General features: G+C 63.5%; 59 protein-coding genes and 1 riboswitch (2 of these 60 only partly in view). Of the genes, 12 read left to right on the top strand and 47 right to left on the bottom strand.

Annotated elements, in window-relative coordinates; genetic code table 11:
- The 5 genes from B0G83_RS30970 to B0G83_RS30950 all read right to left on the bottom strand — a co-directional run.
- Positions 1 to 6 carry the beginning of a glutathione S-transferase N-terminal domain-containing protein gene (locus tag B0G83_RS30970; RefSeq protein WP_035554923.1) on the bottom strand. 606 nt of this gene lie to the left of the window's left edge, so 6 of the gene's 612 nt are visible here — the first part of the coding sequence; it begins with the start codon at positions 4 to 6; its stop codon lies beyond the left edge, outside the window.
- Positions 7 to 101: 95 nt separating this feature from the next.
- Complete coding sequence (locus B0G83_RS30965) at positions 102 to 857, bottom strand: cytochrome c1 (RefSeq protein WP_105511151.1); 756 nt, start codon at positions 855 to 857, stop codon at positions 102 to 104.
- 22 nt (positions 858 to 879) lie between these two features.
- Positions 880 to 2259, bottom strand: coding sequence for a cytochrome bc complex cytochrome b subunit (locus B0G83_RS30960; protein WP_105511150.1), 1380 nt, complete (start codon positions 2257 to 2259; stop codon positions 880 to 882).
- A complete protein-coding gene (gene petA / locus B0G83_RS30955; protein WP_105511149.1) occupies positions 2259 to 2879 on the bottom strand; it encodes a ubiquinol-cytochrome c reductase iron-sulfur subunit in 621 nt (206 codons plus the stop codon). Before petA ends, B0G83_RS30960 begins: the two co-directional genes overlap by 1 nt.
- Before the next feature lie 273 nt (positions 2880 to 3152).
- On the bottom strand, positions 3153 to 3899 hold the full coding sequence (locus B0G83_RS30950) for a Nif3-like dinuclear metal center hexameric protein (RefSeq protein ID WP_105511148.1): 747 nt from the start codon (positions 3897 to 3899) through the stop codon (positions 3153 to 3155).
- A 19-nt stretch (positions 3900 to 3918) separates the two neighbouring features.
- Between B0G83_RS30950 and B0G83_RS30945 the strand changes: the two genes are divergently transcribed.
- Positions 3919 to 5148: a Do family serine endopeptidase gene (locus B0G83_RS30945; protein WP_105511147.1), complete on the top strand. Its 1230-nt coding sequence runs from the start codon at positions 3919 to 3921 to the stop codon at positions 5146 to 5148.
- A 134-nt stretch (positions 5149 to 5282) separates the two neighbouring features.
- On the opposite strand, the gene tatC is transcribed toward B0G83_RS30945, so the two are convergent.
- The 29 genes from tatC to B0G83_RS30800 form a co-directional block, all read right to left on the bottom strand.
- Positions 5283 to 6062 carry a twin-arginine translocase subunit TatC gene (gene tatC, locus B0G83_RS30940; protein WP_105511146.1) on the bottom strand — a complete coding sequence of 260 codons (780 nt, stop codon included), beginning with the start codon at positions 6060 to 6062 and terminating at the stop codon, positions 5283 to 5285.
- 34 nt (positions 6063 to 6096) lie between these two features.
- Positions 6097 to 6615 (bottom strand): Sec-independent protein translocase protein TatB, encoded by a 519-nt coding sequence (tatB, locus tag B0G83_RS30935; protein ID WP_105511145.1) that lies wholly within the window; start codon positions 6613 to 6615, stop codon positions 6097 to 6099.
- A gap of 39 nt (positions 6616 to 6654) precedes the next feature.
- Entirely contained in the window at positions 6655 to 6894 is a 240-nt protein-coding gene (gene tatA, locus B0G83_RS30930) for a Sec-independent protein translocase subunit TatA (RefSeq protein ID WP_105511144.1), read from the bottom strand.
- Positions 6895 to 7112: 218 nt separating this feature from the next.
- Positions 7113 to 7478, bottom strand: a complete 366-nt coding sequence (locus tag B0G83_RS30925; protein WP_105511143.1) for a histidine triad nucleotide-binding protein — start codon at positions 7476 to 7478, stop codon at positions 7113 to 7115.
- Between the two features lie 85 nt (positions 7479 to 7563).
- Positions 7564 to 7959, bottom strand: a complete 396-nt coding sequence (locus B0G83_RS30920; protein WP_105511142.1) for a hypothetical protein — start codon at positions 7957 to 7959, stop codon at positions 7564 to 7566.
- A 95-nt stretch (positions 7960 to 8054) separates the two neighbouring features.
- Entirely contained in the window at positions 8055 to 8447 is a 393-nt protein-coding gene (locus tag B0G83_RS30915) for a phosphoribosyl-ATP diphosphatase (RefSeq protein WP_105511141.1), read from the bottom strand.
- The gene (gene hisI / locus B0G83_RS30910; RefSeq protein ID WP_181157138.1) at positions 8444 to 8854 is read right to left on the bottom strand and encodes a phosphoribosyl-AMP cyclohydrolase; all 411 of its coding nucleotides are present in this window, start codon (positions 8852 to 8854) and stop codon (positions 8444 to 8446) included. Before hisI ends, B0G83_RS30915 begins: the two co-directional genes overlap by 4 nt.
- Before the next feature lies 1 nt (position 8855).
- Positions 8856 to 9629: an imidazole glycerol phosphate synthase subunit HisF gene (gene hisF / locus B0G83_RS30905; protein ID WP_105511140.1), complete on the bottom strand. Its 774-nt coding sequence runs from the start codon at positions 9627 to 9629 to the stop codon at positions 8856 to 8858.
- 302 nt (positions 9630 to 9931) lie between these two features.
- On the bottom strand, positions 9932 to 10684 hold the full coding sequence (hisA, locus tag B0G83_RS30900) for a 1-(5-phosphoribosyl)-5-[(5-phosphoribosylamino)methylideneamino]imidazole-4-carboxamide isomerase (protein ID WP_035554885.1): 753 nt from the start codon (positions 10682 to 10684) through the stop codon (positions 9932 to 9934).
- Between the two features lie 214 nt (positions 10685 to 10898).
- A complete protein-coding gene (gene hisH, locus B0G83_RS30895; RefSeq protein WP_105511139.1) occupies positions 10899 to 11540 on the bottom strand; it encodes an imidazole glycerol phosphate synthase subunit HisH in 642 nt (213 codons plus the stop codon).
- On the bottom strand, positions 11537 to 12157 hold the full coding sequence (locus tag B0G83_RS30890) for a MarC family protein (protein ID WP_105511138.1): 621 nt from the start codon (positions 12155 to 12157) through the stop codon (positions 11537 to 11539). The genes hisH and B0G83_RS30890 overlap by 4 nt, the downstream gene beginning before the upstream one ends.
- 78 nt (positions 12158 to 12235) lie before the next feature.
- Positions 12236 to 12823, bottom strand: coding sequence for an imidazoleglycerol-phosphate dehydratase HisB (gene hisB, locus B0G83_RS30885; RefSeq protein WP_105511137.1), 588 nt, complete (start codon positions 12821 to 12823; stop codon positions 12236 to 12238).
- Between the two features lie 69 nt (positions 12824 to 12892).
- Positions 12893 to 13963 (bottom strand): histidinol-phosphate transaminase, encoded by a 1071-nt coding sequence (hisC, locus tag B0G83_RS30880; RefSeq protein WP_105511136.1) that lies wholly within the window; start codon positions 13961 to 13963, stop codon positions 12893 to 12895.
- Between the two features lie 209 nt (positions 13964 to 14172).
- Positions 14173 to 15504 (bottom strand): histidinol dehydrogenase, encoded by a 1332-nt coding sequence (gene hisD / locus B0G83_RS30875; RefSeq protein ID WP_105511135.1) that lies wholly within the window; start codon positions 15502 to 15504, stop codon positions 14173 to 14175.
- 74 nt (positions 15505 to 15578) lie between these two features.
- Positions 15579 to 16265 carry an ATP phosphoribosyltransferase gene (gene hisG / locus B0G83_RS30870; protein ID WP_105511134.1) on the bottom strand — a complete coding sequence of 229 codons (687 nt, stop codon included), beginning with the start codon at positions 16263 to 16265 and terminating at the stop codon, positions 15579 to 15581.
- Entirely contained in the window at positions 16262 to 17524 is a 1263-nt protein-coding gene (murA, locus tag B0G83_RS30865) for a UDP-N-acetylglucosamine 1-carboxyvinyltransferase (RefSeq protein WP_105511133.1), read from the bottom strand. The genes hisG and murA overlap by 4 nt, the downstream gene beginning before the upstream one ends.
- A gap of 111 nt (positions 17525 to 17635) precedes the next feature.
- Positions 17636 to 17875: a BolA family protein gene (locus B0G83_RS30860; RefSeq protein ID WP_035554861.1), complete on the bottom strand. Its 240-nt coding sequence runs from the start codon at positions 17873 to 17875 to the stop codon at positions 17636 to 17638.
- Between the two features lie 14 nt (positions 17876 to 17889).
- A complete protein-coding gene (locus tag B0G83_RS30855; RefSeq protein WP_105511132.1) occupies positions 17890 to 18645 on the bottom strand; it encodes an ABC transporter permease in 756 nt (251 codons plus the stop codon).
- Positions 18642 to 19574 (bottom strand): ABC transporter ATP-binding protein, encoded by a 933-nt coding sequence (locus B0G83_RS30850; RefSeq protein WP_105511131.1) that lies wholly within the window; start codon positions 19572 to 19574, stop codon positions 18642 to 18644. The genes B0G83_RS30855 and B0G83_RS30850 overlap by 4 nt, the downstream gene beginning before the upstream one ends.
- A gap of 169 nt (positions 19575 to 19743) precedes the next feature.
- Complete coding sequence (locus B0G83_RS30845; RefSeq protein WP_105511130.1) at positions 19744 to 20037, bottom strand: lipid asymmetry maintenance protein MlaB; 294 nt, start codon at positions 20035 to 20037, stop codon at positions 19744 to 19746.
- Positions 20034 to 20666 (bottom strand): phospholipid-binding protein MlaC, encoded by a 633-nt coding sequence (locus tag B0G83_RS30840; RefSeq protein WP_105511129.1) that lies wholly within the window; start codon positions 20664 to 20666, stop codon positions 20034 to 20036. Before B0G83_RS30840 ends, B0G83_RS30845 begins: the two co-directional genes overlap by 4 nt.
- A 114-nt stretch (positions 20667 to 20780) precedes the next feature.
- Positions 20781 to 21800, bottom strand: coding sequence for a VacJ family lipoprotein (locus B0G83_RS30835; RefSeq protein ID WP_105511128.1), 1020 nt, complete (start codon positions 21798 to 21800; stop codon positions 20781 to 20783).
- A 12-nt stretch (positions 21801 to 21812) separates the two neighbouring features.
- Complete coding sequence (gene mlaD, locus B0G83_RS30830) at positions 21813 to 22364, bottom strand: outer membrane lipid asymmetry maintenance protein MlaD (RefSeq protein WP_105511204.1); 552 nt, start codon at positions 22362 to 22364, stop codon at positions 21813 to 21815.
- A 92-nt stretch (positions 22365 to 22456) separates the two neighbouring features.
- A complete protein-coding gene (gene mlaE, locus B0G83_RS30825) occupies positions 22457 to 23224 on the bottom strand; it encodes a lipid asymmetry maintenance ABC transporter permease subunit MlaE (RefSeq protein WP_105511127.1) in 768 nt (255 codons plus the stop codon).
- Positions 23221 to 24042 carry an ABC transporter ATP-binding protein gene (locus B0G83_RS30820; RefSeq protein WP_105511126.1) on the bottom strand — a complete coding sequence of 274 codons (822 nt, stop codon included), beginning with the start codon at positions 24040 to 24042 and terminating at the stop codon, positions 23221 to 23223. The genes mlaE and B0G83_RS30820 overlap by 4 nt, the downstream gene beginning before the upstream one ends.
- A gap of 94 nt (positions 24043 to 24136) precedes the next feature.
- On the bottom strand, positions 24137 to 25240 hold the full coding sequence (locus B0G83_RS30815) for a thiamine phosphate synthase (RefSeq protein ID WP_105511125.1): 1104 nt from the start codon (positions 25238 to 25240) through the stop codon (positions 24137 to 24139).
- Positions 25237 to 26058, bottom strand: a complete 822-nt coding sequence (locus tag B0G83_RS30810) for a thiazole synthase (RefSeq protein WP_105511124.1) — start codon at positions 26056 to 26058, stop codon at positions 25237 to 25239. Before B0G83_RS30810 ends, B0G83_RS30815 begins: the two co-directional genes overlap by 4 nt.
- A 60-nt stretch (positions 26059 to 26118) precedes the next feature.
- Entirely contained in the window at positions 26119 to 26316 is a 198-nt protein-coding gene (gene thiS, locus B0G83_RS30805) for a sulfur carrier protein ThiS (RefSeq protein WP_035554838.1), read from the bottom strand.
- Between the two features lie 95 nt (positions 26317 to 26411).
- Positions 26412 to 27542 (bottom strand): FAD-dependent oxidoreductase, encoded by a 1131-nt coding sequence (locus B0G83_RS30800; protein WP_105511123.1) that lies wholly within the window; start codon positions 27540 to 27542, stop codon positions 26412 to 26414.
- A gap of 228 nt (positions 27543 to 27770) precedes the next feature.
- A riboswitch (TPP riboswitch) is annotated at positions 27771 to 27895 on the bottom strand.
- 328 nt (positions 27896 to 28223) lie between these two features.
- Between B0G83_RS30800 and B0G83_RS30795 the strand changes: the two genes are divergently transcribed.
- From B0G83_RS30795 to B0G83_RS30775, 5 genes are all read left to right on the top strand, one after another.
- Positions 28224 to 29975 (top strand): ABC transporter ATP-binding protein/permease, encoded by a 1752-nt coding sequence (locus tag B0G83_RS30795; RefSeq protein ID WP_105511203.1) that lies wholly within the window; start codon positions 28224 to 28226, stop codon positions 29973 to 29975.
- Positions 29972 to 30754 (top strand): SDR family NAD(P)-dependent oxidoreductase, encoded by a 783-nt coding sequence (locus B0G83_RS30790; RefSeq protein ID WP_105511122.1) that lies wholly within the window; start codon positions 29972 to 29974, stop codon positions 30752 to 30754. Before B0G83_RS30795 ends, B0G83_RS30790 begins: the two co-directional genes overlap by 4 nt.
- A 171-nt stretch (positions 30755 to 30925) precedes the next feature.
- Complete coding sequence (locus tag B0G83_RS30785) at positions 30926 to 31390, top strand: hypothetical protein (protein WP_105511121.1); 465 nt, start codon at positions 30926 to 30928, stop codon at positions 31388 to 31390.
- A gap of 112 nt (positions 31391 to 31502) precedes the next feature.
- Positions 31503 to 32153 (top strand): hypothetical protein, encoded by a 651-nt coding sequence (locus B0G83_RS30780; protein WP_105511120.1) that lies wholly within the window; start codon positions 31503 to 31505, stop codon positions 32151 to 32153.
- A 93-nt stretch (positions 32154 to 32246) separates the two neighbouring features.
- Entirely contained in the window at positions 32247 to 32987 is a 741-nt protein-coding gene (locus B0G83_RS30775) for a response regulator (protein ID WP_105511119.1), read from the top strand.
- A gap of 44 nt (positions 32988 to 33031) precedes the next feature.
- On the opposite strand, the gene B0G83_RS30770 is transcribed toward B0G83_RS30775, so the two are convergent.
- The 4 genes from B0G83_RS30770 to B0G83_RS30755 all read right to left on the bottom strand — a co-directional run bounded on the left by B0G83_RS30770 (position 33032) and on the right by B0G83_RS30755 (position 34905).
- On the bottom strand, positions 33032 to 33703 hold the full coding sequence (locus B0G83_RS30770; protein ID WP_105511202.1) for a flagellar basal body L-ring protein FlgH: 672 nt from the start codon (positions 33701 to 33703) through the stop codon (positions 33032 to 33034).
- Between the two features lie 71 nt (positions 33704 to 33774).
- Positions 33775 to 34506 (bottom strand): hypothetical protein, encoded by a 732-nt coding sequence (locus B0G83_RS30765; protein WP_105511118.1) that lies wholly within the window; start codon positions 34504 to 34506, stop codon positions 33775 to 33777.
- A gap of 3 nt (positions 34507 to 34509) precedes the next feature.
- Entirely contained in the window at positions 34510 to 34677 is a 168-nt protein-coding gene (locus B0G83_RS30760; RefSeq protein ID WP_308701515.1) for a DUF6726 family protein, read from the bottom strand.
- A gap of 45 nt (positions 34678 to 34722) precedes the next feature.
- Positions 34723 to 34905, bottom strand: coding sequence for a hypothetical protein (locus B0G83_RS30755; protein WP_105511117.1), 183 nt, complete (start codon positions 34903 to 34905; stop codon positions 34723 to 34725).
- Between the two features lie 410 nt (positions 34906 to 35315).
- Between B0G83_RS30755 and B0G83_RS30745 the strand changes: the two genes are divergently transcribed.
- Together B0G83_RS30745 and B0G83_RS30740 are read left to right on the top strand one after the other, a co-directional pair.
- Positions 35316 to 36056, top strand: coding sequence for a response regulator (locus tag B0G83_RS30745; RefSeq protein WP_105511115.1), 741 nt, complete (start codon positions 35316 to 35318; stop codon positions 36054 to 36056).
- Positions 36053 to 37324, top strand: coding sequence for an ATP-binding protein (locus B0G83_RS30740; RefSeq protein WP_105511114.1), 1272 nt, complete (start codon positions 36053 to 36055; stop codon positions 37322 to 37324). The genes B0G83_RS30745 and B0G83_RS30740 overlap by 4 nt, the downstream gene beginning before the upstream one ends.
- A 190-nt stretch (positions 37325 to 37514) precedes the next feature.
- Here the strand turns inward: B0G83_RS30740 and B0G83_RS30735 are convergent, their stop codons facing one another.
- Complete coding sequence (locus B0G83_RS30735) at positions 37515 to 38480, bottom strand: tyrosine-protein phosphatase (protein WP_105511113.1); 966 nt, start codon at positions 38478 to 38480, stop codon at positions 37515 to 37517.
- A gap of 333 nt (positions 38481 to 38813) precedes the next feature.
- On the opposite strand from B0G83_RS30735, the gene B0G83_RS30730 reads away from it, so the two are divergent.
- On the top strand, positions 38814 to 40073 hold the full coding sequence (locus B0G83_RS30730) for an MFS transporter (protein ID WP_105511112.1): 1260 nt from the start codon (positions 38814 to 38816) through the stop codon (positions 40071 to 40073).
- 17 nt (positions 40074 to 40090) lie between these two features.
- Positions 40091 to 41356 carry a D-amino acid dehydrogenase gene (locus B0G83_RS30725; protein ID WP_105511111.1) on the top strand — a complete coding sequence of 422 codons (1266 nt, stop codon included), beginning with the start codon at positions 40091 to 40093 and terminating at the stop codon, positions 41354 to 41356.
- A 174-nt stretch (positions 41357 to 41530) separates the two neighbouring features.
- On the opposite strand, the gene B0G83_RS30720 is transcribed toward B0G83_RS30725, so the two are convergent.
- From B0G83_RS30720 to B0G83_RS30710, 3 genes are all read right to left on the bottom strand, one after another.
- Entirely contained in the window at positions 41531 to 43000 is a 1470-nt protein-coding gene (locus tag B0G83_RS30720; protein WP_105511110.1) for a glutamate synthase subunit beta, read from the bottom strand.
- Between the two features lie 147 nt (positions 43001 to 43147).
- Complete coding sequence (locus B0G83_RS30715; RefSeq protein WP_105511109.1) at positions 43148 to 47851, bottom strand: glutamate synthase-related protein; 4704 nt, start codon at positions 47849 to 47851, stop codon at positions 43148 to 43150.
- A gap of 304 nt (positions 47852 to 48155) precedes the next feature.
- Complete coding sequence (locus tag B0G83_RS30710; RefSeq protein WP_035554805.1) at positions 48156 to 48863, bottom strand: transposase; 708 nt, start codon at positions 48861 to 48863, stop codon at positions 48156 to 48158.
- A gap of 188 nt (positions 48864 to 49051) precedes the next feature.
- On the opposite strand from B0G83_RS30710, the gene B0G83_RS30705 reads away from it, so the two are divergent.
- Both B0G83_RS30705 and B0G83_RS30700 read left to right on the top strand, forming a co-directional pair.
- Positions 49052 to 49777 carry an OmpW family protein gene (locus tag B0G83_RS30705; protein WP_105511108.1) on the top strand — a complete coding sequence of 242 codons (726 nt, stop codon included), beginning with the start codon at positions 49052 to 49054 and terminating at the stop codon, positions 49775 to 49777.
- Positions 49778 to 50157: 380 nt separating this feature from the next.
- Positions 50158 to 50538, top strand: a complete 381-nt coding sequence (locus tag B0G83_RS30700) for a YqjD family protein (protein WP_105511107.1) — start codon at positions 50158 to 50160, stop codon at positions 50536 to 50538.
- Positions 50539 to 50635: 97 nt separating this feature from the next.
- Here B0G83_RS30700 and B0G83_RS30695 read toward each other — a convergent pair whose 3' ends face one another.
- The 5 genes from B0G83_RS30695 to B0G83_RS30675 form a co-directional block, all read right to left on the bottom strand.
- Entirely contained in the window at positions 50636 to 51838 is a 1203-nt protein-coding gene (locus tag B0G83_RS30695) for a deoxyguanosinetriphosphate triphosphohydrolase (protein ID WP_105511106.1), read from the bottom strand.
- A gap of 71 nt (positions 51839 to 51909) precedes the next feature.
- On the bottom strand, positions 51910 to 52995 hold the full coding sequence (gene aroB / locus B0G83_RS30690; protein ID WP_105511105.1) for a 3-dehydroquinate synthase: 1086 nt from the start codon (positions 52993 to 52995) through the stop codon (positions 51910 to 51912).
- A complete protein-coding gene (locus B0G83_RS30685; RefSeq protein WP_035554795.1) occupies positions 52995 to 53546 on the bottom strand; it encodes a shikimate kinase in 552 nt (183 codons plus the stop codon). Before B0G83_RS30685 ends, aroB begins: the two co-directional genes overlap by 1 nt.
- A gap of 106 nt (positions 53547 to 53652) precedes the next feature.
- Positions 53653 to 55293 (bottom strand): type IV pilus secretin PilQ, encoded by a 1641-nt coding sequence (locus B0G83_RS30680; protein WP_258168387.1) that lies wholly within the window; start codon positions 55291 to 55293, stop codon positions 53653 to 53655.
- Between the two features lie 113 nt (positions 55294 to 55406).
- A protein-coding gene (locus B0G83_RS30675; RefSeq protein WP_105511103.1) for a hypothetical protein crosses the window boundary here: on the bottom strand, positions 55407 to 55708 show its 3' end. Its footprint extends 619 nt past the window's final position; only the last 302 of its 921 coding nucleotides appear in the window; its start codon lies beyond the right edge, outside the window; the stop codon is at positions 55407 to 55409.

Here is a 55708-nt window from a genome sequence, read left to right as displayed (position 1 = left end):
CATCATGTTTACGTTTCCTCAAAAAGCTGAAAGGCCAGCGCGCGGAAAAACCGTTCAGCAGGTTTTTCCTGGCGCCGGCCCCACGCCGCGTGACGGCGTGATTATTTGATATGTTTCCAGTACGCGGCGTTCAGTCGCCAGGCGAAAAAGCTCAGGATGCCGAGGAACATCAGTACCCACACGCCAAGCTGTTTGCGGGTTTTCTGCGTCGGTTCGGACATCCATGACAGGTACGACACGAGGTCGGCCACAGCAGAATCATAATCTACCGGCGACATCGTCCCCGGAGTGACCTGCTGGTAGCCGACAAATTTGTGTACCGTCTCGCCCGTTTTTTCGTCGGTTTCGTCCCCGAATTTCGCGGTACGTTGCCCCTGAAGCTGCCACAGCACATGCGGCATGCTCACGTTTTCATACACCAGATTGTTCCAGCCGGTCGGCCGCGTATCGTCGCGATAAAAACTGCGCAGATACGTGTACAGCCAGTCTTTGCCGCGCGCCCGCGCTTCTACCGACAAATCCGGCGGTGCCGCGCCGAACCACGCTTTTGCGTCGTCCGGGCGCATCGCCACGGTCATGGTGTTGCCGACCTTGTCGGTAGTGAACAGCAGGTTCGACTGAATTTCCGCCGGCGTGATGCCGAGGTCGGTCAGCCGGTTGTAGCGCATCAGGTTCGCGCTATGGCAATTCAGGCAGTAGTTTACAAACAATTGCGCGCCGTGCTGCAAAGAAGCGAAATTCTCCGCGTTATCGGGCGCGCGGTCGAGAGGGAAATTCTCGTCCGCGTGCGCCGGAGTACCCAGCACCGCAAGCAGTGTCGCGCCGATCAGCGCGCACGTCGTAAGCAGTTTTTTCATTTCGTGTTCTCCTGGCTTGCGATTAGTGAGGCTTGAACCGCACCCGTTCGGGTGGCTGCTTGAACGTGCCAAGCCGCGTCCAGAACGGCATACCGAGGAAAAACGCGAAATAGATCAGCGCGCAAACCTGCGCGATCAGCGTGGAAGCCGGCGACGGCGGTTTCGTACCGAGGAAACCGAGCGTCAGGAAAGCCACCACGAAGATCCCGTAGAACACCTTGTGAAAAAACGGCCGGTAACGGATCGACTTCACCGGCGAACGATCGAGCCACGGCAGGAAGAACAGCGAAATCACCGCGCCGCCCATCACCACCACGCCCCAGAACTTCGATTCGGTGAAGGCCATGGCCAGAATCACCAGCACCGCGAGCACCGGCAACCCGAGCTTCCACTTGCCGCGCGCCCGCACCAGCGCGAGCAGGCCGAGCAACGCGATCACAATCATCAGGACGATCTTGAACGGGTCGGTCGTGGCGCGCAACATCGCATAGAACGCGGTGAAATACCACACCGGCGCGATTTCCTGCGGCGTTTGCAGCGGATTGGCCGGAATGAAGTTATTCGCTTCCAGGAAGTACCCGCCCATTTCCGGCGCGAAGAAAATGATCGCGGCGAAAATCGTCAGGAACACCGACACGCCCATGAAATCGTGCACTGAGTAGTACGGATGGAACGGAATGCCGTCGAGCGGAATGCCGTCCGGATCTTTTTTCGCCTTGATCTCGATACCATCCGGGTTGTTCGAGCCCACTTCGTGCAGCGCCACCAGATGGGCGACCACCAGTCCGATCAGCACCAGAGGAATCGCGATCACGTGAAACGCGAAGAAGCGGTTCAGCGTGACGTCCGAGACCACATAGTCGCCGCGAATCCACAGCGACAGATCCGGCCCGATGAACGGAATCGCCGAGAACAGGTTCACGATCACCTGGGCGCCCCAGAACGACATCTGCCCCCACGGCAACAGGTAGCCGAAGAACGCCTCGGCCATCAGGCACAGAAAGATCGCGCAGCCGAACACCCACACCAGTTCACGCGGCTTGCGGTACGAGCCGTACATCAGCCCGCGAAACATATGCAGATACACGACGACGAAAAACATCGACGCGCCCGTGGAGTGCATATAGCGGATCAGCCAGCCCCACGGCACCTCGCGCATGATGTACTCGACCGACGAGAACGCGAGCGTCGCGTCGGGCTTGTAGTTCATGGTGAGGAAGATGCCCGTGACGATCTGATTGACCAGCACCAGCAGCGCGAGCGAACCGAAGAAGTACCAGAAGTTGAAGTTCTTCGGCGCGTAGTACTCGGAAACGTGCTTTTTCCAGGTGGAGGTCAGCGGAAAGCGGCGGTCGATCCAGCCGACCAGCCCGGTCGTCTCTACTTCGTGTTCGATCGCCATTACGCTTCTCCTTTCTCGTCCTTGCCGATCACGAGGCTGGTGGCCGTGGTGAACATGTAGGGCGGGATGTCGAGGTTCTGCGGCGCAGGTTTGTTCTTGAAGACGCGGCCGGCCATGTCGTAGGTCGAACCGTGGCAAGGGCATAGGAAGCCGCCCGGCCAGTCGTCCGGCAGATTGGGCTGCGCGCCCTCCTGGAAGCGCGGTGTCGGCGTGCAGCCCAGATGGGTGCACACGGCGACGGCGACAAAAAGGTTCTTGTGATCGGTGCGTGAACGGAATTCGTTGTTGCAGTACTCCGGCAACGGCATCGAAAAAGGATTCTTGGTGTGGGGATCCGCTACTTCGTTATCGGCTTTCTGGACATCGGCGAGCATTCTGTCGGTGCGGTTGATGATCCACACCGGCTTACCGCGCCAGGCAACGGTCTTCATGTCGCCCGGCTTGAGATCACTAATATCGACTTCGACCGGGGCACCTGCTGCCTTGGCCTTTTCAGATGGTGCAAACGAACTAACAAAGGGTACGACAGTGGCAACGCCTCCTATGCCACCTGCTACGGTCGTCGCAATCAGCCAGGTACGGCGGCCGCCGTCGACGCGTTCATCTTCCTTGTCTCGCATCACACGCCCCACTTCTGAGTTGGATTTTTCCTTCACGTCGCTTCTACCGCCGCTAGTTTGCGCGAATGGAGTCGCCATTTACAAGGGCCGATTGCCAAAAACCGTGCGAAGTCCTTGATAGATCAGGGTTTCTCCGTACAAATCACAAACTTTTTCGCGCCTTCTTTTAAGCGTCTTATGCGTTATTCGTACCTTTTTCTTTGCTAATACGCTGGCTGCGGCATTTCGCCGCTTTTGCATTGCCTTTGCCTGGATGTTTTCCTAACGGACGATTCAAACCGGATTAGGGATATCGATAAACACGTGCTCGATATCGAATTGCTCGGACAGATGCTTGCCCACGGCCTGCACGCCGAAGCGCTCGGTCGCGTGATGGCCGGCCGCGAGGAACGCCACACCGCTTTCCGCCGATGTGTGCATGACCGACTCCGAGACTTCGCCGGTCAGATAGACGTCGGCGCCCGCGTTGATGGCGGCCTCGAACATGCCTTGCGCGGCACCCGTGCACCAGCCCACGCGACGCAACTCGCGATCCGGGTCGCCGAACACGAGCGGCGTGCGGCCGAGCGTCTGCTCGATTTCGGCGGTGAGGTGCGAAAGCGTGATTGGCATCGGAAAGGTGGCGAGCCAGCCGAGGTCGTTGTCGCCGAAGCGCGCGTCGCTGATCCAGCCCATCTTCTCGCCGATCTGCGCGTTGTTGCCGAACAGCGGGTGGTCGTCGAGCGGCAGATGGTAGGCGAACAGGTTCAGGTCGTTGGCGATCAGCAGCTTCAGGCGCGCGTGTTTGCGGCCCGTGATCTGCGGCGCTTCGTTGCGCCAGAAGTAGCCGTGATGGACCAGTACGGCGTCCGCGCCCCAGTCGAGCGCGGCCTCCAGGAAGGCCACCGACGCGGTCACGCCGGTCGCGAGCTTATTTATTCGACGTCGCCCTTCGACCTGCAATCCATTGGGGCAGTAGTCCTTGAAGCGCGCGGTTTCAAGGAGATTGTTCAAGTACAATTCAAGTTCGATCCGATCCATATAAACCTCAAGTCTTCAGATGCTTAGACGCTTTTGGCTGTTCTTTGCCCAAGCGGTGACTGTGCTGTTGGCGCTGATGTTCATCATTGCGACGCTCAAACCGCAGTGGCTCCAGCGTCAAGGGCAATTCGGCAAGCAACTCGCCGAACCGATCGTCGCCCTCCGGGAAGTGGCGCCTGGCATCGGCAGCGGCCCCGCTCAGGCGTCTTACGCAGACGCCGCCCAGAAGGCGATGCCTGCGGTCGTCAACGTGTTCTCCAGCAAGGATGGCTCACTGCCACCCGACCCGCGCGCGAAAGATCCGCTGTTCCGCTACTTCTTCGGCGACAAGAACAACCGTAAGCAGCAGCAGGAGCCCGCATCGAACCTGGGCTCGGGTGTGATAGTGAGTTCGGAAGGTTACATTCTAACGAACCAGCACGTCGTGGACGGCGCCGATCAGATCGAAATCGCGCTGGCCGATGGTCGCACCACGAATGCGAAGGTGATCGGCGTCGATCCGGAAACGGATCTGGCCGTGCTGAAGGTCAATATGACCAACCTGCCCACCATCACGCTCGGCCGTATGGATCAAACGCGCGTGGGCGACGTGGTGCTGGCTATCGGCAATCCGTTCGGTGTCGGCCAGACCGTGACCATGGGCATTGTCAGCGCGCTCGGCCGCAGCCACCTCGGCATCAATACGTTCGAGAACTTCATTCAGACCGACGCGGCGATCAATCCCGGCAACTCGGGTGGCGCGCTGGTCGACGTGAATGGCAATCTGCTCGGCATCAACACGGCGATCTATTCGCGCTCGGGCGGCTCGCTGGGCATCGGCTTCGCGATTCCGGTATCGACGGCGCGCAGCGTGCTGGAGAGCATCATCACGACCGGGTCGGTCACGCGCGGCTGGATCGGCGTCGAGCCGCAGGACGTGACGCCGGAGATCGCCGAGTCGTTCGGGCTCGAGCAGAAGTCGGGTGCGATCGTCGCCGGCGTGTTGAAGAACGGTCCGGCCGACCGCGCGGGTATCAAGCCGGGCGACATCCTGGTGAGCGTGAACGGTCAGGAGATTACCGACACCACGCGTCTGTTAAACGTCATCGCGCAGATCAAACCGGGCACGGCCGCCAAGGTGCACCTTGTGCGCAAGAGCCGCGAAATGGATCTGGATGTGACCATCGGCAAGCGCCCCGCGCCGCCCAAGCAGCCGGCTGAAGATAACGACAACGGCGGCGGCGATCAGCAGGATGACGACGGCGGTTGAACGAAACACCGCAGCAAAAACAAAAAAGGGCAGTCCGCAACGGACTGCCCTTTTTTGTTTGCCTTGGCCTGCTTTGGCCTTGTTGCCCCACCGCTCAGCTTGGCGACCCTCGCGAGCGAGCGGGGAAATCAACATCAATCCGGCGAACTTGCCTCGTCGGTCACTACAGGCTGCTTGCCGACAATCAGCCGCGCCGCGATGATGCCCGCCTCGTACAGCACGATCAGCGGAATTGCGAGGATCAGTTGCGAAAACACGTCCGGCGGCGTCACCACGGCGGAAATGATGAACGCGCCGACGATTACATAGGGGCGAATCTCCCTGAGCTTCTTGATGGTCAGCACATTCATGCGGACCAGCAGCACCACGATGATCGGCACTTCGAACGTCACCCCGAACGCGATGAACATGGTCAGCACGAAGCTCAGGTAATTGTCGATGTCGGTCGTCATCTCCGCACCGAGCGGCGCATTGTAGTGCGCCATCACGCGGAAGATGGTCGGGAACACCACAAAGTACGCGAACGCCATGCCGCACAGGAACAGCGTGTAGCTGCTGCCCACCAGCGGGCCGACCAGTTTCTTCTCGTGCTGATAAAGACCCGGCGCGACGAATGCCCAGATCTGGTACAGCACGATAGGCAGCGCGATCACGAACGCGACCAGCATGGTCACCTTCATCGGCACGAAGAACGAGCCGGTCACGTCGGTGACAATCATCTTGCCGTCCTTCGGCAAGTTCTGCATCAACGGGCGCGCCAGCAGCCGGAAAATATCCGGCGCCCAATACACGAGCCCGACGAACACCACGATGACGGCGAGGCCAGCGCGAATGATGCGATCGCGCAATTCAACGAGGTGGGAAATGAAGGTCTCTTCAGTGCCTTCGTCCTGGGTTTGCTGGGGGTCGCTCACGCCGGCCCTCGGTTAGAGATTGTCGTTCTGATCATCAGAAGAACCGCGTCGGACGACGCATGGTGGCCGGCGTATGACGCGCGACGCGCGCTGCGCCCGACTGCACGCGCGTGCGGCGCAGGGTGGCGCGCTTGTACCAGGTGGGCATGGCACCCTGCTTGACGCGCCAGTTCTTGCGCTTCGGGCCGGCGGGCGGCGTACTGCTGGGCCACGACGTGGTGCCGACGTCTTCGAGCGCGCCGCCGGCAATGCTCGGCGACACCGACGTGCCGCTGTTCCACGCGTCGTTCAGTTCGGTTTCGTGCTTGCGCAGATTGTCCTGAACGGACGTTTCGACATTGCTCGCCGCCGCTTCAAACTCGGTTTTCATACGACGCAGTTCGTCGAGCTCGATTTCGCGAGTGACTTCGGCCTTCACGTCGTTGATATACCGCTGCGCGCGGCCGAACAACGCGCCGGCCGTACGGGCGACGCGTGGCAGGCGCTCAGGCCCGAGTACGACCAGCGCGACGACGCCGATCAGCGCCATCTTGGTTAGACCGAGGTCCAGCATGAAGTGGAATGTCCGTCAGTAACGCGGGTAAGCCGCGGCTTAGCGGTAATCGCCGGAACGCGGCGCTTTTTCCTTCGCTTCCACATCCACGGCGCCGTTGCGCGGCAGTTCACGCTGCTGCGCTTCGCCTGCGGGCGTTTCGGCTTCTTTCATGCCTTCCTTGAAGCCCTTCACCGCGCCACCCAGATCGGTGCCGATATTGCGCAACTTCTTCGTGCCGAACACGAGCGCCACGATCAGCAACACGATGAGCCAATGCCAAATGCTAAACGAACCCATGACTACTCTCCTTAACCCCGACGCCGCCCAATGAGCGGCAAAACTCTTGCGCCTTGCGGCGTGACTCGAAGCGCTGCCGCTCCATCTATACGTTACCGCGAGCTGTTCCGATGCAACTGGCGGCGCCGCCGCAACACCGCCGCAACCAGCGAACGGCATTGTGACCAGCCGACCGCGTCGGCGTTATTACAATGCCGTAAAAACCCGCAGCCGCGCCATCAGCCCATGCGTTGCCACGGACGCGGCCCCGCAAGAATGTGCGCATGCAGGTGATAGACCTCTTGCCCGCCGCCCGGCCCGGTGTTGATCACCGTGCGAAATCCCGTCTCGCCACCGGTGTACGCCACGCCCAACTGGTCGGCCAGACGCGCCACCAAGACAAGCATTCTACCAAGCAGCGGTGCATCGTTTTCGGTGCAATTCGACAGGGTCGGCAGGTGCTTGCGCGGAATCACCAGCACGTGCGTTTCGGCCGCCGGACGGATGTCGCGGAAGGCCAGGAACTCGTCGTCTTCGTGGACTTTGGTCGACGGAATTTCGCCGGCGGCGATCTTGCAGAAAAGGCAGTTCGGGTCGTGACTCATCGTATTCCTGACGCAGTGGGGCTAGAGCGCGAAGCGCAACGCGGCGGAAGGTTGAACTCAGGTCCGACCCATGATCGGACGGCGCTCAAACCCAGCTACGCGGATTCGCGAATGGCTTGTTATCGTACAGATACAGCCAGCCCTTAATAATACGGTACAACATCCAGATGCTGACGGCCCAGAGGATCGGAATGCCGATCAATACGAACAGCAGCACGCCGCCGATCGCATAACCCACCAACGCCGCCCAGAACGAACGGATCTGCCACTCGAAGTGAGCTTCGTACGGCGTGCCCGCCACGTCGGGCCGCTTGATGTAATTGATGATGATCGCGACCAGGATCGACACGCCGCCCGTGAGCCAATGCACCGCGTAGAGCGCGTACAGAATGTGCGTGAGCGTGCGCAGACTGCGTTCGCGTTCCGGTTCGATGGCGTTGCGATAGACCGGCGGCGGGTAGCTTTCGTGCGACTGTTCCATGCTGGCGTCCTCCCGTGGATGCGATCGATGTACTCACTGCCACTGCCATATGCGCCCCGTCACCCGCCAATTCAAGGCAGGACGACGCGCGACGTTCAGTCGCCGTTCTGCTCGCGCTCGCGGCTTTTGCGCAGCGCCTTTTCCTCGATGCCCGACAGCCCTTCGCGGCGTTCGAGTTCGGCGAGTACATCCGCCGGGCTCAGTTCGAAGTGCGACAGCATCACGAGGCAGTGAAACCACAGATCCGCGACTTCGCCGACCAGCGCCTTCGGCGCGCCACCGTGGCGCGTGTCTTTGGCGGCCAGCACGACTTCGGTGGCTTCTTCGCCGATCTTCTTGAGGATCGCGTCATCGCCCTTGTGGAACAGGCGTGACACGTACGAAACGTCCGGATCGCCGCCCTTGCGGCTGTCGATGATGGCCGCGAGGCGCATCAGCGTGTCGGTGGTGGACGAGGCGGATTCCGAGGTGGGCGTGGATTGCGTCATTTGTAGATGTGTTCGGGGTCTTTCAGCACGGGATCGACGGCAAGCCAGTCGCCATCGTCCACCGAGCCTTCGAATTTCTGGAAAAAGCACGAGTGACGGCCGGTGTGGCAGGCAATGCCCGACACCTGCTCCACCTTCAGCAGCACGACGTCTTCGTCGCAATCGAGCCGCACTTCATGCACGTGCTGCACGTGACCGGACTCTTCGCCCTTGAACCACAGTCGCTGACGCGAGCGCGAGAAATACACCGCGCGATTCGTTTCGATGGTTTTCGCCAGCGCTTCGCGGTTCATCCACGCGAACATCAACACGTCGTTCGTCGACGCTTCCTGCGCGATCACCGGCACGAGGCCGTTCGCGTCCCACTTGACCTTGTCGAGCCAGGTCACGCCCGTTGGATTCACCACGTTACAACCTCACCGAAATGCCTTGCTCGGCCATGAAGCGCTTGGCCTCGCCGACCGTGTGCTCGCCATAGTGGAAGATGCTGGCGGCCAGCACCGCATCCGCGTGCCCGTTTTTGATGCCGTCGGCCAGATGCTGCAGATTGCCCACGCCGCCCGAGGCGATCACGGGAATCGGCACCGCGTCCGACACCGCGCGCGTAAGCGCGAGATCGAAACCGCTCTTGGTGCCGTCGCGGTCCATGCTGGTCAGCAGGATTTCGCCGGCGCCGAGTTCGGCCATCTTGCGCGCCCATTCGACCGCTTCGAGGCCCGTGGCCTTGCGCCCGCCATGCGTGAAGACTTCCCAGCGCGGCGTTTCGCCGTCGGCGGACACGCGCTTCGCGTCGATCGCGACGACGATGCATTGCGAGCCGTATTTATCCGTGGCGTCCTTGACGAGCTGCGGATTCGCCACCGCCGACGAGTTCATGCTGATCTTGTCCGCGCCCGCGTTCAGCAGGCGCCGCACGTCTTCGACGGCGCGCACGCCGCCGCCGACCGTCAGCGGAATGAACACCTGGGAGGCGACTGCTTCGATGATAGGCAGGATCAGATCGCGCTGATCGGAGGTCGCGGTGATGTCGAGGAAGGTGAGTTCGTCGGCACCCTGATCGTCATAGCGGCGGGCGATTTCGACCGGATCGCCGGCATCGCGCAGTTCGACGAAGTTGACGCCCTTGACCACGCGGCCAGCCGTGACGTCGAGACAGGGAATGATGCGTTTAGCTAGAGCCATGATCGTGCAATTCTGCCAATACCGCTGATGAGGCCGCTCGCGTGGGCGAGCGGCGCGGGGCCGGCGCGGCCGGTTGCGGCGAGCCGCGCCCGCCGGTGTGTTGTATGCGGACGGCATGCGCGCGCACGCTGTGCGCGGCGCCGTCACAACGGCGTCGGACGCCGGCGATCCGTTGCCGGCAACGCCTGACCGAGGTGGCACGTACCCGAAACTCGCGCCCGAAGAAGCGTGAAACAGAGCACCGTGCCCGACGTCCCAAACGCGCCTTAAAACGCGCCTTAAAACGCGCCTTAAAACGCGCCTTAAGCGTCGTCCGATTCGCGCAGCCGGTCCGCGAGCGTCTGCGCGGCCGTGAAGTCGAGATCGCCCGAGTAGATCGCCCGGCCGCAGATCACGCCTTCAATGCCTTCGTCCTCGACTTCGCACAGCGACTCGATGTCCGCGAGGTTCGACAAACCGCCGCTCGCGATCACCGGAATCTTCACCGCGCGCGCAAGGCGCACCGTGGCTTCGATGTTGATGCCTTGCAGCATCCCGTCGCGGCCGATGTCGGTATAGATGATCGATTCGCAGCCGTAATCCTCAAACTTGCGCGCCAGATCGGCGACTTCGTGGCCGGTCAGCTTGCTCCAGCCGTCGGTCGCGACCTTGCCGTCTTTCGCGTCGAGGCCGACGATGATATGGCCGCCGAACGCCGTGCAGGCGTCCTGCAGAAAGCCCGGATTTTTCACCGCCGCGGTGCCGATGATCACGTACGACAAGCCGTCGTCGAGATAGCGCTCGATCGTGTTCAGGTCGCGAATGCCGCCGCCCAGCTGCACGGGAATCGCGCCGCCCACTTCCTCGATGATCGCGCGGATCGCGTCTTCATTCTTCGGCTTGCCGGCGAACGCGCCATTCAGGTCGACGAGGTGCAGACGCCGGGCGCCGCGGTCGACCCAATGTCGGGCCATTGCCGCCGGTTCCTCGGAAAAAATTGTCGCCTGGTCCATATCGCCCTGTTTGAGGCGTACACAGTGACCATCTTTCAGGTCGATGGCGGGAATCAGCAGCATAGCAATCGGGTGTTGTCTGGGAAGGGGTTGATGGTCGGCGGCAGCGGCTGATGAGCCGGCCCGCTGAAACGCCGTTTCGCTAGTTTAGTACAACTCTTTCGACGCTCCAGCCGAGCGCCGTCGGGCAGCAGGGTCTGGGTGTTACGGTCGTGGCGCGCGGCGCACGCTCCGCTTGTGGCGGACCGGCACACGGCAACAGGATGAAGAAAGGCGCTCACGGGTTCCAGTGCACGAAGTTGCGATACACACGCAACCCCGCTTCGGCGCTCTTTTCCGGGTGGAATTGGGTCGCGAAGATGTTATCCCGCGCCACCGCCGAGGTAAAGGGCACACCGTACACCGTTTCGCCCGATGTATGGGCGGCATTGTCGGGCACAACATAGTAGCTATGCACGAAGTAGAAAAAGGCGTTGTCGGCCACACCGTCCCACAGCGGATGCGGCTGCGCCTGGCGCACGCGATTCCAGCCCATTTGCGGCACCTTGAAGCGCGAGCCGTCGTCCTGCAGTTGGCCTTCGAGGTCGAAGCGCAGCACCTTGCCCGGCAGCAGCCCGAGACCCGGCGTATCGCCCTCGGCGCTCCAGTCGAACAGCATCTGCTCGCCGATGCACACACCCATCAGCGGCTTGCTGCGCGACGCTTCGAGCACCGCTTCCTGCAGGCCGGATTCGCCGAGGCTGCGCATGCAGTCGGGCATCGCGCCCTGACCGGGCAGCACGACACGGTCGGCCGCGCGGATCGCGTCCGGCTGGTCGACGATCGCCACGTCCGCTTCCGGCGCCGCTTTGCGCAATGCCTGGGCCACCGAACGCAGGTTGCCCATGCCGTAATCCACAATCGCTATCGAAGTTTTCATTTCAAGTTAGGCAGCAATGCCTTCAATCCATCGACGATGAATTCCACCGCCAGCGCCGATAACATCAAACCCATGAGCCGCGTGCCGATATTGATACCCGTGCGACCTACCCAGCGGGCAATCGGTTCGGCCAAACGCAGCGAAAAAAAGCAGATCGTCGCCAATACCGCGCCGATCGCGATGAGGCTGAGCCGGTCGTACCAGTGCGCCGAACCGGCCGCGTAAATGATCGTGGTGCTGATCGCGCCCGGCCCGGTCAACAGCGGAATCGCCAACGGCACGACCGCGATGTTGTCCTTCTGCTCGGCTTCGTGGCGCTCTTCCGGCGTCGACCGGCTATTGCCGATCTGCGCATTCAGCATGTTGATCGCCATCAGCAGCATGATGATGCCGCCGCCCACTTCGAGCGAGCCGACCGAAATGCCGAAGAAGCTGATGATCTGCTGTCCGAGCAGCGTGGTCACCGCAATCACGCAGAACACCGAAATCGCCGCGATGCGGATGGTTCTACGCCGCTCGACGTCGCTCTGATGCATCGTCAGGCTCAGAAAGAACGGGATGGCGCCGACCGGATTGATCAACGCGAGCAGCGAGATAAACGACTTCAGAATGTCCATTGCACACGGGACGCAAGCGCCACACGGCGCGACTCCCGGTCCTGGTAAAAAAGCCGGCTAACGGAGGCTCGAAAGTGCTTAAAGGCTGCCCTTGGTCGACGGAATCTGCCCCGCCGCGCGCGCGTCCATTTCGGTGGCCATGCGCAATGCACGTCCGAACGCCTTGAACACCGTTTCCATCTGATGATGGGCGTTCAAGCCGCGCAGATTGTCGATATGCAGCGTGACGCCCGCATGATTCACGAAGCCGCGGAAAAACTCGATCGACAGATCGACGTCGAACGTGCCGATTCGCGCGCGCGTGAACGGCACATGGAATTCGAGGCCGGGACGGCCGGAAAAATCGATCACGACGCGCGACAGCGCTTCGTCCAGCGGCACGTAAGAGTGACCGTAGCGAACGATGCCCTTGCGATCGCCGATTGCCTTGGCGACGGCCTGGCCGAGCGTGATGCCGACGTCTTCGACCGTGTGGTGGTCGTCGATATGCAGGTCGCCATGCGCTTCGATGTCGAGGTCGAACAATCCATGCCGTGCGATCTGGTCGAGCATGTGGTCCAGAAACGGCACACCGGTGGCCAGCTTTTGCTGACCGGTGCCGTCCAGATTGATCTTCACACGGATCTGCGTTTCGCTGGTGTTGCGAACGACTTCCGCAAGGCGCATGGTAATTCCTCGAATCGAGCTAGAAAGCGATGGGTAGGTGGGAGGGGAGGCGGCCGCTCGGCGCGCCGTTCAGTGCAGCACGAGTTTCAGTGCGGCGACCAGTTGCGCATTTTCTTCCGCCGAACCGACGGTCAAACGCACGCAATTCGCCAGCAATGGATGCATTTTACTCACGTTTTTGATCAAAACCCGCGCTGTCAGCAGCGTTTCGAACACAACCGATGCGTCGGGCACCCGCACCAGCAGGAAGTTGCCGGCACTCGGGAACACTTCGGCGCCCGGCAGTGCCGCTACGGCCTGCGCGAGTTTCGTGCGTTCCTCGCGCAGCAGCGCCGCTTGCGCGTCGAGCACGTCGATATGGTCGAGCAGGAAATCGGCGGCGGCCTGCGTGAGCACGTTGGTGTTGTACGGCGGCCGCACTTTGTCGAATTCGGTCAGCCATGCCGGCTTGCCGACCAGATAGCCGAGGCGGATGCCGGCCAGACCGAGCTTGGACACCGTGCGCATCACGACGACGTTGTCGTACTCACCGGCGCGCGGCAGCCAGCTTTGCTGCGCGAACGGCTGGTACGCCTCGTCGATCACCACGAGGCTCCGGTTCGCCGCGGCGATGATGCGCTCCATGTCGGCATCGTCGAACATCGTGCCGGTCGGGTTGTTCGGGTATGCCAGATAGACGATCGCCGGCTGATGCTCGGCGATCGCCGCGAGCATCGCTTCGGTGTCGAGCGTGAAATCCGCGTTCAGCGGCACGCCGACGAACTCCAGATTCGCCAGCTTCGCCGACATCTGATACATCACGAAACCCGGCATCGGCGCGAGCACCTTGGCGCCCGGCTGCGCGCACGCGATCGACACCATCGCGATGATCTCGTCCGAACCATTGCCGAGCAGCACGTCGCAACCGGCCGGCACGCCCATCACGCGTTTGATCTTGTCGATCAGCGCTTCGGGACGCGGCGCCGGATAACGGTTCAGCGCGACAGCCGCCAGATGCTCGCCCAACTGCGCGGCCAGGGCCGGCGGCAGCGGAAACGGGTTTTCCATCGCGTCGAGCTTAAGAAAGCCCGTGGCGTCCGAAACCGGATAGCTCGTCATGGCAAGCACGTCGCGGCGGATGATGTCTTGAGGTGTCGTCATAGGTCTGTGGACTGTGGACCGGTCGCGAGAAGGTCTCCGGCCTGGCGTCGGCGGCACGCGGGCTGCCTCAGGCCGGTCTGGGTCATTTTATTGAACGGGAAAACCGATGAAATCTGTCGCCGAGGTTCGCGGGCATCCGCCCGATGCAACGCCCGCTGCCTCTCGCAGTGCGCGGCCGGTTCTCCGCGCGCTGCCCTGCTCGGCCTGACTCAGCCGCGGTCGTTGTTTTGCCGCATCCGGTATTCGGCGCTGCGAGCATGCGCCTGCAGGCCTTCGCCGTAAGCGAGTTCGGCGGCAATCTCGCCGAGCGTCTGCGCACCTTCCGCGCTGACCTCGATCACGCTCGAACGCTTGAAGAAATCATAGACGCCCAGCGGCGACGAGAACCGTGCGGTGCGCGACGTAGGCAGCACATGATTCGGGCCCGCGCAGTAGTCGCCGAGACTTTCGCTCGTATAACGGCCGAGGAAGATCGCGCCGGCATGGCGGATCAGTTGGCCCCACTGATGCGGCTCCAACGCCGAAATTTCGAGGTGCTCCGGCGCGATGTCGTTGGCGATCGCGCAGGCTTCGGCCATGTCGCGCACTTTAATCAGCGCGCCGCGTCCTTCGAGCGACGCTTTGATCACGTCGCGGCGCGGCATGGTGGGCAGCAGTTCGTTGATCGCGTCGTGCACGCGGTTGATGAACGCGTCGTCCGGGCACAGCAAAATGGATTGCGCGAGTTCGTCGTGCTCAGCTTGCGAGAACAGGTCCATGGCGACCCAGCGCGGGTCGGTGGTGCCGTCGCATAGCACGAGAATTTCCGACGGCCCGGCGATCATGTCGATGCCGACCGTGCCGAACACGCGGCGCTTCGCCGACGCGACGTACGCGTTGCCGGGACCGCAGATCTTGTCGACCGCGGGCACCGTTTCCGTACCGTAGGCCAAAGCGCCCACGGCCTGCGCGCCGCCGATCGTGAACACGCGATCCACGCCGCCCAGCAACGCGGCGGCCAGCACCAGCGGATTCTTCACGCCGTCCGGCGTGGGCACGACCATGACGATTTCGCGCACGCCGGCCACCCGCGCCGGAATCGCGTTCATCAGCACCGACGACGGATACGCCGCCTTGCCGCCCGGCACATAAATCCCCGCGCGGTCGAGCGGCGTGACCTTCTGGCCGAGCACCGTGCCGTCGGCTTCCGTGTACTGCCAGCTATGGCTGCCGCATTCGATCTTCTGCTTCTCGTGGTAGCCGCGCACACGCGCCGCGGCCGCTTCGAGCGCCGCGCGGCGCTTAGGCTCAAGACTTTCGAGCGCGGCTTCGAGTTCGGACATCGGCAATTCGAGCGCGTCGACGCTCTTCGCCTCGAGCCGGTCGAAGCGCTGCGTGTACTCGAGCACCGCCGCGTCGCCGCGCGCCTTCACGTCGTTCAGAATCTGCGCGACCGAGCGCTCGATTGCTTCGTCTTCGCTCGCCTCGAACGCGAGCACCGCGTGCAACGACTTCTGGAAGTCGGATGCGGTGGAATCGAGTTTGCGAATCTTGATAGACATACGGTATCCGTTTCGGTAAGGCGCGCTTTAGGGCGTGGTCAGACTGGCACTATCGGGCACAAGCGGGTCGCTGCTCAGCCGGCTTTCGACGCGCGTTCGAACGCGTCGAGAATCGGCCGCAACGCTGCGCGCTTCAACTTCAGCGCGGCCTGGTTCACCACGAGGCGCGACGAAATCTGCATGATCTCCTCCACCTCGACAAGATTGTTGGCGCGCAAGGTATTGCCCGAGCTCACCAAATCGACGATCGCATCGGCAAGCCCCACCAGCGGCGCCAACTCCATCGAACCGTAAAGCTTGATCAGGTCGACGTGCACGCCCTTGGCGGCAAAATGCTCACGAGCCGTTTCCACATACTTGGTCGCCACGCGCAAGCGTGCGCCCTGACGCACCGCGTTCGCATAATCGAAACCCGCCGCCACCGCGACCGACATGCGGCAGCGCGCAATATCCAGGTCGACCGGTTGATACAGCCCGCTGCCGCCGTGTTCGAGCAGCACGTCTTTGCCCGCCACGCCGAAGTCGGCCGCGCCGTATTCCACGTAGGTCGGCACGTCGGTGGCGCGTACGATGATCACGCGCACGTTGGCGTCGGTGGTCGGCAGAATCAGCTTGCGCGACGTTTCCGGATCTTCGGCCACTTCGATGCCGGCTGCCGCGAGCAGCGGCAGCGTCTCTTCGAAGATACGCCCTTTCGACAAAGCCAGCGTGAGCGGTGCGCTCACCGCCGGCGATGACGACGTTTGCGGCATCGAGCTCATGCCTCGCTCCCGGAAATACGGCGCACCTTCGCGCCGATGGCGGTGAGTTTGGTTTCCATCCGGTCATAACCGCGGTCGAGGTGATAGATGCGATCGATCAGCGTCTCACCTTCGGCGCGCAGCGCGGCGATCACGAGACTCGCGGACGCGCGCAGGTCGGTGGCCATCACCTTCGCGCCGGACAGCTTGTCGACACCGGTCACGAGCGCGCTATTACCGTCGATCGTGATGCTGGCGCCGAGGCGATTCAGTTCCTGCACGTGCATGAAGCGGTTCTCGAAGATCGTCTCGACGACCTGCGAGGTGCCGTCCGCGATCGTATTCAGCGCCATGAACTGCGCTTGCATGTCGGTCGGGAAAGCCGGGTATTCGGAGGTGCGGAACGTGACCGCGCTCGGGCGCTTGTCCATGCGCACGCGCATCCAGTCGTCGCCTTCTTCGATCGTGACGCCTGCTTCGCGCAGTTTTTCGGTCACCGCCTCCAGAATCAGCGGACGCACCTTGCGCAACGTGACGTCGCCACCGGCGGCCGCCACCGCGCACAGGAACGTGCCGGCTTCGATACGGTCCGGAATCACCGTGTGACTCGCGCCGTGCAGCTTCTCGACGCCCTGGACCACGAGGCGGTCGGTGCCGATCCCTTCGATCTTCGCGCCCATCGCGACCAGCAGGTTCGTGAGATCGACCACTTCCGGCTCGCGCGCCGCGTTTTCGATCACCGTTTCGCCGTCGGCGAGCACCGCCGCCATCAGCAGATTCTCGGTACCGGTCACGGTAATCATGTCGGTGACGATACGCGCCCCCTTCAGGCGCGTGGCGCGCGCCTCGATGAAGCCGTGCTCGATCGCGATCTCGGCGCCCATGGCCTGCAGACCCTTGATGTGCTGATCCACCGGACGCGCGCCGATGGCGCAGCCGCCGGGCAGCGACACGCGGGCGTGGCCGAAACGCGCCACCAGCGGACCGAGCACGAGAATCGACGCACGCATGGTCTTGACCATTTCGTAGGGCGCGACGGGGTTGTCGATCTGCGACGCGTCCAACGTCACCCGCCCTTCGCTGCTCTCGACGCGCACGCCCATCTGGCCGAGCAGCTTGAGCATGGTGCTCACGTCCTGCAGGTCGGGCACGTTCTCCAGATGCACCGGCTCGGCGGTCAACAGCGCCGCGCACAGAATCGGCAACGCCGCGTTCTTCGCACCCGAGACGACGACTTCACCCGACAGTGGGTAGCCGCCTTCAATGACGAGTTTATCCATGCCTGTCACTTCCTGATTGCCCAGACCTTTGGCCGGGGCTGCCTTGACTGTGTTCGACGCGCCGCTGCCGGCGTCGCGCCCTTCTTGAGTAATTCGCACTAAATTTCCAGATTACGCGGTCTGCCATTCGGCGGGCGTCAGCGTCTTCATGCTGAGCGCGTGGATTTCTTCGCGCATGCGGTCGCCGAGCGCCGCATACACGAGTTGATGGCGCTGGATCAGACGCTTGCCTTCGAAGCTCGGCGAAACGATGGTCGCAAAGAAATGCTGGCCGTCGCCTTCGACTTCGAGATGCTGGCAAGTGAGCCCAGCCGCGATGTATTGCTTGACCTGTTCGGGAGTCGGCAACATGAGAGAAGCTCCTGTCAGTGGCGCAGTTTGTAGCCGGAAGCGAGCATGCGCATCGCAATCGCGGCCAGCACCACAAAGAAACCGGCAACGATCGCCAGGCTTTCGAGCGGATTGATATCCGACATCCCGAAGAAACCGTAGCGAAAGCCGTCGATCATGTAGAAAAAGGGATTCAGCCGCGACACTTCGCGCCACACCGGCGGCAGCGTATGCGTCGAATAAAACACGCCCGACAGGAACGTGAGCGGCATGATCAGGAAGTTCTGGAACGCCGCCAGCTGGTCGAATTTCTCGGCCCAGATGCCGGCGATCAGGCCGAGCGTGCCGAGAATCGCCGCGCCGAAAATCGCGAAGCCGATGATGTAGAACGGCGCGCTGAAGCTGACCGGCACGAACCAGATCGTCACGATGAACACGCCGAAGCCGACCGCGAGCCCGCGCGCCACGGCCGCCAGCACATAGGCGCCGAACATTTCGTAGTGCGACAGCGGCGGCAGCAGCACGAACACCAGGTTACCGGTGATCTTCGACTGGATCAGCGACGACGAACTGTTCGCGAACGCATTTTGCAACACGCTCATCATCACGAGACCCGGAATCAGAAAACTCGTGTATTCGACACCCGGATAGACTTCGACGTGACCGCGCAACGCGTGGCCGAAGATGGTCAGATACAGCAGCGCGGTAATGACCGGGGCTAGCACGGTCTGAAACGACACCTTCCAGAACCGCAGAAGCTCTTTGTAAAACAGCGTGCGGAAACCACTCATGCCAGCCCCTCGATGACTTCCGGACCGTTCATTACCTGAACGAACACATCTTCGAGGTCGGCTTTGCGGACCTCGATTTCTTCGAACGTGCAGCCCGCCGCGCGGCACTGCGCGAGAATCCGCTCGACGTCGTCATAGCTCGCGAGGCGCAGCAGGTGCTGACGGCCATTGCCGTTGCCCGCGCCGCTTTCCACGTCGAGCGGCCGTAACTCGGCCGGCAGCACGCCTTGCGCGAAACGCAGGAACAGTTGCATGCCCGCGAAGCGCTGCAGCAGCGCGCTGGTGCGCTCCAGCGCGACCACCTCGCCGCGCCGCAGCATTGCGATGCGGTCGCACAGCGATTCGGCTTCTTCGAGGTAGTGCGTGGTCAGCACGATGGTGTGACCTTCGCGATTCAGGCGCGAGATGAATTTCCACAGCGTCTGGCGCAATTCGACGTCGACGCCCGCGGTCGGCTCGTCGAGCACGATCACCGGCGGCCGGTGTACCAGCGCCTGCGCGACCAGCACGCGACGCTTCATGCCGCCCGACAGCGCGCGCATGTTGACGTCGGCTTTCTCGGTGAGATCGAGATTGGCCATGATCTCGTCGATCCACGCGTCGTTATTGCGCAGCCCGTAATAGCCGGACTGAATCCGCAACGATTCGCGGACCGTGAAGAACGGATCGAACACGAGTTCCTGCGGCACCACGCCGAGCGCACGGCGCGCGTCGCGGAAATCGCTAACGACGTCATGGCCGCGCACCGCGATGCTGCCTTCATCGGCACGCGCGAGACCGGCGAGTATGCTGATCAGCGTCGTCTTGCCCGCGCCGTTCGGACCAAGCAGTCCGAAGAACTCGCCTTCTTCCACCGTGAGGCTGACGCCCTTGAGCGCCTGCAAGTCCTTGTAGCGCTTCTTGACGTTACGAATTTCTATGGCTGACATGACTGTGGGCCGCGTGCGTCGCGGCGCCTGAATGGGGGCGCAAAGTACTGGGGGGACGGAATTGGGGCCGGCAAAGATCACCGGATCTGCCCAAAAAACGGTTGATTATAGGGCAAAAATTAGCAGCCCCATGACGGCCAGGGGGATTGGCCGTGACGCTAGAGGAGCGTCAATGTCGTGACGAAATAAGGGTATCGACGCCGTAGGCTTGCGCGAGACTGGCGAGACCAGCCGGCAGATTGACGATCTCGAACGACGTGCCACGCGCTTGCGCCGCACGTTCCCACGCGAGCAGAACCGCCAGCGCGGACGAGTCGAACTGCGCGAGTGCCGCGCAATCCACACCGGTCGCACCCGCGGCAATGCGCTGCAAACCCGCCGCGAGCGCGGCCTTCGCGCTCGCGTGGGTCAGGGTCGCACCGCAGTCGAAGCGGTTGGCGACAGGGCTCAGCACTTCGCTCACGACTGCTTGCCCGCGGCGAGTTGCTGGTTGCGCTGCGTGAGGAACTGAATCAGCCCGTCCACGCCCTTCTGCTGGATCTGCTCGTTGAACTGCTGCTGATACGCCTGGATCAGCCATGCGCCGAGCACGTTGATGTCATACACGCGCCAGCCTTGCGGCGTCTTGTACAGACGGTAGTCGAGTTCGATCGGCGAGCCGTTGTTCATCACGACCGAGCGCACCACGGTGTCGGTGTCGTCCGGGCTCATGCGGAACGGCTTGTACTGAATCTGCTGGTCGCGCACTTGCGCGAGCGCGCCCGAGTACGTGCGGATCAGCAGCATCTTGAACTGCTCGACGATCTGCGCCTGCTGATCAGGTGTAGCCGTACGCCAGTTACGGCCCATGGCCAGTTGCGTGGTGCGATGGAAATCGGTGTACGGCAGGATCTTTTCGTTGACCAGCTTGGTGATGTGCGAGATGTCGCCCTGCTGGATCGACTTGTCGGCGCGTACCGCGTCGATCACTTGCTGCGTGATCGTCTTGATCATGCCGTCTGGCGAATTGGTGTCCACGGTTTGTGCCGATGCACCGGCGCTGGCGAACGAGAACAACGCAGCGAACAACGGAATGAGGAGGAATTTTTTCATATCGAGCCTTGCCTTATAAATAGTGCAACCGTTTGAGCCGACATTAACACGCGAGTTCAGCGGCAATCCACGCGCAAACTGCGAGAGTCGTGTCGAACTGTTACGGCCGCACGATCAGCGCAATTTGAATGACGGGAAATTGAAACGCGACGGCGGGACCAATTGACCGGCCGGAATCTGCGTCGTTTCAGGACCGCCGTTGAGGTCCAGCGGCGGCGTTCCGGACGTGCCCGAGGCGGCTTCAGGTGCAGCGGCGTTGTTCGTGCCGGTAGTCGTGCCCGCCGCCGCGCCTGCCGCCGAAGCCGCTTGCGGCGGCGCCGCTTTCGCAGCAGCACCCTGCGTGCCCGCCGGGGCGGCAGCCGCGCCGCCGTCGACGTCGTCGTACTTGGGCAGCGGTGCTTCGTCGCCGTAGTTCGGCAGCGACGCCGACTGCTTGCCGTCCGACAGCAGGTACTCGCGACGTTGCAGATACGCGTTACGCACGAACGAATACTTGTCGAGCGCGGCGCCTTCCAGCACATCGCTCGCGTTCAGCAGATTCGCACGCGTATTGATCACGTTGATGCCGTACAGCGCCCAGCTCAAGCCATCCGGATGAATGTAGCTGAGCGGGTTCACGTAGTAATTGCCGATCGAACCGACCGCGTCGCGCACCGTGCTCGGTCCGAACAACGGCAGCACGAGGTACGGACCCGCCGGCACGCCGTAGTGGCCGAGCGTCAGGCCGAGGTCGTTGTCGTGCTTGGGCAGCTTCGCGAGCGTCGCCACGTCGAACAGTCCGCCTACGCCGAACACCGTGTTGATGACGATCCGCATGATGTCTTCGACACCGTCGGTGATCTTCAACTGCAGCAGATTGTTTGCCGCGATGTAGACGTCGCCGATGTTCGAGAAGAAGTTCGTCACGCTGTCGCGCACCGGCTGCGGCGTGATGAACACGTAGCCCTTGGCGACCGGCTTCAACGCGTACTGGTCGAGCTTGTCGTTGACGGTAAAGATGGTGCGGTTGAAGCCTTCGAGCGGATCGCCCTTGGTCGGCGTTTGCACCGTAGTGCAGCCCGCGAGCAGCATGGCCGCGACCGCCAGCTTGCCTATCTGGAAGGCGCGCGCGCCCCCGGTATGTGAGGTCTGCATTTCTTATTCTCCTTATTGGCCGGCGGTGCCGGACGCCGGCAGGCTCGCGGCCGGCGCCGTCGGCGCGGGCGCCGGTGCGGCCGGCGACGCGCCAGGCTTCGACGCGCCCGAATCCGCGGCCTTGCTATACAGAAACTGTCCGATGAGGTTCTCGAGCACGATGGCCGATTGCGTCATCGAGATCGTGTCGCCCGCCTTGAGCATTTCGCTGTCGCCGCCCGGTTCGAGCCCGATGTACTGCTCGCCGAGCAGACCCGAGGTCAGAATCTTCGCCGACGTATCTTTCGGAAACGGGTATTGCTTGTCGATATCGATCGTGACGACAGCCTGGTACGCATTGCTGTCGAAGCCGATCGACGCGACCCGGCCGACCGTCACGCCCGCGCTCTTGACGGGCGCGCGCGCTTTCAGTCCACCGATATTGTCGAACTTGAGCTTGACCGGGTACGTTGCCTGAAACGACAACGAGCTCATGTTGCCGGCCTTCAGCGCGAGAAACAGCAACGCCACGAACCCCAACACCACGAACAGGCCGACCCAGAAGTCGAGAGCAGTCTTTTTCATCGTCATCCCAAAGTGAATCCGCCACGCCGTCAACGCTGCCCGCCGCGCGCGCCCCAGGACGCGGCGCCGGCCGGAAACGCGCGAACGCAGTCTTAGCTGAACATCAGTGCAGTCAGCAGAAAGTCGAGGCCGAGTACCGCCAGCGACGCATACACGACCGTTTTGGTGGTGGCGCGCGATACGCCTTCCGGCGTCGCCTTGGCTTCGTAGCCCTGATACAGCGCGACGAAGGTCACTGCGAGGCCGAACACCACGCTCTTGACGACCCCCGCGCCGACGTCGCGCCAGACATCGACGCCGCCTTGCATTTGCGACCAGAACGCGCCGGAATCGACGCCGATCAGCAACACTCCCACCACATACCCGCCCAGAATACCGACCGCGCTGAAGATCGCCGCGAGCACCGGCATGGCGATGATGCCGGCCCACAGGCGCGGCGCCACCACGACCTTGACCGGGTCGACGGCCATCATTTCCATGGCGGTAAGTTGCTCGCCCGCCTTCATCAGGCCGATTTCAGCCGTCAGCGACGTGCCCGCGCGGCCGGCGAACAGCAGAGCCGTGACCACCGGCCCGAGTTCGCGCACCAGCGACAGCGCCACCAGCAGCCCAAGCGCCTGCTCGGAGCCGTAGCGGTTGAGCGTGTAATACCCCTGCAAGCCGAGCACGAAGCCGACGAACAGCCCCGACACGGCAATAATCACCAGCGAATAATTACCTACGAAGTGGATCTGCTTCGTGACAAGACGCGGACGGCGCAGCAACGGGAATAATTCGAGCACCAGCCGGATAAAGAAACGCGTGGCATAGCCGGCCGTGCCGAGCCCGCCGATCACCGAGCGGCCGATCGCACTGATCATGACTGACCTCCGCCGATGCCGAAGTCCGCCGCGAGCGGCGTCTTGCTGGGGTAGTGGAATTTGAACGGGCCGTCCGGCGCGCCGTCGATGAACTGGCGCACCGTCGGATCGGTGGACGCGCGCAATTCGGCGGGCGTGCCTTCGGCGTGCACGCCGCCGTTGGCGAGGAAATACACGTAATCGGCAATCGCGAACGACTCCGGCACGTCGTGCGTGACGAGGATCGAAGTCGCGCCCAGCGCCTGGTTCAGCGCGCGAATCAGGTTCGCGGTGATGCCGAGAGAAATCGGATCGAGACCGGCGAATGGCTCGTCGTACATCATCAGTTCGGGGTCGAGCGCGATGGCGCGCGCCAGCGCCACTCGCCGCGCCATGCCGCCCGAAATCTCCGACGGCAGCAGGTCGCGCGCGCCGCGCAGACCGACCGCGTTGAGCTTCATCAGCACGAGGTCGCGCAGCAGGTCTTCGGGGAGATCGGTGTGCTCGCGCAGCGCGAAGGCCACGTTTTCGAACACGGACATGTCGGTGAACAGCGCGCCGAACTGGAACAGCATGCCCATCTTGCGGCGCAGCGCGTACAGGCCGTCGCGCGTTTGCTGGCCAACGTCCTGGTCCTGGAACAGGATCTGGCCGCGCTGCGCGCGCACCAGACCGCCGATCAGACGCAGCACCGTGGTCTTGCCGCAACCCGAGCCGCCCATGACGGCCACCACCTGGCCGCGCTTGAAGCGCAGATTCAGGTTCGACAGAACGAGCCGGTCGCCATAACCGAAGTCGACGTCGCGCAGCTCGAGTAAGGTCTCGGGGGAGGAAGACACGAAACTGACAGTCCTTTTACACGGAAGGCCGAATTATAGGGCCATCATGCAAAAGTTGCCGTGAGGTGCCCTGTCCCTTTACCAAGCGTGACGATTATTGCGTAAACGCGTGTTGCAGTGCAGAAACGGCGGCGCCGACATCGGACGCCTCCGTGACCGCGCGCACCACGGCCGCGCCGCCCACGCCGGTTGCCAGCACGTCCGGCAGCACCTGCAGGTCGATGCCGCCGATCGCCACCAGCGGCACGACGCCGTCGAGCAGGCGCACGTAACGTACCAGACGTTTGAGTCCCTGCGGCGCGGTCGCTATGGCTTTGGTGGTGGTCGCGAACACCGCGCCCACCGCGATGTAGCTGGGGCGGAAATGCAGCGCCCTCAGAATCTCGTAGAAACCGTGTGTTGACAGGCCGACGCGAATGCCCCCTGCGGCGAGCGCCGCCAGATCGGCGGTATGCACGTCTTCCTGGCCGAGGTGGACACCGTACGCGCCCGCGTCGAGCGCGGCTTGCCAGTGATCGTTGATGAACACCTGGGCGTCGTGCCGACGCCCGGCCGCCACGCTCAGCGCGATCTCGCGTTTCAGTTCGTCGGCAGGTTCGGCCGACTTGTGGCGCAACTGGATCGTCTTCACGCCCAAACCGGCGACGCGCTCGACCCATTCTCCGGTCGGCAGCACGGGATACAGACCGAGCCGCGTCGGGCACGGCGGAAAGGCCGGCTCCGGCGCGTCCGGCAAGCCGGCGAGGCGCGGGAAATGGCTGAGATCGGACGGAAAAGCGTCGTCGGCGCGGGTTTCGTCGCCGTCACGCCAGGCGAGCGCCAGCACCAGCGCGTCGTGCGGATCGAAACCGCAATCCAGAAACGCGGCCAGCGCGGCGATCCAGTCTTCCGCCAGATGACCTTCCAAACGGTAGGTTTCGCCGCCGAGATGCAGCACCGCGCGGTTCCGCGCGGCCTCGATCACACCCGCGCCCCGCACCTGCCAGCGCGCTACCTGCTCGCCGTGCTGCTGGGCGTCGGCGATCACGATCAGATCGCCGCCGTTCGGCTCGTCCGGCGCGGTCAGGCAGATGCGCCACGGCGCGTGGGTTGGCGGCCAGTCGCCGAGACGGGCGCGAATCCGCTCGGCGGCTTCGGTGAGTTCGTCGGCGGGCGGCCAGAACAGGTCGCGGCCCGTCAAGGCCAAGGTCTGCGTCATGCGCCGCCTCCGTCCTGATGCCAGAACGGCATGCCAACCACCGGCGTGCTCGCGTGCGCGCTTTCGCGCTCGGCCATCGGCCCCGCCAGAAAAGCGTGGCGGCCCGCTTCGACGCCCAGCGCGAAGGCCCGCGCCATCGCGTCGGGATGCGTGGCTTGCGACACGGCCGTGTTCAGCAGCACGCCGTCGAAGCCCCACTCCATCACTTGCGCCGCGTGCGACGGCACGCCGAGGCCCGCGTCGACGATCAGCGGCACGTCCGGCAGCCGCTCGCGCAACACCCGCAAGCCGTACGGATTGATCACGCCCTTGCCGGTGCCGATCGGCGCGCCCCACGGCATTAGCGCTTCACAGCCGGCGTCGAGCAGACGGCGGCCGATCACCAGATCTTCGGTGCAGTACGGCAGCACCTTGAAACCGTCCTTGACGAGTTGCGCGGCCGCTTCGATCAGCCCGATCGGGTCGGGCTGCAGCGTGTAGTCGTCACCGATCAGTTCGAGCTTGATCCAGTCGGTTTCGAAAATTTCGCGCGCCATGTGCGCGGTCGTGACCGCCTCGCCGACGGTCAAGCAGCCGGCCGTGTTCGGCAGCAGCGGCACGCCGTGGCGCTTGAGCAGATCGAAGAAGCCGGCTTCGGCGCCGCCTTCGTTCATCTGCCGGCGCAGCGCGACGGTCACCATGCCGGGGCGCGCGGCGTCGATCGAATCGGACAGCGATTGCAGCGACGGATAGCGCGAGGTGCCGAGCAGTACGCGGCTGGCGAAGGTCTCGCCGTAGAGCGTGAGCGCGTCGGCGGTTTGGGGGGAAGTGTTGGGCATTGTCTTTGTCTCCGGCAGGTCGTGGCGATACGTAGCTTTACGCTGTGGTAAGCGGCGGCCTTAACCGCCGGCCACGGGTTGCACGACGTCCAGCTTGTCGCCCGGCTGCAGCGCGCGGGCCGCATGCTGGGTGCGGGCCACGAAATCGCCGTTCAGCGCGACCGCGAACGGCGGCCGCGCGCCGAACGCGACGAGCGCATCGGCGACCGTCGCGCCCTCGGGCAACGACAACGGCTTCTGATTGATATGAATGTTCATGGTGTTCGAATACGGTTCAATCGATGGCGAAAGCGGCAAAGCGTGCCGCGTTAAAGCGTCTCAAAGCCCGTCGGGCCAGATGAAACGCGCAACGCTCATGCCGGCTCCCGCGTGGAATCCAGCTGGAATAGTTCGCTCCAGCGCGCGTCGCGTTGCCAGTCGGCGAACGCATCGGCGTCGCCGACACGGCCGTCGAGCAGTGCCGCGGCGAAGCGGACGGCTTCGTCGGCGACTTCGGGCACGATCATGTAGCCGTGCCGGTACAGGCCGTTCACGCGCAGTGTCTGCGCGCCATCCCACAGCAAAGCCGGACGGTGGTCCGGCAACGTCGGGCGGCACTGCGAATTCAATTCGAGGATACGAGCCTCGCCGAAGCCGGGATGCACGGAAAACGCCGCGCTCAGCAGTTCGAGCGCCGAGCGCACGCTGACCGGCGACATGTCCTCACCTTCGACTTCGGTCGCGCCGATCACGTAGAGATCGTCCTGCTTCGGCGCGATATACAGTGGATAACGCGGATGCAGCAAGCGCACCGGACGCGTCAGTTTGATACCGGGCGCGTGCACCCGCGCGACTTCGCCGCGAATCCCGCGCAACGTAGGCAGCACCGGCTTCGCGCCGAGGCCGCGGCAGTCGATCGTAACGCGCGCGGGCGGCAGCGAAAGGTCGTCGACCGGCGTGTTCCAGTGCGTCTCGACACCACGCTCGCTGAGGCCCGCAGCCAATGCGGCCAGGACCTGACGGTTATCCAGTTGACCTTCGCGCGGCAGCAGCCAGCCCTGATTGAAGCGCCCGGCCAATGCAGGCTCGGCGGCACCGAGCTGCGCGCCGGCCAGGGTGACAAAGCCGCCGTCCAGCAAGTCGGCCGGCGCATTCGAGCGCACCCGGCGTTCGAACAGTGGCGCTTCGGTGCGGTCGGCATGATGCCAGACCACCAGCGTGCCATTGCGCTGAAAGAACACCGGCTCGGGCAACTCGGCCAGCACTTGCGGCCACGTATCGAGCGAACTCGCGCCGAGACGGGTGATCAGCAATTCGGCGCTGGCGGCTTCGGCGAGCGGCGCCAGCATCGCGGCGGCGACCCACGCGGCCGCTTGCGAACCGGCGGCGTCGCCACGCTCATAGAGCGCCACGCGATGCCCCTGGCCCGCCAGACGCCACGCGACCAGCCGGCCGCACAGGCCTCCACCGAGAACAGCGAAATCGGGTTGCGCGGAACGGCTCATTGCGCACACTCCGCTTCACGACGTCCGACCAGGCTAAACAGGCTAAAGCACAGCGCGCCGGCAGCGGCGTGACGAAGAGCAAAACACATAACTGAAGAATAGGCGGTCATCGAGTCCTTTCCGTACGGCCAAAAAACGCACGTACCCAGGACGAAACCGGCGGGTGAGGCCGGCCGGGCACGACGCGCGTTCTGATGACGCGCGCCACCCCGGCGGGGAATGGAAGACTGGCTGCTTCCGGAAACTTCCCGCGCCGGTATTACCCGGATCGGGTGCAAAGGGTCTCTCTCAGCCTTGCCGCTACGGCATGAAAATCATGCGCGCCTGTGGGCAAAGCACCCCTGTTTCGTCGAAGGTCATTAGACCATAAAAGCCGCGCGGCCCGCAAACCAGCGCCTGACGTGTTCGCGCGGCGTTTGATCCGGCACCTTCTTTTATGTCGCCGATGCGGCCTGACTCAGTGCTCTGGCACAATGCAACGAGCCCATGCCGCGACGGCGCGGCGCGGCCGGCGCGAATCCCAAGAACCGCCGCCCGTGCCGTCGGAGCATGGCAGCGAAGCCTTCTGGCGCAAATTAATTTTCGCTTAAGGGCTACGCGCCAGAATCGGACGCTCGCCCGGACGAGCGTTCGTCGAGCACGACGCCCGGGCATGCAGGCCAGCACTTCATCAGGATGCTCATGACACCGAATACCTCAGCCAGCCCCGCGCTACCGCCGGACGAAAAGATCTCCGCCTGGAGCCTGATCAAACCCTACTGGGTTTCCGAAGAACGAAAAACGGCCTGGGGCCTGCTCATCGCCATCATCGTGATGAACCTGCTGGTCGTGTGGATCAACGTGCGCCTGAACCGCTGGAGCGCCGACTTCTACAACGCGCTGCAAACCAAGAACGTGCACGATTTCCCGCACCTGCTGATGGTGTTCTCGGTGCTCGCGTTCGCCTTCATCATCCTCGCGGTGTATGGGCGGTATCTGCGCCAGATGCTCGGCTTCCGTTGGCGCCAGTGGCTAACCACCCGCTATCTGAACGAGTGGATGCACGACAGCGCCTTCTACCGGATCGAACGCGACCGCCTCGCCGACAACCCCGACCAGCGGATCAGCGACGACCTGCAGTCGTTCGCCACCAGCACGCTGTCGCTAACGCTCGACCTGCTCTCAACGATCGTCACGCTGGTGTCGTTCATCACGATCCTATGGACGATCGGCGGCGCACTGACCGTCTCGCTCGGCGGCATGCCGGTGCAGATTCCCGGTTACATGGTGTGGGCCGCCGCGCTCTACGCGGTGGTCGGCTCGCTGATCATCCAGAAGGTCGGCCATCCGCTCGTGCCGATCAACTACCAGGCGCAGAAAGTCGAGGCGGACTTCCGTTTCGGCCTGATCCGTCTGCGTGAAAACGCCGAGCAGATTGCCTTCTACAACGGCATGGAAACGGAAAAGACGAGCACGCACTCGCTGTTTGGGCGCATCCGCGACAACTGGTGGCAGGTGATGAAGTACACCAAGCGGCTCACCTTCGTGCTGAGCTTCTACGGTCAGATCGCCATCATCTTTCCGCTGGTGGTCGCCGCGCCGCGCTACTTCGCAGGCGCTTTCACGTTCGGCGTGCTGATGCAGATTTCCAGCGCGTTCGGCACCGTCAGCGATTCGTTTTCGTGGTTCATCAACAGTTACGGCAGCCTCGTCGAATGGCGCGCCACCGTGAACCGGTTGCGTGAATTCAAGCGCATCCTGCATTCGCCGCACCTGAAGGAATCGGTCTCGCCGGCCACCGAGCACGGCGGCATCAACCTGCATTTCGTCGACGCCGACAAGCTCTCCACCGAAGGCCTCAAGCTCGCGCTGCCGAACGGCAATCCGCTGTCGCGCATTCGCGATATCGCGATCCAGCCGGGCTCGCGCTGGCTCGTGCGCGGTCCGTCCGGCTCGGGCAAGAGCACGCTGATGCGCGCGCTGGCCGGCCTGTGGCCGTTCGGCGACGGCTCGATCGACGCGCCGGTGAACGCCCGCATGATGTTCATCCCGCAGGTCAGCTATATGCCGATCGGCACGCTGAAGGCGGCGCTCACCTATCCGTCCTCCGCCGACACCTATACCGACGACGAATGCCGCGAAGCGCTCGTCACCTGCCATCTGTCGGAGTACGCCGACCGACTGGCGGAATCGGGGCACTGGACCCGCATTCTGTCGCCGGGCGAACAGCAGCGCCTCGCCGCCGCGCGCGTGCTGCTGCACAAGCCGGACTATCTGTTCCTCGACGAAGCGACCAGCGCGCTCGACGCCGAAAACGAAGCGCGGCTATACCGCCTGTTCACCGAGCGCCTGCCGAAGGCGGCGATCGTCAGCGTCGCGCATCGCGAATCGCTGGCGGCGTACCACGACGAAACGCTCGACGTCGAACGTTCCGGCGAAGCGGTCGCGGCATGAGCGTGCCGAGTCCCGCCGGCTTCGATCGCGTCGTGCTGATCACCGGCGCGGGCTCCGGTATCGGCGCGGCACTGGCCCGGCGCATCGCCGCGCCACGTACCGCCCTGATGCTGCACGCACGCGGCGCCGACGAGGCGTCGCGCCAACGCCTCGCGCAAGTGGCCGCCGATTGCAGTGCGACTGGCGCGCAATGCGCGATGCTGTGCGCCGATCTGGCCGAGCGCGGCGCGGCGGACCATGTGGTCCATCAAACCCTGGCGAGCTTCGGCGCGCTCGATCAACTGGTCGCCAATGCGGGGCACGCGCAGCGGCAAACGCTGCACGCACTCGATCCCGATACGTTCAGCGCAGCGTGGGCCGCCATGCCGGCAGCGTTCGCCGCGCTCGTCAAACGCGCGTCGCCCGCGCTGGAAACGTCGAAACGGGGGCGCGTGGTCGCGCTCAGTTCGTTCGTCGCGCACCGCTATCGCGCGGATACGCCGTTCGCCGCGACGGCGGCCGCGAAAGCGGCGCTCGAGTCGTTAGCGAAAACGGCGGCGGCCGAACTCGCGCCGCATGGCGTGACCGTCAATTGCGTGGCGCCGGGTTATACCCGTAAAGATCATGGGCCGAGTGCCGTTAATGCATCGGTGTGGCAACACGCGGCAGAAGCGACCCCGCTCGGCCACGTCGCCGAGCCGGCCGATATCGCCGCGCTGATCGCGTTCCTGCTCTCCGACGAAGCACGGCATATCACCGGCCAGGTGATTCACGTCGACGGCGGCCTCACGTTGGGCTGAAAAACGCCCACTGCCGCAACATCCAGAAAGACCCGCGAAGAGTTCGAAAGCATTTGCGAAGCCGGCAAGCTGTTCCGCGCTTTGAACCCATGCTCCTCCAGCGACGATAGCCAGGCGTGCCAAACCTCGTGCGGCATGCCACGACATTCAACGCTATTGGACTCTTCGCTCATGTCATTCGATCGCCGCTCCTATTCCTTGACCCGCCGCCTCGCGCTGGCTGTCGGCGCAGCGCTGCTGCTGACGAGTGCCGCGCACGCCGCGCAAACCATCCACGCCGACGAACCCGCCGACGTGTGCCCCGCGCTCAAACACATCGTCGACACCCGCGATTTCAAACAGTTGCAGGCACAACCGGCCGCGCGGCTGCCGGGCTTATCCGATGCGGACGACTGCCGTGCCAGCAAACACGCTTACGACTGCCACTGGCGCGCGCACTGGCAAGCCGACGGTGTGGTCACCGACCCGCTCGAGGAATTCGGCGCCGATATCGCGGCCTGTTTCCCGAACGTCGTGCATGACCTCAATACGCCGACGCGTCAGCATTTCATCGTGACCACCGCTGCCGCGCGACGCGTCAGCGTCACGGCAAGCGTGCAAGGGCAAAACGAATTGCGTCTGCGCATCACGCGCTAAGCGTGAACCTGCCTCTGAGTCTGAACCCGCCCGCGCGCCACGCCCGCCGCCACGATTCGCCGCGCTTCGCGCTGCATGGCCGCTTCCATTGACCGCCACCTGGCACCGTCTCATGACCTTCATGCTGAGCATGCACGCCGTCACTTTCACGCGAGCTTCACGGGCCACACGCAGCGCGTGGCTCGTCACGCGGCGTTCGTGCGCGCGGCTGGCCGTCGGCGCGATGCTGGCGGTCGGCCTGAACGGCTGCGCGTGGACGCTGATTCAGGCCGCTGACGCCACCGGCTCGGTGATTCAGGCCGGCTACGCGATCGCGGCGAATTACTCGTCGCCGACCTTCGTCAACGGCCGGCCGGCTGACGTACACAACGTGTGCATCGAAGTGAATCAGACCGTGTCGGTCGGCGATTTCGTGCCGGCGCTGCAACTCGCGCTCGACCGGCGCGGCATTCGTTCGGACGTCTACAATCCGGGCACCTCGCCCGCCGGTTGCGAGGCGCGGCTCGTCTACAACGCGGCGATCGATTACGGCCGCCGTTCGTTCAGCGACGAATCGATCCAGTACCTGTCCATCATCGACCTGACGCTGATCCAGCACGGCCGCATTCTCGTCACCGCGCGCTATCAGACCGGCGGCCTCAACACCGACCGTTTTTCGTCGGCGTCGACCAAGCTCAATGGTCTGATCGAACGGATGGTGGTCGATCAGAGCGACTTCGCGCGCCAATCGATGCAGACCATTCAGACTTCGCAGGCAAATTAGCCGCACCGCTTTGCTTGCCGTCTCTTACACGGGAAAGGATTCGAAAGCGTTGCGCGCTTTGCGCGGTGCGTATCGATCACTAAGATGGCCTGAATGAACCAATCCATTCTGGTCGTCGACGACGACCCCGTCGTACGTGAACTCGTCAGCGATTATCTGCAAGGGCGCGGCTTCAAAGTCGCCACGCTCGAACACGGCCTGGCGCTGCAGCGCAAATTGCAGGACGAGCGTCCCGCGCTAATCGTGCTCGACATCATGATGCCGGAACTCGACGGCATCAGTGCGCTGCGCGCGTTGCGCGTGGCCGGCGACGATATTCCGGTGATCCTGCTGACCGCGCGCGCCGATCCGATCGACCGCGTGATCGGCCTCGAACTCGGCGCCGACGACTATCTCGGCAAGCCCTTCGAACCGAGCGAACTGGTCGCCCGGATTCGCACGGTGCTGCGCCGCCGCGGCGCGATTGCGCCGAGCGCGCCGGAACAGCGCGCGCCGTATCGGTTCGGGCGTTTCGAAGTGAATTTCCCGGCGCGCGAATTGCGTCGCGACGGCGAGCGCATCACGCTGCGTTCGAGCGAATTCGCGATGCTCAAAGTGTTCGTCACACATTCGATGACGGTGCTGACGCGCGCGCAGTTGCTGGAGAAACTGCACGGCAATAGCGAGGCGCATCGCAATCGCAGTCTGGATGTGTCGATCTGGCGCTTGCGGCGGCTGATCGAAGTGGATCCGTCGGAGCCGCGCTACGTGCAGACGGTGTGGGGACGCGGGTATGTGTTCGTGCCGGACGGGGAAATCGGCGCGGCGGAACGGAGCGCGGCGCCGTTGGCGTAGTGAAGAGAGGGCACGCTGGCCTGAACCCCTCACCCATCACACGCTCAAAACGTCAGCACGCTCAAGAACATGCGCTGCAACCAGCCCATCGTCGTGGCGTCGGACACCATCCCCGCGCCCGCCTGTTCGATCCGCGCATTGGCGACCTTGCTCGACGCGACATAATTGCCCGCTTCGATGTCTTTGGGATTAACGATCCCCGACAAGCGCAAACGATCGCTGTTGCCGCTCATCGCGATCATCTTCTCGCCCGACACGACCAGGTTGCCGGTCGACATCGTACCGATCACGGTGACCGCCAGCGTGCCGGTCATGCCGCTCACGTCGGTGAGACTGCCCTGCCCTTTGTAGTCCGTGCTCGCCGAGCCGATGTTGAACAATCTCGCGAGTCGCGCGGCGGCGTTGGTCGACTGATCGGCGGCGGCGGCGGTGATGCTGCTCGAACGGCTCGCCGCCGCCGTCGAACTATTGTTGCCGCTGTACGACTCCGACAGACGAATCGTCAGCACATCGCCGATATGCTGCGCACGCGGGGTTTCGTACAGCAGCAAAGGCGTGCCGGCCTGATAGATCGCGCCTTGCGTGTTCACGTTGAGCGGCGCGGAGGCGAGCGGCGGCGCCATCGGCGTATCGACGATGGAAGGCTGCCGGCCGCCCGAACAGGCCGCGAGACAGAACGCCGCGCCCAGCGCGAACGTGAGAGGTAGCGTAGTCATGCAGGCTCCGAAGAAGAATTCGCGTGGACCGCGAGTCATGGCGCGAGCGCGCCGCTTGTCGACGTCGCGCATCAACCCGCCTCGGCGCCGCTCGCCTGCCATTGCCGTACGACCGACTTGACCCACGCATCCGAACCCTTCAGCAGATAGGTGAGCGTGCCGTTGTGCGTGCCCGGCAGAAAGCACAAGGTGATCGAACTCACCGCGTTGTCCCAGACATAGGTCGGCATCGCGCCCGAGGCCGACACGTTCCGCGTCGCGAAGCGCGGCGGTCCGTAGCGGTCGGCGAGCGCGTCGCGCAAGTCTTCGGCGGTGATCTCGTCGATCACAAAAGAAATCTCGTACAGACGCAGCGCGCTTTGTCCGTCGACGCGCGCAAAGCGCAGCACATGCTCCAGCGCCGGCGCGCCGTCCACCACCGCTTGCGACACCGCCCAGCCGTCATTGCCGCGATGCGCCCAGCGGCACGCCACCGTCAAGCTCTCGTGCGACTTCAAACGCATCCCGAGCGCGCCCGCCTGCACATCCGTCTCGCAAACCGGCACGCTGCCGACCGGCGTCGCCCGCACGGTCGACCCCGCGCGGAATTCGTCGAGCGTCATGCCGAGCGTGACGCCACGAAACGCAAACGGCGCGTCCTGCGTCGACGAGCGCCGGCGTGCCTCGGCGGCGGCGTCCTTCTGCGCGGGCGCGGTTGCTGAAGCATTCGGATTCGCGTCACGCGCGACTGGTTGCGCATAAGCCGCCAGCGAAAACAAACCACCGAATAGCGCCAACGCACAGGCAATCCGTTTGAGTGTCATGATTCAGTCGATCGCGGAGGAACACATGTCGAACGGGGCGGCCGCGGCATGGCCGACAACCGGGACGATTTTCAGCGTGGCTGAAGTCAGCCGGCACGGCAGCGCGGCGACGGCGCAGCCGCCGAACGGCAGCAGCGCCGCGCCGAGCGTCAACCACGCAACGACACGAATGAAACGGTCAATGATTCTCGGGGTCGACACACGGGCCTCGGTGCGTCAGGCGGTCGTGTTGACGTTATGCCCAACGAGTCCGGCGGGCAGCGAAGGCAACGCTTCGGCAGCGGCCTCCTGAGTGGGCAACGCCGTGCCGGGGTTGGTTTGAGCCGCGGGTTTCGGCGCTGGCGGTGTCGGCGCCATCGAAGAAAAGCGGGTTGAGCTGAAGTTGCTATGAACGGTCATGATGAGCCTCGCGTGGCGCTGGGTTTCGATTTCACGCCGCTTGCCGTGGGCCCAAGGCGTTAGGCTGTTTCCGGCTTGCGGCGCAACGTACTGCACGACGAATCATCGCGCTGCGCACACGTCGGCGATGCACGAAGAAAAGCGTGCTTTCCAGCGGTTCTTCCGAGCCGTTGCGAGCGGTTTCAATTACACGCAAATTCTTTCCTCGGAGGAATTTTTGGCGATGCTTAGCGAATTGAACGGGCCTGAGCGGCGTGCCGCGCTTTGCCTGATAGGGCATGCGTGAAATACGCCATGAGCCTTCCGCAGCGGGCCTTACGCGTCGACCAGCACCGACTTTGCCGGCGAGCGTAAGCATTGGTAAGAAAACAGTCGGCCGCGCGTTGTGCGGGCCAGTCTAGAATTTCGCCATGAATCCACAGGTCCTTATCGTCGACGACGATCCGGTCGTACGCGATCTGCTATGCAAGTTTCTGCAATCGAACGGCTTCGACGCGTCGGTGCTGCATGACGGCACGCATCTTCAGCGGCGGCTCGAACGCGAGCGGCCTTCCGTCGTGGTGCTCGACATCATGATGCCGAACACCGACGGCCTGCGCGCGCTCACCGCGTTGCGCGCCGCCGGCGACGACATTCCGGTGATCTTCGTGACCGCGCGCGGCACGGTGGCCGACCGCATCGTCGGGCTCTCGCTCGGCGCGGACGACTACCTGACCAAGCCGTTCGATCCACGCGAACTGCTCGCGCGCATCCACACCGTGCTGCGCCGCCGTGGGCCGTCCACCACCAGCGCGCCGGAAGCCCGCAAGCCTTACCGGTTCGGGCCGTTCGAACTCGACTTCGCAACCCGTTCGCTGTCGCGCGACGACGCCAAGCTGGCGCTGCGCGACAGTGAGTTCGCGCTGCTGAAAATCTTCGTCAACAATCCGTACAAGGTGCTGTCGCGCGTGCTGATTCACGATCTCGTGCATCGCGATAATCTGGCCTTCCGCGACCGCAGTCTAGACGTGCCGATCTGGCGTCTGCGCCGCGTGATCGAGGAAGATCCGTCCAATCCCTGCTACGTGCAAACGGTGCGCGGCAAAGGCTACGTTTTCGTACCCGACGCCGACGGCACGCCCTTCGCCGACGAGGCCGCCTCCTCCGCATGAGAAACCCGCTGAACACGCTGTTCGGCAGGATGGCGTTGCTCTCGACGGCGGTGTTGTTCGCGATTCAGGCCGGCTGGTTCGTGCTGATCGTCATGCAGCCGCCGCGCCATGAAATCGACGGTTTCGCGCGCGGCATTCTGCTGGTGCTACAGGCCGTCAACGGCGAGCCGATGAAGGGCGCCGCGCTCGCGCCCGCCATGCGCGTGCATCTCGTGCCGACCTGGAACATGCCGGCCAGCGTCCATCTGGGCGAGCCGACGCGGCATCCGCTGATCGATTTGAGCCGGCAGTTGCGCGAAAACTTGCCGCCCGGCACACGGATCGCCGTGGACGACGTGCGGCCGCCGCAACTATGGGTGCTGTTCCCCGGCAAATCGAACTGGGTGGTGGTGCCGGTCGACGTGCCGCCGCGCCCGCGCTTTCTGATCGAAGCCGTCTCGATGCTGGCGGGTGCGCTGATCCTCTCGCTGCTCGCGGTGTGGCAGATGCAGCGGCCGTTGTCGCGGGTGGCCGGCGCCGCTCGCGAATTCGGTTCGGGCGGCCGGCCGGAGCCCGTGACCGTGCAAGGCCCGCGCGAACTGCGCGATCTGATCGGCTCGTTCAACGACATGATGCGGCGTCTGAACGAAGCCGGCGACGACCAGGCCGTGATGCTGGCCGGCGTCGCGCATGATTTGAAAGCGCCGCTCACGCGCCTTAAATTGCGCGCCAGCGTGCTAGTCGCGGAAAGCGAACGCGCGGGCCTGATCCGCGACGTAGACTCGCTGACCAACATCGTCCAGCAGTTCCTCGAATTCGCCGGGCAGTCCGCCGACGCCGGGCCGCCGGTCGGAGTCGAAGACTTTTTGCAGGAACAGTTTTTCGCGGGCGACAGCACCGAAACGCCGTTGTTCACGCTCGATCTGCGCGCGGGCCCGGCGTTCAAATTACCGCGTACGTTGCTCGACCGGCTGGTCACGAATCTCGTGGATAACGCGCTCGAACACGGCTCGCCGCCGGTGGATATCGCTACCGCGCGCAGCGACGGACATTGGGTTATCAGCGTACGCGACCACGGACCCGGCATTCCGGACGACCGCATCGCCGCCGCGATGAAACCCTTTGTGCGTCTCGACGCGGCGCGGGGCGGCGAAGGTCACTGCGGCCTGGGTCTGGCGATCGTGGCGCGGCTCGCGCACGATCGCGGCGGACGTTGCCACGTGCGCAATCACGCGCAAGGCGGGTTGGAAGTACGGATCGAATTGCCCGTGATCGCGGCGTTGGCGTGAGGCGGGCGTGTGCGCTTACGCGCCCTTACTGGAAGGCCTGCTGCATGGGTAGCGGCCTTATAGTCAGCACCGGCAACCTCGATGCCGCCCTTTCTCCGTCCGCCCGCTTATCGGGGCGGACTTTTTTTTGCCTGTCGCGTAGTGCGTGTCTCGTCCCGCAGTTCACTGTTCACTGCTCACTGCTCAACGTTCAAGTTATGAGCCGGCTGTGCAGCAGGTCGATCGTCGACTGAGCGAGCCCCAAGCCTTGCGTCAGATAGTTCGTCATCGTGCCGTAGTTCGCCTGCACCTGATCGAAGCCCGCCTGCAGATAACTCTCCTGAACATTCAGAAACGGCGTTTCGACCGTGGCAATAGCGTCGCCATCTTGCGCACGCAGCGTCTCGATCTGCGTCTGGATCGACGGCGCCAGATACACGCTGCTCAGCAGATAGTCCTGCGTGATGACGTCGAGCGGCACATTGGCGATGCTCTGCAGCAGCGCCGCGACCCAGCCGGTGCGATCCTTACCCGCGCTCGAATGAAACAGCTGCGCGCCGGCGCCATCGGCCAGATGCGTCAGCAGTGCGCCGAAACTGGCGCGCTGAGCCGGACCGGTGACATACGCACGCGCCTGCGCTTCCATGAACGCGGTCGCGGCGCCGGCGGAATCGAAAGCGGGAGCGAGGAAGTCTTCCGTGCCGAGCACGTTGAAGGTCTGCACGATCGCGCCGCCCGGCAGAATGTCGGCGGTGCGCGCAATCTCGCCCGGCGTGCGCAGGTCGTAGACCGTGGCGATACCGAGCTTGTCGATCGTGGCGGCGTCGGCGCTGCTGAGCGTCAGCACATTCGCGCGATAGAACGCGCCACGGCGCATCTGTTTGCCGTCGACGGTCGGATAGCCCGCGGCAGCGCCCGCAAGGTCGCGGAAGTTGTCGACCGATGCAAGGTGCGGCGTGGGCGGCTGATCGGCGTCGAGATTGCCGCCGCCGCAAGCGGACAGCAGCGAAGCGCTCAAGCCGGACATCAGCAGCACGCTGGCCGAGCCCTTGAGAAAGGTACGGCGCGACGCGCAATCCGCATCGGATACCGTCCTCGGGCCAGCCCCATTCGCTCGCGACAAGGTCGTGCTCGCGAAGCGGCGCAGTGGCGAGCAGGTTTTTGCGGTGGCGGGCATTAGGCGTGGCTGGCGCGGACGTGAGAGGGTGGGTCGCAGCATAGGCGCTGCCGACGCAGTTTACCGGCGGAGAATAACTTTTGCGTTACAGAGTAGTAGTTGGTAAGGAAACGAGAGGTTGGCTCCGGCGTGCTTGCGGCGGGTCGAGCGCGGCGCATGCGCCGCGAGTCGCTACCTGAAGCGATTTCCCCAATCTTGCGTCTCTTATCGCCTATTACGCCGAAATGCCATTTTTGAGCACAACTGGCCCCGGGACGCCTCATCCCCGTAGAATACGAACACCCCTTTTTCCAGCCGCCCGCAGGCCAAAAGACCTGGAGACCATAACAAAACATGCCTTCTCTCCAATGGTTCACCGAACTGACCCAGCGCGAGCGCCGCACGCTTTACGCCGGTTTCGGCGGCTACGCAGTCGATGCCTTCGACTTCATGATCTACTCGTTCCTCATTCCGACCTTGATCGCGACATGGGGCATGACAAAAAGCGAAGCGGGCATGATCGCCACCAGTTCGTTGATCTCGTCGGCGATAGGCGGCTGGCTGGCCGGCATCCTCGCCGACCGCTACGGCCGCATCCGCGTGCTCCAGTGGACCATCGCCACCTTCGCGCTGTTCACTTTCCTGTCGGGCTTCACGCATTCGTTCTGGCAACTGCTCACCACGCGCACGCTGCAAGGCATTGGCTTCGGCGGTGAGTGGTCGGTCGTGACGATCATGATGGCCGAGACCATCCGCTCGCCACAGCATCGCGCCAAAGCCGTCGGCACCGTGCAAAGCAGTTGGTCGTTCGGCTGGGCGGCCGCGGCGATCATCTACTGGGCATTCTTCGCGCTGCTGCCCGAGCAGGTTGCGTGGCGCGCCTGCTTCTGGATCGGCCTGCTGCCCGCGGCGTGGATCATCTACATTCGCCGCAATGTGAGCGACCCGGAGATCTATCTGGAAACGCGCCGCGCGCGCGACAACGGCTTCGATACATCGCACTTCCTGCAGATCTTCTCCGCGTCGCACCTCAAGACCACGTTGCTCGGCAGCGTGTTGTGCACCGGCATGCTCGGCGGCTATTACGCGATCACCACGTGGCTGCCGACCTATCTGAAAACCGTGCGCCATCTTTCCGTGTTCAACACCAGTGGTTATCTGATCGTTCTGATCGTCGGTTCGTTCACCGGATATATCTTCGGCGCGATTCTTTGCGACAAGATCGGCCGGCGCGCATCGTTCGTGCTGTTCGCGATCGGCTCGTTCGTGCTCGGCATGGTCTACACGATGCTGCCGATCACCGACGGCATCATGCTCGCGCTCGGCTTTCCGCTCGGCATTGTCGTGCAGGGGATTTTCGCGGGCGTGGGGGCGTATCTGTCGGAGCTTTATCCGAATGCGATACGCGGATCGGGGCAAGGCTTCTGCTACAACCTGGGGCGCGGGCTCGGCTCGTTCTTTCCGATACTCGTCGGTACACTGTCGCAAACCATGACGCTGGTGAAGGCAATGGGCATCGTGGCCGGTTCCGGTTATCTGCTGGTGATCGTCGCCGCGCTCTGTCTGCCGGAAACCAAGGGCAAAGTACTCGGCGCGGCTAGCCCCGCCGCCTGATCTCGCAGCACACATTCATGAAAACGATTGTTCTGGGCGGCGGCGTGATCGGCGTGGCCACGGCTTTTTACCTGCGTCAGCAGGGCTGCGACGTCACGCTGATCGAGCGCGAACCGGATGTCGCGCTGTCCACCAGTTTCGGCAATGCCGGCGTGATCGCGCCGGGTTATGTGACGCCGTGGGCCGCGCCCGGCATGCCGACCAAGATCCTCCACTATCTGTTCAAGCCGGCCTCGCCGCTAATCTTCCGGCCGACGTTCGACCCGGCGCAATGGCGCTGGATCGCGCGCTGGCTGCGGGAATGCGATCTCGAACGCTTTCGCGTCAACAAGCAGCGGATGCAGCGGATCGCTTATTACAGCCGCGACTGTCTGCACGAATTCCGCCGGGGGCATCCGTTCGATTACGGGCGTAGTCAGGGCTATCTGCAGTTATTCCGCAGCGAGTACGACGTCGAGCTCGCGCAGCCGGCGCTGACGGTGTTGCGCGACGCGGGCATTGCGCATCGGCAGGTGAGCGCGGCGCAATGCGTCGAGATCGAACCAGGTTTGCGCTGGGCGCGCGAGGCACCGCTTTCGGGTCTCTATCTGCCGGACGACGAAGCGGGCGACTGCGCCCGTTTCACCCGCGAATTGCGCGCGGTGTGCGAGCGCAATGGCGTGCGGTTTCGCTTCGACACGACCATCCAGTCGCTCGACGTGCAAGGCGGTACGGTGCGCGGCGTGCGTGTGGAAAGCGAGCGCGGCAGCGAGATCGTGCCGGCCGATGCGGTGGTCGTGGCGTTGGGCGTGGACAGTGCGGCCTTGCTCGCGCCGCTTGGTGTGAAGGTGCCGCTTTATCCGGTGAAAGGCTATTCGGCGACCTTGCCCATCACCGACGAAGAAAAGGCGCCCCGCGCCGCGCTGATGGACGAATCGCTGAAAACGGCGATCACGCGCTTCGGCAATAACCTGCGCGTGGCCGGCACGGCGGAACTCGGCAACCGCCACGCCACATTACGTGAGCAGGCGTTACAGACGCTGATGAAAGTGCTCAAGGACTGGTTCCCGCACGCGGCGAATCCGACCTCCGCGCACTTCTGGGTCGGCCGCCGGCCGATGACACCCGACGGCGCGCCGCTACTCGGCGCATGCGGCGTGGACAATCTCTGGCTGAACCTTGGACACGGCTCAACGGGCTGGGCGATGTCGATGGGGTCGGGGCGTGTGGTCGCGGATCTGATTGCGCAGCGAGAGCCGGAGATCGATCTCGATGGGCTGACGTTGGCGCGGTATCGCGGATAACAACGCACGGTCGGCAAAAACTAAAAAGCCGGGTCACCCTCACAGGTGCCCGGCTTTGTTTTTTCACGGCTCGACAATCCAGCCTTGTCGTCTCCACCTCTTCCTGCAATGAGTAGCCCGTTTCTACCGCGCCGCAGTGCAATGCGACGCGGCAGCGAAACCAGCCGGAGACGTTTAACGCGGCAGTTCCGAATGCCCCATCAGGAACGCGTCCACCGAACGCGCGCACTGACGGCCTTCGCGGATCGCCCACACCACCAGCGACTGGCCGCGACGCATATCGCCCGCCGTGAACACCTTGTCCACCGACGTGTAATACGCCTTGTCGCCTTCGGTCGCGGCGCGCACGTTGCCGCGCGCGTCCTTGTCGACGCCGAACGCTTCGAGCACCGGCGAGAGCGGCTGCGTGAAGCCCATGGCGAGCAACACCAGATCGGCCTTCATTTCGAATTCCGAGTTCGGCACTTCCTGCATCTTGCCGTCCTTCCATTCGACGCGCGCCGCGATCAGCTTCTCGACCTTGCCGTTCTTGCCTTCGAGGCGCTTGGTCGCAACCGCCCAATCGCGCTCGCAGCCTTCGTCATGCGACGACGACGTGCGCAGCTTGATCGGCCAGTACGGCCACACCAGCGGCTTGTTCTCTTCTTCCGGCGGCTGCGGCAGCAGTTCGAATTGCGTGACGCTTTTCGCACCATGACGATTCGACGTGCCCACGCAGTCCGAGCCCGTATCGCCGCCACCGATCACGACCACATGCTTGGCCTTCGCGAGCAACTGGTTCGCGACCTTGTCGCCGGCATTGACCTTGTTCTGTTGCGGCAGGAATTCCATCGCGTAATGGATGCCTTCCAGTTCGCGGCCCGGCACCGGCAGATCGCGCGGCGTTTCCGAACCGCCGGCAATCACCACCGCGTCGAACTGTTCCTTCAACTCGGCCGGCGTGACGGTTTCCTTGGCCGTGTTGCCGATGTGATCCGGCAGCGAATCCGCGCGGCCGATGAACACGTTGGCGCGGAACGTCACGCCTTCCGCTTCCATCTGACGCATGCGGCGATCGATCAGCCACTTCTCCAGCTTGAAGTCGGGAATGCCGTAACGCAGCAAACCGCCGATCCGGTCGTTCTTTTCGAACACCGTCACATCGTGCCCCGCGCGCGCGAGTTGCTGCGCGACGGCGAGACCCGCGGGGCCGGAACCGACCACGGCGACCTTCTTGCCGGTCTTGTGCTTCGGCGGCAGCGGTGCAACCCACCCTTCGGCCCAAGCCTTGTCGATGATCGCGTGTTCGATCGACTTGATGCCGACCGGGTCGTTGTTGATGCCGAGCGTGCACGCCGCTTCGCAAGGTGCCGGGCAGATGCGGCCCGTGAACTCGGGGAAGTTGTTCGTCGAGTGCAGCACTTCGATCGCGTTCTTCCAGTCCTGATGGAACACCAGGTCGTTGAAGTCCGGGATGATGTTGTTCACCGGGCAGCCGTTGTTGCAGAACGGAATGCCGCAGTCCATGCAACGCGCGCCTTGAATCTTCGCTTCGTCGTCGCTCAGTGCGGCGACGAATTCCTTGTAGTGCTTCACACGCGTGAGCGGAGCTTCGTACGTCTCGTGGCGACGTTCGAACTCGAGAAAACCGGTTGCCTTGCCCATGTGGTTCTCTTCTCTATCTGTATCTAGGGGTGATCTGGACCCGCCGCGGAGCACCGTTCAACGGTGACCGCGCGCGGCGGGTACGGCTTAAGGGTGACGTCCCGCTGGCAACTTGCCAGCGAAGCGGCAGTGCGGCGATGTGGCGGGTTAAGCGGCGAGCACTTCCTTGTTCGCCTTCTTCGCGGCCATTTCGCCCAGCGCGCGCTTGTATTCGGTCGGGAACACCTTCACGAATTGACGGCGCGACGCGTCCCAGTTTTCGAGCAGCGCTTTCGCACGCGGCGAGCCCGTGAACTGGAAGTGACGCTCGATCAATCCCTTCAGCAGCGCTTCGTCGGTCGCGCCGGTGTGCCACAGACCCTTGTCGACCGTGCGTTCCTGTTCGGCCTGTTGCAAGACCGGTTCGAGCGCGACCATCGACTTGTTGCACTTGCCCGCGAACGAGTTGTCCGGATCGAACACATACGAAATGCCGCCCGACATGCCGGCCGCGAAGTTACGGCCCGTTTCACCGAGCACGACCACCGTGCCGCCCGTCATGTATTCGCAACCGTGGTCGCCCGTGCCTTCGACAACCGCCGTCGCGCCCGAGTTACGCACGCAGAAGCGCTCGCCGGCCACGCCGCGGAAGAACGCTTCGCCTTCGATCGCGCCATACATCACCGTGTTGCCGCAAATGATGTTTTCTTCCGACTTGCCACGGAAATCGTTGGTCGGACGAATGATGATGCGCCCGCCCGACAAACCCTTGCCGACGTAGTCGTTGCCGTCGCCGACCAGATCCAGCGTCACGCCCTTCGCGAGGAACGCGCCGAAGCTCTGGCCCGCCGTGCCCTTCAACTGGATGTGAATCGCGTCGTCGGGCAGGCCGTCGTGGCCGTACTTCTTCGCGATCGTGCCGGACAGCATGGCGCCGACCGTACGGTTCACGTTGCGCACCGGCTGGATGAACGAGACGTGCTCGCCCTTTTCGATCGCCGCTTTCGCCTTTTCGATCAACACGTGGTCGAGCGCCTTGTCGAGGCCGTGATCCTGCACGTCGACGTGCTTACGCGCGACATCCGCCGACACTTGCGGCTGATAGAACACGCGCGAGAAGTCGAGACCCTTCGCCTTCCAGTGCTCGATGCCCTTCTTCATGTCGAGCAGTTCGGCGTGACCGATCAGGTCGTCGAACTTGCGGATGCCCAGTTGCGCCATGATTTCACGCGCTTCTTCCGCAACGAAGAAGAAGAAGTTGACGACGTGTTCCGGCTGGCCCTGGAACTTCGCACGCAGCACCGGATCTTGCGTCGCGACGCCGACCGGGCAGGTGTTCAGGTGACACTTGCGCATCATGATGCAGCCTTCGACGACGAGCGGCGCCGTCGCGAAGCCGAATTCATCAGCGCCGAGCAGCGCGCCGATCACCACGTCGCGGCCGGTCTTCATCTGACCGTCGGCCTGCACGCGAATACGGCCGCGCAGCTGGTTCAGCACCAGGGTCTGCTGCGTTTCGGCGAGACCGAGTTCCCACGGCGTGCCCGCGTGCTTGAGCGACGACAGCGGCGAAGCGCCCGTGCCGCCGTCGGTGCCGGCGATCACGACGTGATCCGCCTTGGCCTTCGCGACGCCTGCGGCGACCGTACCGACGCCCGACTCCGACACCAGCTTCACCGAGATGCTGGCCGCCGAATTCGCGTTCTTCAGATCGTGGATCAGTTGCGCCAAATCTTCGATCGAGTAGATGTCATGGTGCGGCGGCGGCGAAATCAGGCCGACGCCCGGCACCGAGTAACGCAGCTTGCCGATGTATTCCGACACCTTGTGGCCCGGCAACTGACCGCCTTCGCCCGGTTTCGCGCCTTGCGCCATCTTGATCTGGATCTGATCGGCCGACGACAGATACTCCGCCGTCACGCCGAAACGGCCCGACGCCACCTGCTTGATCCGCGAGCGCAGCGAATCGCCGTCCTTCAACGGAATGTCGACGATCACTTCTTCGCCGATCACGGACTTCATCGTGTCGCCGTTCTTGATCGGAATGCCGCGCAGTTCGTTGCGATAGCGGTTCGAATCTTCGCCGCCTTCGCCGGTGTTCGACTTGCCGCCAATGCGGTTCATCGCGACCGCCAGCGTGGCGTGCGCTTCCGTGCTGATCGAGCCCAGCGACATCGCGCCCGTCGCGAAACGCTTGACGATGTCCTTCGCCGATTCGACTTCGTCGAGCGGGATCGCCTTGGTCGGGTCGAACTTGAATTCGAACAGGCCGCGGAACGTCATGTGACGCTTGGTCTGATCGTTGATCAGATGCGCGTATTCCTTGTACGTCTGATACGAGTTGCTGCGCGCCGAGTGTTGCAGCTTGGCGATCGCATCCGGCGTCCACATATGTTCTTCGCCGCGCACGCGGTACGCGTATTCGCCGCCGGCGTCGAGCATGTTCGCGAGGATCGGGTTGTCGCCGAACGCGTCGCGATGCAGACGGATCGCTTCTTCCGCGACATCGAACAGACCGATACCGCCCACCTTCGACGAGGTGCCCTTGAAGTACTTCTGCACCAGATCTTCAGCCAGGCCGACCGCTTCGAAAATCTGCGCACCGGTGTACGACATGTAGGTCGAAATGCCCATCTTGGACATGACCTTCATCAGGCCCTTGCCGACTGCCTTGGTGAAGTTGTAGACCGCCTTTTCCGGCGACAGGTCGCCCTTCAGGCCAGCGGCCAACTGGCCCAGCGTTTCCATTGCGAGGTACGGGTGAACGGCTTCCGCGCCGTAGCCCGCGAGCAGCGCGAAGTGGTGCGTTTCACGCGCCGAGCCGGTTTCGACGACCAGACCCGCGCTCGTGCGCAGACCGTGCTGCACGAGGTGCGTGTGGATCGCGGCGGTGGCCAGCAGCGCCGGAATCGCGACGTTGTCGCGGTCGGTCTTGCGGTCCGACACGATCAGCATGTTGTAGCCGGATTTGACCGCGTCGACGGCTTCCGCACAAAGCGAAGCGAGGCGCGCCTCGATGCCTTCCTTGCCCCACGCCACCGGATAGCAGATGTTCAGTTCGTACGAACTGAATTTGCCGCCCGTGTACTGATCGATTTCGCGGATCTTCGCGATGTCCTTGAAGTCGAGCACCGGCTGCGACACTTCGAGACGCATCGGCGGGTTGATGTTGTTCGTGTCCAGCAGGTTCGGCTTCGGACCGACGAACGACACCAGCGACATCACCATGTTTTCGCGGATCGGGTCGATCGGCGGGTTCGTGACCTGCGCGAACAGCTGCTTGAAGTAGTGATAGAGCGTCTTGTTCTTGTTGGACATGACCGCCAGCGGCGAGTCGTTGCCCATCGAGCCGACCGCTTCCTCGCCGGCTTGCGCCATCGGCGCCATCAGGAACTTGAGGTCTTCCTGGGTGTAGCCGAACGCCTGCTGGCGATCCAGCAGCGCAGCGGCTTCGCGGCGTTCCGTCGCGACGTCTTCGGCCTTCGGCTCGATTTCGTCGAGCTTGATCCGCACCGCGTCGATCCAGCTCTTGTACGGCTTGGCGTTCGCGAGGTTGTCCTTCAGCTCCTTGTCGTCGATGATGCGGCCGTGCTCCATGTCGATCAGGAACATCTTGCCCGGCTGCAAACGCCACTTCTTGACGATCTTCGACTCGGGGATCAGCAGCGTGCCCGCTTCCGACGCCATGATGACGAGGTCGTCGTCCGTCACGATGTAGCGCGCCGGACGCAGACCGTTACGGTCGAGCGTCGCGCCGATCTGACGGCCGTCGGTGAAGGCGATCGCGGCGGGGCCGTCCCACGGCTCCATCATCGCGGCGTGATATTCGTAGAATGCGCGGCGGTTGTCGTCCATCAGCGTGTGCTGTTCCCATGCTTCCGGGATCATCATCATCATTGCGTGGACGAGCGGGTAGCCGGCCATCACCAGCAGTTCGAGACAGTTGTCGAACGACGCGGTGTCCGATTGGCCCGGGTAGATCAGCGGCCACAGCTTCGGCAGATCGTCGCCGAGCACGTGCGACGCGATCGCGCCGGTGCGGGCGTTCAGCCAGTTGACGTTGCCCTTCACCGTGTTGATTTCGCCGTTGTGGGCAATCATCCGGTACGGGTGGGCGAGTTCCCAGGCCGGGAACGTGTTGGTCGAAAAACGTTGGTGCACCAGCGCCAGCGCCGAGACGGTGCGCTCGTCCTGCAGATCGCGGTAATACACGCCGACCTGGCCGGCCAGCAGCAGACCCTTGTAGACGATCGTGCGCGCCGAGCACGACGGCACGAAATATTCCTTGCCGTGCTTCAGCTTGAGCGCCTGGATGCGGTGGCTCGCGGTTTTGCGGATCACGTACAGCTTCCGCTCCAGCGCGTCGGTCACCATGATGTCCTTGCCGCGGCCGATGAAGATCTGGCGGATCAACGGCTCGCTCGCCTTGACGGTCGGCGAAATCGGCATGGTGTGGTCGACCGGCACGTCGCGCCAGCCCAGCACGACCTGGCCTTCGGCCTTCACCGTGCGTTCCAGCTCCTGTTCGCACGCCAGGCGCGACGCGTGTTCTTTCGGCAGAAAGACCATGCCGACGCCGTACTCGCCGCTCGGCGGCAGCACCACGCCCTGTTTGGCCATTTCCTCGCGATAGAAGCCGTCCGGGATCTGGATCAGGATGCCCGCGCCGTCGCCCATCAGCGGATCGGCGCCGACGGCGCCCCGGTGGTCGAGGTTTTCGAGAATCTTCAGGCCTTGCTCGATGATCTCGTGGCTTTTCTTGCCCTTGATATGAGCGACGAAGCCGACGCCGCAGGCGTCGTGTTCGTTTTGCGGGTCGTACAGACCTTGCGCGGCGGGAACCGGATGAGTCGGTTGCTGGTGGTCGTTCATGGGGACACCGTCTGTAGGGGGCCGGACAGGCCGTTAAACCATTTTTCTATTGCCGCGGCTCGCAACCGCAACCGCGACGGCGCTTTGAGCGGGACACGCTGAAATGCTACGCGTATCAAAAAGCGCCGGAATTCGGAATATACGCGACGAATCAAAGGAATAGCAAATAAAACGTGATGGTCGATCCCCAATTATCAAGTTGGTGCATTGCGGTGTATTTTTATTGGTGCCACATCAAAATAGTGCAAAAGAAAACGGCATGCGAAGATGCCGTTTCGATACAACCCTTTGCCGCGAAACGCTTTTATTGCTGCTGAGGTGTCTCGCGCACCTTGCGCGGCCGCCCGCGCGGCAGCGGCGACACACGCCGGTTGGCGGCCCGCGCCGCCCATTCGCGGTAGGTATCGCTGCCCAGTACCCAGCCTTTCAGCGTGGCTTGTTGAAGCTGACTGGCCTCGCGTTCGTCGAGCGGCTGCTCGCACAGATCGCGATACGCGCGTTGCCGTTCGAACGGCGTATTGCCGAGTGACCAGTACAGCGGGTGGTCGGTAATCAGGCTGTCGAGCGTCAGGCCGATGTGATGACGGTAGCTCGACCAGCGGTAATCTTCCGGCGCGCTCACCAGTTGCGCGCGTACCGGGCACATTTCGACGACACGGCTCGCCAGCAGAAAGTAACGCTCGCCTTCGATCACCGTGGCGCGGTAACGTCCTTCCCACAACGTGCCGCGACGGGCGTAACGCCGGTTGAAGTGCGCCACGTAGCGGCGCCCCACCGCCTGCATCGCCTTCGGCAGGCTCGACTCCTCGGTCGGCGTGACGAGTAGTTGCACCGCGCCCGGCATCAACGCATAAGCGTGAATCGATAGGTGATGGTCGCGCGAAGCCGCTTTCAAACAGTCGATGAAAAGCTCGTAGTCCTGGTCGTCGACGAACGCGGGCTGCTGATCGAGTCCGCGGAGGATGACGTGCTGCGGCTGGTCAGGGACATAGAGACGTGCAAGCCGTGCCATGCTGGAGTATCCGATAGTCGCGTTGGTACATACCCGAAGGTCCGAAAAGCCGCATGCGCCCTACGGTTCGGCGCGGCGCGGCTGAGCCAGAAACCACGCGGTGCTTAGGGAGAAAGCTCTAACCGCCGCGTATGGTTTGTTTCAAACGTTGTAGTCATAATGAGCGGGCCTTTTCTGGAGGAGCACATATGAAATTAAAACAGGCCGTAACGGGGCTCGCGGCGCTAGCCTGTATGTCAACGGCAGCGCATGCGCAATCGGCCGGCAGCTTTTTCGTCACAACAGGCTGGTTCCATCTTGCGCCTCAATCGAGCAGCGACCCGTTGAGAATCACAAGTCTTGGCGGCAGCCCCACCAACATTACCGAACCCAACACCGGTGCATCGCTGGGTTCCGCCGATACCCTCGGCTTCACCGCCGGCTACTTCGTCACTGATCACATCGCAACCGAATTCGTGATCGGCGTCCCGCCTTCTTTCGACCTGAACGGCACGGGCAGCCTCGAACAATTCGGCAAGCTGGGCCAGGCGAAGCAGTGGAGCCCGACTCTGCTATTCAAGTACTACTTCAACGCGCCGACCGCCACGTTCCGCCCATATCTCGGCGTTGGCGTGAGTCGCATCTGGTTCACCGACCAGAAGATCACCAACGGTGCGTTTGAAGCCAATGTTCTGCATGGTCCGACCAGCGTCAGTACGGATAGTTCGTGGGAGCCAGTGTTTAATGCCGGTTTCACTTACGCGTTCAATCAGCACTGGTTCGCCGGCGTCTCGATCTCGTATCTGCCGCTCAGCACGACCGCCAAGCTGACCACCGCCGCCAACACGCCGGTCGGCACGCTGACGGCCACGTCGCAAACCAAGATCAAGCTGAACCCGATCGTTTCCTACGTCAACATCGGTTACCGTTTCTAACGCTTCGCGAAAATAGGGACGCGTTTAGTTAGGGTAGTCGAATTTTCGTGGCTTGGACAACGCCGTCATCAATCCAATGACGGCGTTTTCCATTTCGCGTGTGCTTCTCGGCCGCACGTTGGCCGCGTGCGCGCTCTTTCCGGGCCGGTGCGAGCGTTTGTAAATTTGACCCGCAATCGCGCCGGCTCGTGCAATATCTGCTGACGAATAGCCGTCGACGAGGCAGTCGTCCGGCGGTATGAACGAGGCTGCACAGTAATCGGGCCGCGCGCGTGCGGTTTGGCACCAAAGTTGCGTCCGCAGGGTGTTTCCCGCGTCGTGACGCGTTGCGCGTTTATGTGACGAGGCGTGGGACCTTTCACCTCATCGACGGAGCGACCATGACAGCACTTCCGAATACGCGAGACGCCCTCGGCGAATCCTGGACCAGCACGAGCCGCCGTGCAAAACGTATTGCACGCCACGGCCGCCACGCGGCCGAAGATATCGCGGGCGAACTACGCACGCTGATGTCCGAACTCGAATCGACTTTGGCCGATGGCACCCAGGCCGACGCCGTGGCACTGCGCGGCAAACTGCGCAAACAGCTGGAAGCCGCGCGCGCACGTTTGAACGACACGCGCGAAGCCGTGCGCGAGCGCGCTGAGGTCGCGATGGCTGATGCCGACGACTACGTGCATGAAAACCCGTGGCAGACGATTGCGATAGTGGGCGGCGTCGCGCTGATAGCCGGGGCGCTGTTCGCGTCGCGCTTGCGGTAACACGCAAGCACGCGGTGGCACGACCGCGGTAGTTTGCCGTGGTTTGCGGTAGGCCGATTGCGGCGCCGGTGCAAGCCGGCGCCGCGCCCTGCCGCGATCAGTTGTCTTCGATCACGAACAGCCGCTGATATTCCTTCAACGCATACCGATCCGTCATCCCCGCGATGTAATGCGCGATCAGCCGGGCTTGTTGCGCCCCGTCCGCCGACAGATAACCCGGTGGCAACAGTCGCGGATCTTCCGTGAACGCGTTGAACAAGCCGATCACGACGCGCCGCGCCTTGTTGGCCATCCGCATCACGCGGTAATGGCGGTACAGGTTCTTGAACAGAAAACGCTTGAGCACCGCAGCCTGCGCGGCGATCGCTTCGCTGTGCGCGACCAGCACGGGCGCGGCACGCACCGCGTCGAGCGACGTCGGCGCGTAACGGGCCAGATTCGTCTTGGTCGTATCGATCAGATCGACGATCAGCGTGTTGATGATGCGCCGCACCGTTTCATGAATCAGCCTGCGTCCTTCGATCTGCGGAAAATCGCGGCGTGCCGCCTCGTAGTGCGTCTGCCATAACGCCACTTCGGCGAGTTGCTCGACCGTGAGCAGGCCGGAACGCAAGCCGTCGTCGACATCGTGGTTGTTGTAAGCGATCTCATCGGCGACGTTGGCGATTTGCGCTTCAATGGATGGCTGACGGCCTTCGAGAAAGCGCTCGCCCAACGCGCCGAGCCGCCGGGCGTTGTCCCGCGAACAGTGCTTGAGAATCCCCTCGCGCGTTTCGAAGCAGAGGTTCAGGCCGTCGAACGCGCCGTAGTGCTCCTCCAGATCGTCGACCACCGCGAGACTTTGCAGATTGTGTTCGAAGCCGCCGTGCTCGCGCATGCATTCGTTCAGCGCGTCCTGACCGGCATGACCAAACGGCGTGTGGCCGAGATCGTGAGCCAGCGAAATCGCCTCGACGAGGTCTTCGTTGACCCGCAGACTGCGCGCGACCGACCGCGCGATCTGCGCCACTTCGAGGCTATGCGTCAGACGCGTGCGAAACAGGTCGCCCTCGTGATTCACGAAGACCTGCGTTTTGTATTCGAGCCGGCGGAACGCCGTGGAGTGGACGATACGGTCGCGGTCGCGCTGAAATTCGGTGCGGGCGCTGGGCGCGGCTTCCGGATAACGGCGACCGCGCGACTGCGACGAATGCGCCGCGTAAGGCGCAAGGTGCGCTTCGAGTGCTTCCTGGGTGAGCACGCCGAACGCCGCCGTGCTTGCCGGGTCGTGCTTTACATCGTCGCTGCGCCTGTCTGCCACCGGGTTCTCCGAAACATAAGCGGCGCCTCGTGACGCGGGTGCGTGATGCTTTGCCCGGCCAGTCGCCGCCTTTAGATCGCGGCGGCCAACGTGGCCTGCACCTCGTCGTCCGGCGCCTGGGTGATCAGCGTCTCACCGAAACGCTTCAGCAGAATGAATTTGATCGTGCCGGCTTCCGCCTTCTTATCGACCTGCATGAGTTCGACGTAGCGAGATTCGCCAAGCGCGGGCGCCCGGGTCGGCAAATGCGCGGCGACGATCACGTCGACCAGGCGTTTGCGCGCGGTTTCGTCGAGATAGCCCATGCGGACGGACAGATCTGCCGCCATCACCATCCCGCAGCCCACCGCCTCGCCGTGCAGCCATTCGCCGTAGCCGAGCCCGGCTTCGATCGCGTGGCCGAAGGTGTGACCGAAATTAAGGATCGCGCGCAATCCGCCTTCACGCTCGTCCTGCGCCACCACCGAAGCCTTGATCTCGCACGAGCGCTTGACCGCCTCGATCAGCGCCGCGGGTTCGCAGGCGTTCAGCGCCTCGACGTTGGCTTCGATCCAGCTGAAGAAACCCGCGTCGGCAATCGCGCCGGTCTTGATCACTTCGGCGACGCCCGCCGCCAGTTCGCGTGCCGGCAGCGTGCGCAATGCGCCGATGTCGGCGATCACGGCTTGCGGCTGGTAGAACGCGCCGATCATGTTCTTGCCAAGCGGATGATTGATGCCGGTCTTGCCGCCCACCGACGAATCCACCTGCGACAACAACGTAGTCGGCACCTGAATGAACGGCACGCCACGCATATAGCAAGCCGCGGCAAAGCCCGTCATATCGCCGATCACACCGCCGCCCAAAGCGATCAGCGTGGTCTTGCGATCGGCGCGCGAGCCGAGCAGCGCGTCGAAAATCAAGTTCAGCGTTTCGAGGTTTTTATAGGCTTCGCCGTCCGGCAAAACGACCGTGGAAACCTGTTTGCCGAGCGGCGCGAGCGCGGTGCGAAGCTTGTCGCCGTAAAGCGGCTCGACGGTGGTGTTCGTGACGATCGTCACCGAACTGCCGGCAATATGCGGCGCGAACAATGCGGTCTGGCCGATCAGATCGGCACCGATATGGATGGGGTAGGCGCGCTCGCCCAGTTCGACATTAACGGTAATCATACGGTCCATTATGACGCAGGATGTTTGGCGACACCGACCATCTCGAGCTGCATCAGAACCATGTTGACGAGGCCGTTGACCGAAGGCCGGCCAGTTTCGATGACGAAATGCGCGCATTCCCGATATAACGGATCGCGCACTTCGTAGAGCGCTTCGAGACGCGCTTTGGGGTCTTCGGTTTGCAGAAGCGGGCGATTCTTGTCGCGCCGGGTGCGCAGCCAAAGGTCGTGCGGGTTGGCTCGCAGGTAAATCACCACGCCGCGATTTTGCAGCGATTCGCGGTTTTCCGGCCGCAGCACCGCGCCGCCACCGGTGGCTAAGACGATATTTTCGCGCCCGGTGAGCTCGGAAATCACGCTCGCCTCCCGCTCGCGAAAGCCCGCTTCGCCCTCCAGTTCGAAGATCACCGGAATGCGCGCGCCCGTGCGCGCTTCGATTTCATGGTCGGAATCGAAGAACGGGCGATCGAGACGGCGCGCAATGGCCCGGCCCACGGTGGTTTTTCCTGCCCCCATGAGCCCTACAAAAAATACATTGGCGTGTGCGTCCCGCGCTTGCAACGGTGTCCTCTGGCTAGTCCGGTGGTGTTCGTGCCGCAGCTTACTGGCAAAGCGGCTGCCTTGTCGAGCCTGCGCGCCGCCGCTGGAGAGCAGCGGCGCCATGCCCCTAATTTATCTGAACGACGCGCGGCGTGATGAAAACCGCCAGTTCGCTGCGCTGGTCGCGATGTGCCCGATGGCGAAAAAGCGCCCCCAAAAAGGGTATTTTGCCCAGGAGCGGAACCCGAGTCACATCGTCCCGGTCGTCGGTGGCGTAAATTCCGCCGATCGACACCGTACCACCATCCTCGACTTCGACCCGCGTTTGCACGTGTTTGGTGTTGATCGCGGGACCGGCGTCGGTCTGTTCGCCGACGCTGTCTTTGGCGACGTCGAGGTCCAGCACGACCCGGCCGTCAGGCATGATTTGCGGTTCGACCTCGAGTTTGAGCGTGGCGCGACGGAACTGCACGCCAGATACGCCCTGCCCCACCTTCGCCTGGTAAGGCAACTCGGTGCCCTGCTCGACCACTGCCTTCATCCGGTCGGCCGTGACGACCCGCGGACTGGAGACGATTTCCCCACGACCCTCAGCCTCCAGCGCGCTCAGCTCGATATTCAGTAGCCGCGTCGCGGCGGCCGCGAACAACGTCAGGCCGGCGGTCGCGGCGTCGAAACCGGCAATGGGCCGCGCCGACAGATCATAAACCGCGCCGTCCTTGCCGCCGGTCAGGCCGCGCGCCGAACCGTCTTCGCTAGTGGCCGCCATCGAGAGCCGCACGCCGAGATTCCGCGAGAACCCATGTTCGCCCTCGACGATCCGCGCTTCGATCAACACCTGGCGGGTGGGCCGGTCGACGGAACCGAGCAGCGCCGCGATCTGCGCGAGGCGAGCCTCGAGGTCAGTCACGAACAGCAGGTTGGTGCGCGGATCGGCGGTGGCGGCGCCGCGTTTGGACAGCACGCGCTGATTGCCGGAACCGGTCAGCAGGCGGCGGACGTCTTCGGCGCGCGCGTAGTGCAACTGGAACGTACGGCTGGCGAGTGGTTCGAGATCGGCGCTGCGGGCATGCGCTTCGAAGCGCTGCCGTTCGCGCGCAGCCAGATCGGCCTGCGGCGCGACCCAGATCACGTTGCCGTGGCGCTCCATTGCGAGGCCGTTGACGTCGAGCAAGGTGTCGAACGCCGTGCGCCACGGCACCTTGTCGAGCCGCAACGAGACGGCGCCACGCACTCGTTCGCTCGCGACGATGTTCAGGCCGGTGAACTGCGCGAACGCGTTGAGCACGGCGCCGAGTTCGGCACGCTGGAAGTTCAGCGAGATCGCTTTGTCGTCGGCTGCGAGATTGGCGTCGGCGGCGGTTTTTGGTGCGCTGCCGAGGCGCGGGAGCGGCGGTAGCGGTGTGGGTGGGCCTTCGAGTGCGGAGGTGGCCGCGACGTCACGGGTCGGGGTTGAGATTTGCGTGGGCGGAGAGGAGCCGTCGGCCGTGATCTCGGCGCTGGCAGCGGATGCGCCAGCCGCACTGGACGCAGACGCCTTCGACACATCCGTCGTCTCCGCCGAATCGTCACGAAACGGGTTCGGCACTTCGACGGCAATCTCACGTGGCAACGCGACCGCATCGTCCCGCAACATGTGGTCCGGTAGCGGCGGCAACGGCGGCGTCGAAGCCCGTGCGATACCGACGCTCAACACCGAACCGACGACCAGCCCGAGACACACACGACGCGCGTGCCGCAAACACCACGCGTTCGGTGAGCGAGACACGCAAGCCACGCGAAATACACGAGCCAAGCGAGCCCCACGCAACAGGCACGCTCCCGGCGACGCGCCCCAACCCCAACACGATCGCGCGATCCGCGCCAATTTCGCCGAACTCATCATGAAGCCTCCATCAACGAAAGCGTGCGCGTCTCATCACCTCTGGCGAGCGTAATCCCAAGCGCGTCGAGCCTCGTGACGCGCTCGGCACCGATCAGTTGCCCAGCCGCGACGGTAGCCGCGCCCTCTGCCGTATCGAGCAACGCCAAACCACGCGTGCGATCGCGCAGCAGCCCGACCAGACGTAATGGCGAACCATCGGACACACCACCTGCGGCGAACATCTGCGGCGGCGAGAACGGATCGAAGAACACGAGGTCTTCGTCGTCGTCCGAATCGAGGCTGGCGTCGACGAACGTGT

It is taken from the genome of Paraburkholderia sp. BL21I4N1 (genome assembly GCF_002973525.1).
GTDB lineage: Bacteria > Pseudomonadota > Gammaproteobacteria > Burkholderiales > Burkholderiaceae > Paraburkholderia.
The sequence above is the reverse complement of the archived record's forward strand: the minus strand, read 5'-3'. Positions and strand labels throughout refer to the sequence as shown.

What these genes read in the sequence shown, in the direction of transcription:
- B0G83_RS30965 (WP_105511151.1), bottom strand. Translation starts at nt 857, where the DNA reads ATGAAAAAACTGCTTACGACGTGCGCGCTGATCGGCGCGACACTGCTT.
- B0G83_RS30960 (WP_105511150.1), bottom strand. Translation starts at nt 2,259, where the DNA reads ATGGCGATCGAACACGAAGTAGAGACGACCGGGCTGGTCGGCTGGATC.
- petA (WP_105511149.1), bottom strand. Translation starts at nt 2,879, where the DNA reads ATGCGAGACAAGGAAGATGAACGCGTCGACGGCGGCCGCCGTACCTGG.
- B0G83_RS30950 (WP_105511148.1), bottom strand. Translation starts at nt 3,899, where the DNA reads ATGGATCGGATCGAACTTGAATTGTACTTGAACAATCTCCTTGAAACC.
- B0G83_RS30945 (WP_105511147.1), top strand. Translation starts at nt 3,919, where the DNA reads ATGCTTAGACGCTTTTGGCTGTTCTTTGCCCAAGCGGTGACTGTGCTG.
- tatB (WP_105511145.1), bottom strand. Translation starts at nt 6,615, where the DNA reads ATGCTGGACCTCGGTCTAACCAAGATGGCGCTGATCGGCGTCGTCGCG.
- tatA (WP_105511144.1), bottom strand. Translation starts at nt 6,894, where the DNA reads ATGGGTTCGTTTAGCATTTGGCATTGGCTCATCGTGTTGCTGATCGTG.
- B0G83_RS30925 (WP_105511143.1), bottom strand. Translation starts at nt 7,478, where the DNA reads ATGAGTCACGACCCGAACTGCCTTTTCTGCAAGATCGCCGCCGGCGAA.
- B0G83_RS30920 (WP_105511142.1), bottom strand. Translation starts at nt 7,959, where the DNA reads ATGGAACAGTCGCACGAAAGCTACCCGCCGCCGGTCTATCGCAACGCC.
- B0G83_RS30915 (WP_105511141.1), bottom strand. Translation starts at nt 8,447, where the DNA reads ATGACGCAATCCACGCCCACCTCGGAATCCGCCTCGTCCACCACCGAC.
- hisF (WP_105511140.1), bottom strand. Translation starts at nt 9,629, where the DNA reads ATGGCTCTAGCTAAACGCATCATTCCCTGTCTCGACGTCACGGCTGGC.
- hisA (WP_035554885.1), bottom strand. Translation starts at nt 10,684, where the DNA reads ATGCTGCTGATTCCCGCCATCGACCTGAAAGATGGTCACTGTGTACGC.
- hisH (WP_105511139.1), bottom strand. Translation starts at nt 11,540, where the DNA reads ATGAAAACTTCGATAGCGATTGTGGATTACGGCATGGGCAACCTGCGT.
- B0G83_RS30890 (WP_105511138.1), bottom strand. Translation starts at nt 12,157, where the DNA reads ATGGACATTCTGAAGTCGTTTATCTCGCTGCTCGCGTTGATCAATCCG.
- hisB (WP_105511137.1), bottom strand. Translation starts at nt 12,823, where the DNA reads ATGCGCCTTGCGGAAGTCGTTCGCAACACCAGCGAAACGCAGATCCGT.
- hisC (WP_105511136.1), bottom strand. Translation starts at nt 13,963, where the DNA reads ATGACGACACCTCAAGACATCATCCGCCGCGACGTGCTTGCCATGACG.
- hisD (WP_105511135.1), bottom strand. Translation starts at nt 15,504, where the DNA reads ATGTCTATCAAGATTCGCAAACTCGATTCCACCGCATCCGACTTCCAG.
- hisG (WP_105511134.1), bottom strand. Translation starts at nt 16,265, where the DNA reads ATGAGCTCGATGCCGCAAACGTCGTCATCGCCGGCGGTGAGCGCACCG.
- murA (WP_105511133.1), bottom strand. Translation starts at nt 17,524, where the DNA reads ATGGATAAACTCGTCATTGAAGGCGGCTACCCACTGTCGGGTGAAGTC.
- B0G83_RS30860 (WP_035554861.1), bottom strand. Translation starts at nt 17,875, where the DNA reads ATGTTGCCGACTCCCGAACAGGTCAAGCAATACATCGCGGCTGGGCTC.
- B0G83_RS30855 (WP_105511132.1), bottom strand. Translation starts at nt 18,645, where the DNA reads ATGAGTGGTTTCCGCACGCTGTTTTACAAAGAGCTTCTGCGGTTCTGG.
- B0G83_RS30850 (WP_105511131.1), bottom strand. Translation starts at nt 19,574, where the DNA reads ATGTCAGCCATAGAAATTCGTAACGTCAAGAAGCGCTACAAGGACTTG.
- B0G83_RS30840 (WP_105511129.1), bottom strand. Translation starts at nt 20,666, where the DNA reads ATGAAAAAATTCCTCCTCATTCCGTTGTTCGCTGCGTTGTTCTCGTTC.
- B0G83_RS30835 (WP_105511128.1), bottom strand. Translation starts at nt 21,800, where the DNA reads ATGCAGACCTCACATACCGGGGGCGCGCGCGCCTTCCAGATAGGCAAG.
- mlaD (WP_105511204.1), bottom strand. Translation starts at nt 22,364, where the DNA reads ATGAAAAAGACTGCTCTCGACTTCTGGGTCGGCCTGTTCGTGGTGTTG.
- mlaE (WP_105511127.1), bottom strand. Translation starts at nt 23,224, where the DNA reads ATGATCAGTGCGATCGGCCGCTCGGTGATCGGCGGGCTCGGCACGGCC.
- B0G83_RS30815 (WP_105511125.1), bottom strand. Translation starts at nt 25,240, where the DNA reads ATGACGCAGACCTTGGCCTTGACGGGCCGCGACCTGTTCTGGCCGCCC.
- B0G83_RS30810 (WP_105511124.1), bottom strand. Translation starts at nt 26,058, where the DNA reads ATGCCCAACACTTCCCCCCAAACCGCCGACGCGCTCACGCTCTACGGC.
- thiS (WP_035554838.1), bottom strand. Translation starts at nt 26,316, where the DNA reads ATGAACATTCATATCAATCAGAAGCCGTTGTCGTTGCCCGAGGGCGCG.
- B0G83_RS30800 (WP_105511123.1), bottom strand. Translation starts at nt 27,542, where the DNA reads ATGAGCCGTTCCGCGCAACCCGATTTCGCTGTTCTCGGTGGAGGCCTG.
- B0G83_RS30795 (WP_105511203.1), top strand. Translation starts at nt 28,224, where the DNA reads ATGACACCGAATACCTCAGCCAGCCCCGCGCTACCGCCGGACGAAAAG.
- B0G83_RS30790 (WP_105511122.1), top strand. Translation starts at nt 29,972, where the DNA reads ATGAGCGTGCCGAGTCCCGCCGGCTTCGATCGCGTCGTGCTGATCACC.
- B0G83_RS30785 (WP_105511121.1), top strand. Translation starts at nt 30,926, where the DNA reads ATGTCATTCGATCGCCGCTCCTATTCCTTGACCCGCCGCCTCGCGCTG.
- B0G83_RS30780 (WP_105511120.1), top strand. Translation starts at nt 31,503, where the DNA reads ATGACCTTCATGCTGAGCATGCACGCCGTCACTTTCACGCGAGCTTCA.
- B0G83_RS30775 (WP_105511119.1), top strand. Translation starts at nt 32,247, where the DNA reads ATGAACCAATCCATTCTGGTCGTCGACGACGACCCCGTCGTACGTGAA.
- B0G83_RS30770 (WP_105511202.1), bottom strand. Translation starts at nt 33,703, where the DNA reads ATGACTACGCTACCTCTCACGTTCGCGCTGGGCGCGGCGTTCTGTCTC.
- B0G83_RS30765 (WP_105511118.1), bottom strand. Translation starts at nt 34,506, where the DNA reads ATGACACTCAAACGGATTGCCTGTGCGTTGGCGCTATTCGGTGGTTTG.
- B0G83_RS30755 (WP_105511117.1), bottom strand. Translation starts at nt 34,905, where the DNA reads ATGACCGTTCATAGCAACTTCAGCTCAACCCGCTTTTCTTCGATGGCG.
- B0G83_RS30745 (WP_105511115.1), top strand. Translation starts at nt 35,316, where the DNA reads ATGAATCCACAGGTCCTTATCGTCGACGACGATCCGGTCGTACGCGAT.
- B0G83_RS30740 (WP_105511114.1), top strand. Translation starts at nt 36,053, where the DNA reads ATGAGAAACCCGCTGAACACGCTGTTCGGCAGGATGGCGTTGCTCTCG.
- B0G83_RS30735 (WP_105511113.1), bottom strand. Translation starts at nt 38,480, where the DNA reads ATGCCCGCCACCGCAAAAACCTGCTCGCCACTGCGCCGCTTCGCGAGC.
- B0G83_RS30730 (WP_105511112.1), top strand. Translation starts at nt 38,814, where the DNA reads ATGCCTTCTCTCCAATGGTTCACCGAACTGACCCAGCGCGAGCGCCGC.
- B0G83_RS30725 (WP_105511111.1), top strand. Translation starts at nt 40,091, where the DNA reads ATGAAAACGATTGTTCTGGGCGGCGGCGTGATCGGCGTGGCCACGGCT.
- B0G83_RS30720 (WP_105511110.1), bottom strand. Translation starts at nt 43,000, where the DNA reads ATGGGCAAGGCAACCGGTTTTCTCGAGTTCGAACGTCGCCACGAGACG.
- B0G83_RS30715 (WP_105511109.1), bottom strand. Translation starts at nt 47,851, where the DNA reads ATGAACGACCACCAGCAACCGACTCATCCGGTTCCCGCCGCGCAAGGT.
- B0G83_RS30710 (WP_035554805.1), bottom strand. Translation starts at nt 48,863, where the DNA reads ATGGCACGGCTTGCACGTCTCTATGTCCCTGACCAGCCGCAGCACGTC.
- B0G83_RS30705 (WP_105511108.1), top strand. Translation starts at nt 49,052, where the DNA reads ATGAAATTAAAACAGGCCGTAACGGGGCTCGCGGCGCTAGCCTGTATG.
- B0G83_RS30700 (WP_105511107.1), top strand. Translation starts at nt 50,158, where the DNA reads ATGACAGCACTTCCGAATACGCGAGACGCCCTCGGCGAATCCTGGACC.
- aroB (WP_105511105.1), bottom strand. Translation starts at nt 52,995, where the DNA reads ATGGACCGTATGATTACCGTTAATGTCGAACTGGGCGAGCGCGCCTAC.